Here is a 57,095-nt window from a genome sequence, read left to right on the forward strand (position 1 = left end):
CTTGAAATGACCTTTTTCGTTTGATTCAAAACAGCTATTTTCTTCAACCAAGGTTCGGTTTTCGTCCCACTTTTTCCAGACGCCAACGGAATCTCCGTTCTCGTTATAATGTTCTTCAAATGCTTTCTCACCATTAAAGTGCCAGCCTTCCCAGTCGCCTACAGGGTGGTCTTCCTTGTAGTAACGGATGGCTTCCTTCTTCTTGTTGAAATGTCCGCCGTAATAGCTGATCCATTTTCCGTGGCGTAAGCCCTTCTTGTATTCCCCTTCGAGAACCAGGTCGCCGTAGCCCGTCCAGCGCTTGAATTCACCGTCGGGCTCGTTATCCTTGTAGGGAATTTCGTATTCCTTGATTCCGTCGGAGTACCATTCGTTGCGCTTTAGAATTTCGCCATTGGGGTAAACCCAGATGGAAGTTTTCTTGGCGCCATTGGCATGGGTGGCCAGAATGGTTTCTTCGGCTCGTTCGATTGTGCAACTGCAGAGTGCCCCGCAGACGGCAAAGGTTGCAGAAAAGCGGGAAATGACCCGAAAAACAGCTGTAAATCGAAAAGCTCTCATACGAACTAAAGTAGAAAAAGGTAATTTCGTGTTGTGTTAGATATTAAGAATAAACAGCTTGCTGATACCTTCAATACGCGGGTCCGTACGCCTTGGGTCTGGCTTGTCCTGGCCATTACGGTTGGGCTTACGGCGCTGTTCTATTTTTCCCAGAAGCCGCAACTGGTTATCTACTCCCGTCATCTGAAATCTCTGACGGATTACCAGCTGCAGGAAGCTTTTACCATGCGCGGCATGGAACGTGTCCGCATCGGCTTTGGAGCGGATTCTGTTTTTGTGCAGGCCCAGACCATGAACCTGCGGGAAATGGCCGTTTCCTTTTCAAGGGAAATGGATAACATTCGCGGTCTTGGTGTAAAGGTCCCGTCCTACGAGTCCGTGTCCCGCTTTGAAAAGGAAGTGTTGAGCAAGGTGGCGGGAATGCGCCGCTATACGACCGGTCGAATGGCCTGGAATCATCAGCTGGAAGGGGTGCGGTCCCAGGTTATGGAATTGGAAGGCTCCCTTCATCAAAAGATGGTGATGTCCCTGGATTCCATGCGTGCCGGATACCTGGTGGGCTTGGGATCTCTAAGTGAAGATGAAATTGCCCGCTTGCCCCAGAACTTGAAGACGGACTTTATCAAGCTGTCTCGTGAAAACGAGGAACTTGCCCTGGCCTGGAGCCGTTTCGACAATTCCATGGCGGCTATGTATTGTGAAGACATGATCCAGTTCTTCCAGTCCCAGAATATGGATGAGCTTTCCCTGAAATCCAGGATTCCCATGGCCTTCTATTTCTTGAGTCTGGTGCTTTTGCTTTCTACATTTTTCTTTATCTTCCGTTCTAAAAATATTGACTAGTGGGTTTTATGTTCCGTTTCTATACCTCCCGTAAACCGGCCTATTTGCATTTCGCCTTCCTGCTGCTGTTCTTGGCGGGCTGGCTGCTTTCCTATATGATGCCTGCCCTCAAGGGATTTACGGAAGAAGACAAGCTTTTCTATGGTACGGTGACCCACGCCTCGATTCCAAGCATCTTTGGCGGAACGGACATTCCCTTTTTTGACAAGACCAACTTCCAGATTAACGGTGACGACAATGTGAATTTCGTGCTGTATGCTTCCAAGGACATGATGGATGATATGGCTGAATGGTACAGTTTTGCCGCCATGGATGCTGGGGATATTCCGTTGCAGATTACGGCTGTACGAGTAAAAAGCAATTTGTTTGTAGTACACTCCATTTCGTCTATGGATGGGGAACTGAGCTTTGATGAACTGGTGATGGATTACCAGGTCTATTATGCCTTTATCGGTTGCGGCATTGTGGGGGCGATGGCCCTGGCTGCGCTGGTGCTCTTGATCATGTGGCTTGTTAAAAAGCGGGCATAGCCAATGAAATTTTTTAAGTCCGTCTGGGCGCTGTTTCTTGTGGTGGGCCTTGCGGCTTCGTGCTGGGGATCCTCCGCCGAAGATACCTTGAACGTGGTCGCCTATGGCTCAGCTTCGGGCATGTCTGCTCCTAAAAAGGGATTGGTGGGCGTCTGGAATTTAAAGTCTAACGGACAAAACAAGGGCAATGATCACCGTTCTGTTGCCGTGTGGTTCCACGGCGGTATGACTAGCGGCAATTGTGAAAAGGGGTTGGTTGCAGGCGGCGATATGGCGGAGCTGCTTCCCGGTTTTATCGTAATGAGTGCGTCTGCCTGTAAGCAGGACCATTGGGTAACTCCCGTGGCTGTTGGTTGGGTGGATGCGGCCCTGGATTCCATTGCGGGGCGTCGTGGTTACCCTATCAATAACATCTACCTGGTGGGAATTTCAGACGGGGCGCTGGGTGTAATGGCTTATTCCCTGTGGGGCCGTCGACAGGTGAAATCCAGACTGCTGATCAGTTCCTATGGGGCCGCCTTTGGCGATGCCGCAGAAATTGCCCGGGAACGTCGTCTGCAAACCGGACGTTGGCGTTTTATTCAGGGCGGTTCCGACCGGCTGTATCCTGCCGATGTGACAGTTCCCTGGATTACCCGCTTTTGCAATTCCCTGGACCAGGGAGCGGAGGCAAATTCCTCTCTTCAGTGCGATATGAAGTTCGATCCGGCCGGTGAACATGACTGGAGTTACTGGAAAAGTCATCAAAAAGACTGGATTTTGGAAATTTTTAATGAAAAATGAATAAAATTTGCCCTTTACCCTTGACAAATCGCAAATAATTTTCAAAATTTGGGCACACGAACATGCGGATGTGGCGGAACTGGTAGACGCGCTAGATTCAGGTTCTAGTAATCGCAAGGTTGTGGAGGTTCAAGTCCTCTCATCCGCACTGAAAAAGACCTCTCGAAAGAGAGGTCTTTTTTTTATGCTTGGAGATGGAGATGCCTCGCGGAGGTAATGAAAAAAGGCGGTGGAAAAGGGCGTATGAACCGATTTTCCACTGCCTTTTTGTTTGTTTGTTCGCAAAATTGGGGGCCAGAGGTGGGGTAAGGCTGTGTTTTTCTGCATTTTTACCCCTGTTTGAGGTAAAATTTGTCTTGTTTTGAGAGTTTGTTTGATACAAATTAAAAGAAAGGCGGTGGAAATGGAGTGGAATTTCTCTTTTCCACTGCCTTTTTGCCCCCTGTCCTTTCGGACGAGCTATTTCTTGATGCTGAGAATGACGGCTACCATCATGATGATGCAGCCAAGGCCCTCGCGAAGGGTCAGCTGTTCTCCCAGCACGGCCCAGCCTCCCAGAACCGCAAACACTGATTCCAGGCTCATGAGCAACGAGGCGATGGTGGGCTTGATTTTATTCTGGGCCACAATCTGCAAGGTAAAGGCCACACCGCTAGAAAGTACGGCGGCATAAAGCAGCGGAATCCAGGCGGATCCGTGGGAGTAAATTTCTACGGCACGGACCATGCCCGCAGCCGAACATTCCATATCCACTAGGAACATGGGGGCGGCACTAAGGACGCAGGCCACTAGACACTGTATGGCAGAAAGGCGGACGTTATCTACGTCGGGGCCGTACTTGTCTACGAATAGGATCTGGATGGCGAAAGATAGCGCGCACAGCAACAGCACCCCATCAGAAACTTCGACTGTGAAGCCGTCCTTGATGCAGAGCATGTAGAGGCCCACCAATGTGATGCCTACGCAAATCCAGGACTTTAAGTTGATTTTTTTCCCGATGAATACACTTAAGACCGGCACGAGGATAATGTAGCAGGTGGTCAGGAATCCGGATTTTCCGGCGGAAGTCCCTAGGTACAGTCCCAGCTGTTGGAAGTTGGTTCCGAAGGTTAGGGCGATGCCACAGAGAATGCCTGCCTTCCAGAGTTTCTTGCGCTGGGCAGGAGTGGCGGGACGCCGAGGGCTTTTGCCAGTGGCATCAAGGGTCTTGGCTAGGCCGAAAAGCAGTGCGGCGGCAATGAGATTGCGGGTGCAGGTGAAAACGAAGGGGCCTGCAGAATTGCCTTCTGCCTGGGCCACAAAGGTCGTTCCCCAGATGAAGGCCGCCAGAATAAGCAGAAAACTATATCCGATGTTAGCCATAGCGATAAAAAAGATAGAAAAAAAGGTCGTTGGATCCATTTTTACGGAGGATTCAAAAAATTTTTTTATCTTTGCGATATCATTAGGAGGTTTTATGACTATCTTGAAGAATGCTCTTTATGTTGGCTGTGTGGCCGGCGTTTGCAGTGCCCTCACTTTTGGCCTTGTGGCTTGCGGCGATAGCGGTAACGGTAGTGCGAGCGAAGAACAGGAAGAAATCCTTTCTTCTTCCAGCGCCAAGATTGACAACGAAGCTGATGACGATTTGGAATCCAGCAGTTCCGTGCGCGCGAGTTCCTCTTCCGAAGAGGTTGATTTTGAAGAATTCAATCCGGCCATTTCCTACAGTGACTTTAAGGACAGCCGCGATAATAAACGTTACAAGACCGTGACTATCGGTAATCAGCTCTGGATGGCGGAAAACCTGAACTACAAGTCCTCCAATTCTTTCTGCTATGATGACAAGACAGACAACTGTGAAGATTACGGCGCCCTGTATTACTGGGGCGATGCCCAGGATGTCTGCCCCGATGGGTGGCATTTGCCTTCTAAGGATGAATGGCAGGAATTGTTTGACGCTGTGGGAAGTGACCCCGGCAAGAAGTTGAAGGCAACCTTTAGCTGGGATGATGACGGTAACGGAACCGACAAGTATGGTTTCCGCGTGTTGGCTTCCGGCTACAAGAAGGGTAACGAGTTTTTGGAGCAGGATGATTACGCCTCCTTCTGGAGTTCCGATGAATTTGACCTGAAAAACGCTATCAGCTGGCGCTTTACCAGCACCGATGGCGGTGTCAGGAAGAATACCCTGGAAAAGTCCATCTACCGTTCCGTGCGTTGTGTCAATGACAGGTCTGTCAATTCCAAGTACGATGTAGAAGTGATGACATCCTCTGATCTTTCTAAGTATGCCTGCTCCGAAAAGACCAAGGGTCAGACTGCCTACATCAAGGACGTGGAGCAGGAATTGATCTGCGCTTACGATTATGACCTGGAAGACTACATGTGGATGGACGAAGAAGATATTACTCCGCCTAGCTCTTCTTCCAGCGATGATGACGACGATGATGACGACGATCTTTCCAGCTCCAGCACTCTGCCTTCTAGCTCCAGCGTAACTCCTGCCAGCTCTAGTGGCGATTCCGGAAGCTATGATCTCATGCTGGATGAGGTTGACGACTTGGGAGTGTATGCTTGCGATGAAGATATGGAGGGTACTACCGCCTACATAGCAGATCTTGATGTAGTGGTGGTCTGCACCTATGACGAAGACCTGGAATACTACGACTGGTTTGATTACAGCGCTCCGTAAGCCGTAGGGAATTCTGACTGTTTAAAAAAAGCCCCGGGACCTTCCCGGGGCTTTTTTGTGGTGTGGTTTTACGATACCTTTAAGTTAGCTTCTTGACCGTCTGCGGTAACCCCTTGATCCAACAAATCCTTTGCAATTTTTGCAAAGGGCATTTTTTAACGGGGGCAAAAAATCAGGAGGCGAATCTATCTTATAGATGGGAAATTATATAGAATTAAGAAGGGCCTATGCTGAATATCGACGAAATTGGTGATTACAGGGATCTGCTGAAGAATTACTATGCCCAGCGCAAGCTGGAGTTGCCCCTGTATTCCTATAAGATGATGGGGCAGAAACTTGGCCTTGAAACCAGTCAGATGTTCCGCGTACTGAACAAGGAACTTCACTTGCCCAATCGCAGCATCCCCCTGGTCAAGGACCTGCTGGATCTGAAGGGCCGAAGTGGCGAACTTTTTGAAATCCTGGTGGCGGCTTCCAAGACGAAATCCCCCGCCAAGAAGGATAAGCTTTATAAGATGGCGCTGTCCCTGAAGGACGTCAAGATGCGCCAACTCAATACCAACGAGCTTCTGTTTTTAGGCAAGTGGTGGATTCCGGTGGTGCGAACCCTGATCGAGATGAACAACGGCTCGGCGGTGGTGTCCCAGCTGGTGAAGCAGATTACGCCTGTGGTTTCCAAGGAACAGGTGGAAGAAGCCATCCGCGTCTTGAAGGAACTGAAACTGATTACGCCCCTGGCGTCGGAACGGTTTGCGGTGGGGCAGGCTAACTTTACCTCGTCGGGTACCGCCAAGGTGACAGCCATTCGCAGCTACCAGAACCAGTTGCTGGCTCTGGCTCAGAATGCCCTGGCTACCATCGAACCTGACCGGCGAAATATGTCGTCGCTGCTGGTGGGCGTAGATGAAGATTGCTTTAACGACCTGAAGGAAATGACCTTGGAATTCCGCCGCCAGGTGCAGAAACGCGTAGAAGAGGTGCAGAAGCCTACCAAGGTGATGCAGTTCATGTTCTCGCTGTTCCCGGTGGCCGACATGGACGCGGTGGCGGGCAAGGCCGCTGTCAAGAATGGAGGTGTGGCGGGCAAGGCCGCTGCCACCAAAGGGGTAAAAAAATGAGGTGTGGTATGGTTAAGATGTTTAAGTGCATTGTTGCCGGGCTTGTGGGCGGCTGGCTTGTGGCCTGCTCCACGGATAGCGAGGTGGCAGGTGTCAGTACTGTCGAAACAGAAAACGCCTATGTGGTCCAGGTGGTGGACGAAGGTGGTGCCCCTGTGGCCAACGCCACTGCAGTCTTGAGGGCTGCGAACTATCTGCCTGCCTTGGAAGTCTTGAAGAAGGAAACTGCCGTCAGGATCTTTACCTCGGATTCCGTCGGCATTGTCCGCGTCGATACATTGTTTGCAGATTCCATGACCCTCGAGGTGATGGATGAAGGCCGTGGCGCATTTGCCCTGCTCCTGGCCAATCAGATCAAGATGGGGGATTCCTCTGAAATTGCCGTTAGCCCCCTGAGTGTCATGTCGGGTAGGATCGACTTGCCCGAAGGCAGCGATGGCGTCTGGATCCAGGTTTACGGTACCGATCGGAAGGTCAAGACCGATAGCGAAGGCTTCTATAAGATTGAGGGCCTTGCTCCTGCAGATTACCGCGTTCGAATCGTCGCCGGCGATTCTATTGTCGAGGACCTGGTGACTGTTCCTCTGGCGGCTCCTGAAAGTTCGTCTAGCGGTCAGATTGCCGAAAGTTCCTCCAGCGATGAGTCGGAATCCTCATCCGACGAGGAACCGGGTTCCTCCGCGCCCCTGGGATACCTAAATGTCCTGGATTTCGAAAACGGATTGAAGTCTAACGTCCTGTTTGCCGGAGATTCTAGCGAACTTTATTTGAAGCCTACGGACACCACGGTGGTCATGTCTCCTGTTGAAGATAGCGCCGCCCTGGCCGTTGTAGATGCCGGTGCAGGTCGCGAGGGCAAGGCATTCCACTGGACAACTTCTGGAATGCAGGGACATTGGTCTTTCATGGGCCTGTGGATTTGCTCCAGTTCCAATCCTTGTGACTTCAGCGGCATTGATTCCGTGGAATACTTCGTTCGTGGCACGGGCTCCTATTCCTTCAATCTTGAAGCCATTGTTGACGGAACTTCTGGCAAGGCAGTGTTCCTGGACACCCTTGGTGGTGCGGATGAATGGGAGCGTGTGGTGGTGAAACCTTCCGACTTTATGGTGGGCGACAGCACCTATGGAAACATGGGCTGGGATTACGTTAGTAAGCAGGCTACGAACATCGCAGTTTCCGCATATTTTGATACGGAAATCTGGATTGATGACATCAAATTTTATGGAGTTAATGAAAAGGACTTAAGGTAAGGACTGTTCTGAACGCGCCGGAGTGCGGAACAGCTAAAGTGAATTTGGTGGTTAGAAAGGCAGGCTCTCGCGGGAGCCTGCCTTTTGTACTCTAACGGAAACGAAAAAAGGCCCCCCAGAGGGAGCCTTTTTAAAAAGTCTACGCTGTTCAATTACTTGTTGAACGGGGGCATGACCTGCCACAGCACGGCCTTGTGGGCGTGGAGGCGGTTTTCGGCTTCTTCGTAGCTCATGTTCAGGTCAAGGTTGTCCATCACTTCGTCGGTGATTTCGTCGCCGCGGTGAGCGGGCAGACAGTGGGAAACCTTAACGTGGGACGGAGCATACTTCAGGAGGTCTGCGTCGATGCGGAACGGCAAGAAGTGGTTCTGCTTGGATTCCTTCTGGCCTTCCTGACCCATGGAAACCCACACGTCGCTATAAAGGATGTCGGCGTCCTTGACAGCTTCCTTCGGGTCGTTGAATACGCGGTACTGGCAGCCGTGGCGCTTGAAGTCGGCCTGGGCTTCTTCGATCACGTGAGCCGGCTGTTCAAAACCCTTGGGGCAAGCCAAGGTAAAGTTCATGCCCACCTTGGAGCAGAGGGCGAGGAAAGAGTTTGCAACATTGTTGCCGTCGCCGATGAAGGCTACAGTCTTGCCCTTCATGCCGCCGAGATTTTCTTCGATCATCTGGGCGAAGGCGATAGCCTGGCAGGGGTGATAGTCGTCGGTCAAGGCGTTCACAACGGGAATGGAACCGTATTCAGCCAACTGTTCCACCAGGTCCTGCTTGAAGCAGCGGACAACGAGGGCGTTCACCCAGCGGGAAAGGCAGCGGGCCACATCCTTGATGGATTCGCGCTTGCCAAGACCGATGGAGTCCGGGGAGAGCAGCACGGCGTGGCCACCCAGCTGGTTCATGCCCACCTGGAAAGTAGTGATAGTTCGCAGAGACGGCTTTTCGAAGAACATACCGATGTTCTGGCCGTGAAGACGGTCGGAGACCTGGCCTGCATGGACTTCCTTTTTCAGGCGGGAAGCGATGGCTACGGTTTCGAGAATTCTTTCTTCGCTCCAGTCGGCGAGGCGGAGGAAGTGCTTGCTGCGATCGATCATTTTCTATTCCTTATTTTGGTGAGCTCAGGAACTGCTCGGTTAAAAAAACAAAAAACGAAAAACGGAGCTTGTCACTCCGTCTTTCAATTCCTTAACAGGAAAATCACAAGAGAATGCTAACGGAAATTAGCGAATTTTCTTCTTATGACGGTCACGACGACGGCGCTTCTTACGCTTGTGAGTCGCAATCTTCCTGCGCTTTCTTTTCTTTCCGCAAGGCATATTGTATCTCCGTTAAAGGTGAAACTTAAAATTGTGCCTCCAAATAGAGAAAAAAACAAGTCGTTTGTCAAGGGATAGGGGGGAAGTTTCCCCCTGGCTGCAGCCTTTTTTTACGCCGTGGCATCGCCAAAAACAGCCTAGAACATCCAAAAACGCAAAAAAATAACATTAGGAGGCCGCCCGACGGCTCCCCCTGGTCGCCGACCCCGGCTAAAAGTCTTCCGCCACCCCCTCTCAGCCCGCTGCGGATACCGTTAAGGATTTCCCACCATTTCCATCACCTGCTCCACGGTTGCAAAATCCATGATGCTGTAGCCGCAAAGTCCGTTCCCCATATCCTTGAAGCTGGCTCCAAAGTGATAGACCTTGTCATCGACGAGAAGGAACCTGTCGTGAACTTGCCGCATGCTTCTTAGCTGCAGTCCTGGGTATTGTTTGTTATGAATTTCCACCTGGTTTTGTAATGCCGTGGTGATGCGAGCTGTATAGACGATTGCTGTAACTTTCGGCTTTCGAAATGCTGCGAAATTTAATGCGGTGACATCTGCAAATGGGTCGATGAACACTACGGATTTTTCGGCGGATTTTATAAGTTCTGCAATGAGGGCGAAGCCGTCCCAGCGGGAATTGGCTGGGAGAATTCTTCCTTCAGGAGGCTTGGGACCTTTTACGAAGAAATCCACCTGGTTTTCAAGAGCCTTGATTCGTGCGGAATGATCCTCTTGCTCGGATTTCAGGTCAGTAATGCGATTCTCGTGATTTGCCAAATGGTGGTCGATGCGCTCTTCTGCTATAAGAAGCCGCTGATTGATGCTGAAGCCTTTGAGGAGGTGATCTTTAAGGACTTTGTTGGCCCATTGGCGAAAACGGGTTCCTTGGATGGATTTGACACGGTATCCTACGGATATGATGACGTCAAGATTGTAGTTTTTTGTGCGATGGTATTGAATTTTTCCTTTGACAGCGCCATGCTTAGTGGCTGTCAAGAAATCCTTGACAACCACTTTTGCGTCAAGTTCACCTTCCTTAAAAATATTGTTTATGTGAAGGCTTATGTTCTGCTTTGAGGATCCAAATAACTCCGCCATCTGAGCCTGCGTCAGCCAGACGGTTTCGTTTTCGAGACGGACATCAAGATGTAACTCGCCATCGGTGTGGTAGGCGATGATTTCACCCTTTTCGGGCGCTTTTTCCAGTTGATTTTCCATCGGATACTCCGAGGAACGCATTTCCCATGATGCGAGGATACTCGCGGGCACCTGTCGGGCGATATATGAAAAACCGGCGTTTCCGGCTGGGATAAATATACAAATTGCAAAAGTCAGATTATGACAATCTGCGTTTTTGACTATATTTTTTTTGAAAAAAGGGAATAAATTAGGAGAACATATGAAAAATTCTTTTCCGAGTGTCATTCTGAGCGAATCATCCCGCGTCATTCTGAGCGTAGCGAAGAATCTAGCGATGTTGTCTATCGCAGCAGTCATGTTCGTGGCCTGCGGTGGCGATAATGGCTCCAGCGCCAAGGACGACGATTCCTCCAGCAGCGTTGCTGACGAGGAAAAATCCTCCTCTAGCACAAAGAATAGCTCCTCTAGCGATAAGGAATCCTCCAGCTCTGCTAAGGAATCTTCTAGCTCCAGCGTAGCAAAGTACGTCTGCGACATTTACACCTTGGCCGATGCCTTGAGCTGTAAGTGTAATGAAAGCCGCGAAGGCAAGCTTTCTTACAACTACGACAGCAACGTGGAGCTGGTCTGCATCCACGACGCCGAACTGAATAAGTGGGGCTGGATCGTCAAGAAGGACGAATCTTCTTCCTCCAGCGAAGCCAAGAGCAGCTCCAGTTCTGTTAAGAGCAGCAGCTCTTCCAGCGTCATCCTGAGCTCATCGAGCGAAGGATCCAGTAGCTCGGCTAAGAGCAGCTCCTCTGTTGCTTCTAGCTCTAGCGCAAAGTCCTCTTCTAGCACAGCAAAGAGCAGTTCTTCTGTTGTTTCTAGTTCCAGTGCTAAGTCTTCCTCCAGTTCTGTGAAGATTTCCAGCAGTAGTGAATATGTGCCGTTTGATCATAAGAATTTTCTTGAAGGTGCAAAATACGACAATGGTGAATATAAACAGTTTATCGATAAACGCACTGGTCGTAGCTACTACTACATTACCATTACCGGAAAGGACACCAGCTACAAAGTTAATTCTGTTACGGTCATGGCGGAAAATCTGAATATTGGTGAAATGATTCGCGGAAGATTAAACCAGGAAGATGATTCGAAAATTGAACGTTATTGTTATGATAACGATACCACCAATTGTGATAAGTATGGCGGTCTTTACCAGTGGGCGGAAATGATGGCTTTGCCCAGCCGCTGCAATACGGAAAGTTGCGCCGATTTGATTCAGGAAAACCATCAGGGCATTTGCCCCGAGGGCTGGCGTTTGCTGACCTATAACGATATGTACACCATAGTCCATGCAGATGGAAATGAGGATGGTATCAAGGGTGTTCGATCTGAATATAGATTTGGTGGTTATAATACTACTGGATACTCTTTGGTTGGTGCTGGGTATTTGTTTGATCATCTATTCGAAAATGTCAATACAGGAACTTACTGGCATTATCCTGAGGAAAAAGCGGAAAAGAGATCAAGCGCGTCATGGGCAAGTAATTCCAGCTCTGTATTTCAAATCGTTTCGATAAATAAGTCCAATGGCTTCTCTGTCCGTTGTGTAATGGTGGAATAGTCTCCAACTCCTAATACATCCCCCAAAAAAGATTTTAGGGAACCCTCCATAGAGGGCTCCCATTCCCAAGTTTAACATCACGATACGCAAAGTGCGTATCCAAGGCCCATATTATGTCTAAAATGAACGAAAACTCTCGTAAGTCCTCCATGAACACTTCTTCCAAGTCTTCTAAGGCAAGAAAAAATTCTAAGAAGAACTTTAAGATCGAAAATCTAGAACCACGCTTAATGATGGACGCGGCCACTAGTTTTGAGGTGGAAAAGATTGAAACCTATGTTGACCAATTTGCAAGTGTTTCTGAAACCATTGGCAATGACATAACCTCGGCCATTGATAACATTGTAGATTTTAATGCATCTTCGCTTGGTTTGACCGAAGGCGTGGAGACTTTTAGCTCTTTGCTTGAAGATTCCGTTGGTGACTTCCAAACAAAAATTGTTGATGATGTAAGACATATTCTTACGGAATCCTTAGAAAAGGCAAAGACTGACATTGAAACCATCAATGAATCTGTAGACGATAAAATCGAGAGTTTTTCGTTGTCTGATTTTGTATCCAAGTATGTGGATGATGTCCTAAAAGATGATGCTCAAAAAGAATATGGTTATTTGAAGTTTGAGACAGATGGCTCAAAGTTAATTGTTTCCGTTGATTTGCAACATAATACTGCTTTAAGCGATCTTGGCTTGGATTTTGGTATGACCGAGTGACGCCGCTAACTCCGCAGGCGTTCAATGAACGAAAGCTTTTGAAAATCTTGAACCCCGTTTGCGCTAAGCGCCTCCCGCTGCGGCTCGGATATGAAAACAGACTAGTCTGTTTTCGCATCACTCGCCTTGTCGGTAGTGATGATGGATGCCGCCTCCGGATTCGAGGTGGAAAAGCTGGATGCTTATGCAGAACAGTTTGAAAGTCTGTCTGCGACAATCGGTGATGAAGTTACAAAGGCTATTGATTCCGTTTCAGACTTTGACATTTCTTCTCTTGGCATCTCTGAAAAAATTGATTCTGTAACATCTCTGTTAAGCGATTCCGCCGAAAAGTTTAAGGGAATTGAATGCAGATGGCAATGAAAACCTACTTGAGTTTTTACAATTGTTTTACGTAAAATCATGCAACATTTCCTCGTTCAAAACGTGTTATAGTATGTAGGGCGAAAACGCCTTGCGCTATTGCGGGGGCGCTCCCGCCTGGATGAAACTATGGCGACATTTGAGGAAAAAGTCAAAAAACAAGTCGAAATCATTAAACAGCACGCGTTCCTGGACCCGACCCGGGACAAGGTCTTCAAGGAAATCTTTTCGAAGGACGTTACGCTGATCCACTTTTTAAACGCAATGCTGCATCAGCCCGAGGAACGGAAGATTGTTAGCATCGAACGCAAGAAGCCCGCATCCACGCTGACTTCCGCAATCGATGTGGAGGAGGTTCGTTTCGATGTACACGCCAAGCTCAACAACGATGAGTTCGTGGACCTCGAGATGCAGCGGGCGTCTCATGAAGATTTTGCGGACCGTGTGGAGCTTTACGCGGACCAGCTTTCCATCGAGTCCAAGATTCACTTTGACAGCCAGCGCACCGAAGCTGAGAAGGAAGACCATCCGTACCTGATGCCCGCCACCTACAGCGTGTGGATCTGCAACTTCCCGGTTAGCTTTTGCAAGAGCTATCGTGAGGAGTTGGGCCTCTTCCGTTTTTCTAGCATTGGTAATCCCAACGCCTTGCCGGTTTATGACAAAAAAAGGTATATTGTGGTAGATTTAAGTAGGGTAGACGCGAAGGTCCTGAACCTGAACACTGCCGAGACGGAATGGCTGGAGCTTTTCACCAAGATGGCCTTGGCGAAGGACGCCCCCAAGACGAAGGATCCCGTCATTGCGGATGTTTACAGCCGTCTGGCAGTAAACGCCCTCGAGAAGAACTTTATCACGGAGATTGCAACAGGTATGGTCACAGAAGCTGAAATCAGTACACGCATCGGAACCGCCCGCCGCGAAGGCCGTGAAGAAGGACACAAAGAAGGCTGTGAAGAAACCAAATTCAGTGACGCAGAAGCGCTTCTACGAGATAATGACCCTGTGGAACGAGTCTCTCGAGTCCTCAAGTTGCCTCTTGAAAAGGTACAGGAGCTAGCGGACAAAATCGCCGCCGAAAGGGTATAAAGTTGATAAGAAAAACTCCGGTGCATTGCACTGGAGTTTTTCTTGCTTATTCTTCCACCACCAATTCCATGGCCTTGCGGATCAGTTCTGCGGGGCCGCCGTATTCGCGGGCGCGGGGGGCGCCTTCGCTGAGCATCTGGCGGAACTTGCGGGCGCCGGGGAGGCCTGCGAAAAGGCCGTAGATGTGCTTCACCAGGATGGTGGCGGGGCAACCTTCGGCGAACTGCTTTTCTACATAAGGTAGGTAGGCTTCAAGGACGGCCTTGCGGGACTTGGCGGCGGGAGCGGTATCTCCGAAAACACGTTCGTCGGCGTCGTGCAGGAACCAGGGATTTTCGTAAGGTTCGCGACCCACCATGACGCCATCCAACGCAACACCCGTTCCAGCAGAAGTGGGGTCGCCATTCAGGTGGGCAAGCACCTGGTCCATACTGCGGATGCCGCCGTTGATGGCAATATTCAGCTGGGGCATTTCTGCCTTCAACTTATGAACAAACTCATAATGCAGGGGAGGAACCTCGCGGTTCTCCTTGGGACTTAAACCTTTCAGCCAGGCCTTGCGGGCGTGAATAATAAAGTACTTGCAGCCTGCATCAGCGACGGTGCCCACGAAATCCCGGAAAAATTCCCAACTGTCGAATTCATCTACGCCGATGCGGCACTTGATGGAAACGGGAATGCTTACGGCATCCTGCATGGCCTTGAAACAGTCGGCCACCAGGTTCTTGTCCTTCATGAGGCAGGCACCGAAACTTCCGCTCTGGACGCGATCCGAGGGGCAGCCGCAATTTAGGTTCACTTCCTGGAAACCTGCGGCTTCCACCATCTTGCTGCATTTGGCCAAATCGGCGGGGTTGCTTCCGCCCAGTTGCAGCACGGCGGGATATTCGAATTCCTCGTGCCCCAGGAACATCTCGGGCTTGGCGTGGAGCAGGGCGTGAGTCACCACCATTTCGCTGTACAGCAAAGTATGTTTTGAAATCAACCGCAAGAAATAACGTTCGTGGCGGTCGGTGCAATCCAGCATCGGGGCGATAGACAATCTGCGGTTGAAATCAATATTCATAAAATCAAATGTAGAAAAAATGTAGATTTGGAATGGTTAGAAGGTCTGATTATGAAAAGTCTAAATTTGATTCTGATTGTGTGTTCCGCTGTGCTTTTGGGCTGTTCCAGCTCATCAAAGGTTGGTTCGATTAGTGATAATTCAGAAAAACTTTCGGAAGCAGAGCCCATAGATGAAAGAGATCTGAAAGCCTACCAGTCTGCAGTTCAGCATGGTGATGAGAGGACTTTCCGGTACGAGTACGGTTCTCAGGTGACTTTTTTCGAAGCCAGCAGATACTGTTACAGCTATGGAGAGGATGCCCTAAAGTTCGTGACGAATGATTCGAAAAGCGTCATTTCCATACCGGTAGAAAAAATTCAGATTTGTGAAGGCGGAACGGAAATTTGGACTCCCAAAAGTAATGGAAAGGTTTTCCTTGATCATTTGTCCGGGGGCGCCCAAAAGGGGTTTTATTTTGGGGGAGAATTCTTCTTTGAGGCCGCCAAGGCGACGATGGGCTCCAATCCTGTAATTGGATCTTTGATGCTTGTTATGACGCCAGTGGGTTTTGCTGTTGGAGCCTCTGTTGGTACAGTTGTTGGTGGAACCGCAGGCCTGGTTGGCATGGGGATTAATTACGCTGACGGAATTAGAGTCTGTCGTGGCGATCTCACTGAAAAAGAAAAGACGGAATTCCTAGAATCCCATCTTTGCTTTAAACATTAATCTAAAAAATATTAAACTAGATGAACATGATCGTGTTCAGCTTGGCGCGGTACTTCCAAGTCAGTTCGTGCTTGGGTCCCAGAACGCCGAATAGCGTGAGCATAGCCTTCTTTGCTGCGCTGTCGTTCCATTCCGGGACTTCTACGTACAAATTAAGGAATGCCTGGAGGGCGCTTTCAAAATTTTCGGCTGCGGCCATGCAGCAGGCTTCGTGATAAACGATGGCTTCCTTGCCCTGAACATCCTTCTTGGCGGCTTCCGCATGGAAATCCAGAAGTTCCAGCAGGGACTTGGCTTCCTTATACTGGTCGTCGGCTTCGTTGAACTTCTTCAGAATTTCCTTTGCCTTTTCGGTATCGCCCATGCCGAGACTGGCCTTGGCCCACAGGAGCAAAAGCTTCTTGTCGTCGGGAGTCTTCTGCAAGGCTTCGTTGAGCATGGGCAGGGCGACCTCGTAGTTCTTGCTGGCGATGGCGATTTCGAGGGCTTCCATAAAGCGGGATTCGTCGCTGGTGTAGAACTTTTCGAGACGCTTCTTCAGTTCGTCTTCGGGCAGCACGCCTGCGATCACGTCGGCAATCTGGCCTTTTTCCACCACGTGGATTTCGGGAACGGAACGTACGCGGAATGCCTGGATCAACTGCATGTTGGCGCGATCGTCGCAACTGACGACGCCCAGGGTAAAGTCAAGTTCGGTGCTGAACTTTCCCACCAGCTGGGAATAGGGGGCGCAATCCGGATACTCGGCGGAGGAGAAGAGGACTGCAACGGGACGGGTTTCAGAAGCCTGTGCAACTTCCGTTTCAAAATTTTCTGCGGTAATCTGTACAACTTTTGCCATGGGGTGCAATATAGTAAAGCGGGAGCGCTTTTTTCGGGCAATGTTCTTTGTTCATTTTTTATATTGCATAACATGAGTAATTGCCCCTTTTGTAATTCCCAGGTAGCCGAAATTAAATTCCGCCACTTGGATCTTCGTATTTGCCCCAAGTGCTGTTCCACCTTTTTCCCCTGCGACCAGACCATGGCCTTTCGCGGCGAACTGACTGACAAGTCCCGCGAACTGTGGTTAGACGCGCTCCTCAAGAAAAACGTCCAGGATCCGGTAATCGAAAATCCCAAGTGCATTGATCATGGTGAACCGCTGGAACGGGGCAAGGTTCCCGACTATGGATTTGACGGCTACGTGACCAATTGTTGCAAGATGTTCCACTTGCCCCCTTCCCAGACCGTCCAACTTTTAAAGAGAACTTTGGAATTCAAGTTCCAGACTCCCCAGAAAGAAGGGAAACACCACTTCTTCTTTATCCGGGCATTATTTAATGTGGTGGATAAGCTTTTTGGTGAAAAGCTGCCCGACGAAGATCCGTTGGACCTGGTACAGTACAATCTTCATATCAAGCCGGTTGTGGATCCTGATGAGACCTAACCGAAAAATCTAATGCTGTTTGGTGCATAATGAAAAAGACTTGCTTCATTCTTGCGATAATTGCTGCCGCAACCTTGGTGGCGTATTTCAATTTGCCCATACGATTTTTTATAGATGGTGTTTTCCCCTTTGAATGCCAGGGTTCTGTCGTTGTTTATGATGATAGGTCGGATGGTGGTGCCTCTGTAGTTTCTTCCGAAGCGGATGAATCCAGCATTCGCTTTACCTGCGCCCTGGGCGAATCTGAAAAGGGCGGCTGGTGCGGCATCCTTTTTGACTTGCGCGAAAAGGATGAGGCTGGTTTTGCCAATCGCGACTGGAGTTTTGTAGACTCCGTTATCGTTGACCTGGAGGCCGAAGGCACTTCTGAAATTCTGCTGAAGTTGTGGGCCTTCGATCCCGTGGTTACTGATACCAATGTGGCCAGGACTTACCGTCTGCTCATGAAGGAACTTCCTCTGGTCCAGGGACGTCAGCGTGTTTCCATTCCCATGGATCAGTTCTACACTCCCGAATTCTGGTATAGCGACAATCGCGTGGATACTTCTCTGGTGGACCGTCATCAGGAGGCCATGGTGCGTCTTGAAATCGCTCCGGGCTGGAACCAGCCCCATGGCAAGCCGTTCTCCCTGAAGATTTACAAGATCGAGGCCAAAGGTCTGAGCAACAAGGTATTTGGCGGAGTGCTGTTCATTATGCTGGTCTTGACCATCGTGGCTGTGGGCCGCAAGCATTCGGTACATCATGACTAAGTCTGCCCTCAAGAAAGTTCTTGTTTCCGTAGGCTGCCTGGTGGTGTTCCTGGTAGCTTGGATTTTTGTTTTTGGAAAGTTCCACGAAAATCACATGGTGCTGTTCCCTACGGGACATCACGAAGTTTATGCCTTGACCGATGGCGTGGTAGGCGGATTTTCAACATCTGAACTTTCTCGTACAGATTCTGTGGTTAGCGCCCGGGTGAATATCCGTTCGGGCATGGCTTACCCTTATGCGGGTATGGGGCTGAACTTGCTTTCGGTAGATAATCGCCCTGCTGCGGATTTCTTTGACTTTACCCGTTTTGATTCCATGGCTGTCTTGGTTGAAACAGGGAGAATGGCCAAGGTTTCGTTCCGCTTTATGAACAACGACCCGGTGTACAGCCGTCAGGGGTCCTATGCCAGCTATCGTCCGCTGGTGGCCTCGGTGCCTGTTCCGGCGAAGGCTGACCAGGAAGCCCGTATCGCCTTGTCTGATTTCAAGGTGCCCGAGTGGTGGTTGGCTGGTCTGGGGCTTGAAGAAGATGATGGCTTACGTTATATGCAACGTGGCGTTTTGTTTGAAGTCTATAATGGGGAAGGAACCCTCCGCGGAATTCCTGACGAAATCATTCTGCGCTCCATCCGTCTGTGGGGCGAGAATCGCCCCTTTAAAAGTTTGATGTACCTGGCCCTCGGTCTCGCCCTTATTGGTTTTGCACTTTCCGTGTACCTCTCTGTTCGCAAGCCCGTGGCCCGTACTTCCAAAAACTAGGAAGAAGAAAAATGACGAAAATCTGGACGCTGGACCGCATAATGCGGTTTTTGATCATGGTGCTCGGGGCGGTGGCGCTCCTGTGGGTCTTGAACTACCTGAGTGGGGTGCTGTCTCCGTTCTTTGCCGCCTTCCTTATGGCATATATTCTGGACCCGCTGGTCTGTAAATTGCAGACAAAGGTAAAACATCGTATCGTGGCCGTAATCATTGTGCTGCTGGTGGCGTTGCTTCTTATAACCGGAGCCCTGTGGATCTTTATTCCGATGGTGGTGAACGAAGTGCGGCACCTGGGGGAACTGATCCCGCGCATGTTCAGTGACTCTGCCTGGAGTAGTCGTCTAACGGCTTTCGTGCCTGCTGATATGTGGAGGACTGCCCGTTCCCTGATTTCCTGGGACCAGGTGGCCGATGCCATGAAGACATTGGATTTCTGGAATGCAGTGCAGTCTGCGGCCGGAAAGATCTTGCCCGGCGCCTGGGGTGTGCTTTCGAAGACCTCCAGCATCTTCCTGGGAATTTCTGGCGTGATTGCGGTAATCATGTACCTGGTGTTTATCATGCTGGATATGCCTAAGCTGCGTCGTGCGGCGGTGAGCGTTTTGCCTTCCAGGTTCAAGCATACGGCCAGTTCCGTGGGCAAGGAAATGGACCGCTTCATGGGTAACTATTTCCGCGCCCAGTCCCTGGTGGCCTTGAGTGTTGGTGTGCTTTACGCCATCGGCTTTAGCATTGTGGGCTTGCCTATGGGTGTAGCTTTCGGTTTGTTCTCGGGAGCCTTGAACATGGTGCCCTACCTGCAGCTGACCACCATTCCCGTGGCCTTGCTGTTGGCGGTGGTTTACGCCCTTGACACGGGCATGCCTTTCTGGGAAGTGGCGATTATCGTGCTGGTGGTCTACGCCGTGGTGCAGGTGATTCAGGACTTTTTCCTGGTGCCGAAAATCGTAGGTTCCTCTATGGATTTGCCGCCGGTGGGAATCCTTCTTTCCCTTTCGATCTGGGGCAAGTTGCTTGGATTCCTGGGGCTGATCGTGGCCATTCCCTTTACCTGTCTGTGCCTGGTCTACGTGGAGAAAATCCAGCGCAAGGCCGATGAAATCGTGGATCGCGGGGACGAAACGGCGCCGAAGGCTTGATTTTATTGGGGTTTTGTGAAAATTTTTTGAAAACTTTTTGAAAAATCTCTCGCAGAGCTTCAAAAAAAAGGTATAATATACGCATAAAAATTCTCAACCTAACTCAAGGAGTTATATAATGAACAAGCAAGATCTCATCGAAGCAATTCTCGCCAACAAGGAAGCTGGCATTGAATCCAAGGCTGCTGCTGGCCGCGCTGTTGACGCTGTGCTCGACGGTATCACCGCTGGTATCAAGAAGGACGGTCTCGTTCAGCTGATCGGTTTCGGTACCTTCCAGGTTAAGGAACGTGCAGCACGTACCGGTCGCAATCCGCAGACTGGCGCTACCATCAAGATCAAGGCTTCCAAGACTGTTTCCTTCAAGGTTGGTGCTGGCCTCAAGGCTACCGCTGCTGCTAAGAAGAACTCCAAGAAGAAGTAATCCTTCTTGCTGGCTTGATTTAGAGCTTTTGAAAATGCCTGGCTTTCAGCCGGGCATTTTTTTTGTATTTTGTTGACTGTTATTGAATTAGAAGAGGTTCTTATGAAACGTAAATTCCTGGGTCTGTTCCTGTTGCTCTCTATTGTTGCCGCTTTCTCTGCCTGCGGTGGCTCCGCTAATGCCGAAGAAGAAGACGAATGCCTTCTGGATCCTAGCTCCGAGAATTGCTCTACCGGAATTGAGGATTTGAACGGCGAAACTGCTGAATAAAAAACTTTACAAATTTTGTGAAAATTTCTATCTTGCGCGCCGAAAATTGAGCCTAAAGGGTGATCTAGCTGAATGGATCTGTTGCACAGGCTCTCAAGGAGTAAAAGATGACCTTCGAAGAAAAGGCACTTGCATACCATGCTAACGGCAAGCCGGGTAAGATTGAAGTTGTTCCGACCAAGCCCCATAGCACTCAGACCGACCTTGGCCTGGCATACACCCCGGGCGTAGCAGTTCCCTGTCTCGAAATTGAAAAGAACCCGGAAACCGCTTACGACTATACCGGTAAGGGCAACCTGGTCGCTGTTATTTCTAACGGTACCGCCGTTCTTGGCCTGGGCGATATTGGCGCCATGGCCGGCAAGCCTGTGATGGAAGGTAAGGGCCTTCTATTCAAGATCTACGCAGGTGTTGACGTTTTCGACATCGAAGTGAACGAAAAGGATCCGAAGAAGTTCATCGAAATCGTTAAGGGTATCGCTCCCACATTCGGCGGCATCAACCTGGAAGACATCAAGGCTCCGGAATGCTTCGAAATCGAAGAAACCCTGAAGAAGGAACTGGACATCCCCGTGATGCACGATGACCAGCACGGTACCGCCATTATTTCCAGTGCCGCTCTCGTTAACGCTCTCGAAATCGCCGGCAAGGAAATCGACAAGATCAAGCTGGTGGTGAATGGTGCCGGTGCTGCTGCTGTGGCTTGCACCAAGCTGTACCTCTCCCTGGGCGTCAAGAAAGAAAACGTGGTCATGCTGGACTCCAAGGGCGTTATCTACAAGGGTCGCGGCAAGCTCACTCCCGAAAAGGAATTCTTTGCTACCGATCGTACCGACGTCAAGACTCTGGAAGAAGCCATCAAGGGTGCAGACATGTTCCTTGGCCTTTCCAAGCCCAACATCCTCACCAAGGAAATGATCCAGTCCATGGCAAGCAAGCCTATCGTGTTTGCCCTTGCAAACCCCACTCCGGAAGTTTCCTACGATGTAGCCGTCAGCGCCCGTGAAGACATCATCTTCGCTACTGGCCGTTCCGACTATCCCAACCAGGTGAATAACGTTATCGGCTTCCCCTACATCTTCCGCGGTGCTCTGGACGTTCGCGCCACTGCCATCAACGAACACATGAAGCATGCCGCCGTCCGCGCCATTGCCGCTCTTGCCCGCAAGCCGGTGCCCGATGTAGTGAACATTGCCTACAACTCCGAACGCTTCAGCTTCGGCCCCAAGTACATCATTCCCAAGCCGCTGGATCCGCGCCTGTTGACCGACGTTTCTATCGCCGTTGCCAAGGCCGCTATCGAAAGTGGCGTGGCCCGCAAGCCCATTACCGACTGGGATGCCTACGCCGATAGCCTCCGCGACATGATGGGTTACGACAACAAGCTGATTCGTGAATACGAAAACATGGCTCGTTCCAACCCCAAGCGCGTGGTATTCACCGAAGGCCTCAGCGTCAACATGATCAAGGCTGCAATCCAGGCCAAGGACGAAGGAATCGCATTCCCCATCCTGTTGGGCAACCCGGAACGCATCAAGGAACTGGCCGCTTCTGAAAAGCTGGATGTTACCGGTATCGAAATTGTGAACCCCCGTTCTCCGGAAGAATTTGCTCGCCGTCAGAAGTACGCCGAAATCTACGCTGCCGAAAATGGCCGTAACGGCGAAACCTTCGAAAAGGCCGCCTACGAAATGCCGGAACACAACCACTTCGGTATGATGATGGTGAAGACCGGTGACGCAGACGCTCTGATTTCCGGTTCCAACAGCTCCTTCGCTACCAACATCGGTCTGGCCAAGAAGATGATCGGTATCCGCGAAGATTACAAGCACTTCGGCGCTCTGCACATCCTCTCTACCAAGAAGGGTACTTTCTTCCTGGCAGATACTCTGGTGAACCGCGACCCGGATACCGAAACTCTGGTGGACATTGCAAAGCTCACTCACGACGCCGTGAAGTTCTTTGCTCATGAACCGGTGATGGCTATGCTCAGCTACGGTAACTTCGGTGCCGACAAGAACGCGAGCCTGGGTACCGCTGGTAGCGTCCGTGATGCCGTGAAGATCCTTCACGAACAGTATCCGGACTACGCCGTGGATGGCGAAATGCAGGTGAACGTGGCCTTGAACAAGGAACTCCGCGACAAGAAGTTCCCCTTCAATACCATCAAGGGCCAGGACGTGAATACCCTCATCTTCCCCTGCCTCTCTTCTGCAAACACCACCTACAGAATGCTCCTGGAAATGGGCGTTGGCGAATCCATCGGTCCTGTACAGATGGGCTTGAAGAAGCCGGTTCACTTCACCGACTCCGAAGCTTCTGTCCACGACATCTTCAACCTGACCGTTGCTGCCGTTATCGACGCTATCGTTCAGGAAAGGCTTGATAAGGCGAGTGCAGCAAAATAGGCGTAGCCTATTTTATTGCCGAGCCGACAGCCTAGCACTCGTAAGAGTGCAACGTCTCGACAAGGCTCGTAGCGTACTGAAGAAGTAATCTGAGGTGGTGCGGCGAATTTGTCGCTGGCAAGTTCGTTATTGATAAGTTCGTCGCCGTCGTTGTTTGAAACGCCTCGAAAATTTAAGGGCTGTACCTAGAAGGTGCAGCTCTTTTTTTGTTTTTAACGCCGATAGTTTATGCTGATTTTTTATAAAAAAATGTGATGAATGTCGCCTGAAATACTTTTTTACAAAATTTGTTTAAATAAGTGTTGATTATTTGTGGATTGGAATTTATTTTATAAACAATAAATTCACAATAACTCACCATAAGGAAGGAAAAAATGGCTACAAAAACTGTAATTGCAAAGTCCGCCGCCAAGAAGGCTGCCGCCAAGCCCGCTGCAAAGCCCGCTGCAAAGCCGGCCGCCAAGAAGGCTGCTGCCAAGCCCGCTGCCAAGCCGGTCGCCAAGAAGGCTGCCGCCAAGCCCGCCGCCAAGCCGGCCGCCAAGAAGGCTGCTGCCAAGCCCGCTGCAAAGCCGGCCGCCAAGAAGGCTGCCGCCAAGCCCGCCGCCAAGCCGGCTGCCAAGAAGGCTGCCGCCAAGCCCGCCGCCAAGCCGGCTGCCAAGAAGGCTGCCGCCAAGCCCGCTGCCAAGCCGGTCGCCAAGAAGGCTGCTGCCAAGCCCGCTGCAAAGCCGGTCGCCAAGAAGGCTGCTGCCAAGCCCGCTGCAAAGCCGGCTGCCAAGAAGGCTGCTGCCAAGCCCGCTGCAAAGCCGGTCGCCAAGAAGGCTGCCGCCAAGCCTGCTGCAAAGCCGGCTGCCAAGAAGGCTGCTGCCAAGCCCGCTGCAAAGCCGGTCGCCAAGAAGGCTGCCGCCAAGCCTGCTGCAAAGCCGGCTTCCAAGAAGAAGTAATCGTTGTATTTACCTCCTTGTTATGGACCCTGGACGTGTTCCAGGGCCCTTTTTGTATGAACGCATTTTTCTATCTTTATCCCTATGATTTCAGAGAAAGATCTTGCTGAGTTTGAGGGTGTTCCTTACGAGGAACGCATTTCCCGTGTAGAAAAGCTTTTGGAAGGAAAGTCCGAACCCCGTCCTTTTGAATTGGGTTTGCTTCTGGCCCTTAAGATGGGTCAGGAACTTCGCCAGGGAAAGGAACTTGGTTCCGAATCCGGCGACCTGGTGGCCAGTTGGGTGGGCAAGTATTCTGAATGGACTGTGGAAGAGGCTATTGCTTCCGCAAAGGAATTTTTGACGAATCCCGCCGCCCTTGCCGAAAAGATCAAGGCTGGCTTCAAGAAGAAGGCCGAAGAGGCTGAAGCCAAGGCTGCCGAAGCCGCCAATGCTGCTGACTCTGCGCCCGCCGCCTCTGCCGAAACTCCCGCCGATGGCCGTGTAGCCGAATCAGAACAGAACGGTTAGCGTCGAGATTGTCATGAAAAACAAGCTTTTAGCTACAGTGGATATAGGAAGCCATAGCTGCATCATGCTGATTGCAGCTTTTGAAGAGGCTCCCGCGCAGGTCGCCAAAATGGCTGGCGGAATGGCTGGAGAGGCCGTTGAGTCTGCCGAGTCCAGTGAATCTGCCGCTAATGAATCCGCTGAATCGTCTGAACATGGGGAATCCGCAGCCTCCGCCGAATCTGCCGAAACTGCAGACTCTGCTGCCGCCGAATCTGCCGAAACTGCAGACTCTGCTGCCGCCGAACCCGTCAGCGAACCTGCCGTCAGCGAACCGGCTGCCCCCAGTGAACCTGCCGCATCAACTGCGCCTCGCAAGATTCTTGTCCCAAAGCTCCAGAAAATTGAAGTATGTCGCCTGGGCGACGATGTCTACGATGGCGATGCCGAAGATGAAGAGGGCAAGCGCCCCATTAGCGAAAAGAAAATCGCTGAACTGGTTTCCATCATGACCAAGTTCCGTATGGACTTGCATGCCTTGGGTGCAGACCTGCAGGCTGTTGTCATGACCGAGGCTATGCGCAAGGCCAGCAACTCCGAAGAAGTGATCGCTGCCGTCGAAAAGGCGATCTGGGTTCGCCCCCGCATTATTTCTGGCGAAGAAGAAGCCAAGCTCACCTTCCGTTCTGTCCGTGAATGGCACGGCAAGGATCTGGTGACCATCGATATCGGTGGCGGTTCGACGGAACTGTCCAACGGCGAAACGGTTTTCTCTATTCCGGTGGGCGCCTTGAAGATGTTCAAGGAGATGGGCCCCATTCCCGGACCCGAGTACAAGAAGTTTGTGAAGGAAGCCTTCAAGGATGTAAGCTTCAAGGGTATGACCAAGAAGCCTGTTTACCTGATTGGTGGGACGGGCCTTGCCCTGGCCATGGTGTTCCTGAACAAGCAGGTGTTCGACTACAAGGCTATCGAAGGACTGGAACTTTCCATTAGCGATCTGGATGCGGTAACGACCCGTATCAGCAACCTGTCCAAGGAACTGCGCGCCATGTTGCCGGGCCTCGAAAACGGTCGTCATGACATTATCATTTGCGGTTTGTTCTGGCTGAAGTCCCTGCTTGAAAAACTCCGCGTTGAAAGTTTCCGCATCAGTACTGCGGGACTTAGGTTCGGTTTGCTGTACCCGCCCGAAGTAGAACCAGAACAAAAACCCAAGGCCAAGCGTACACCTCCCTGGCTGAAGAAGAATAACAGTTAACCGTTCACTATTCACTGATTTCTCGTTATGCGTATAAACAAGTTTATTTCTCTTTGTGGAATTGCCAGCCGCCGTGCTGCAGATGCTCTCATTGCCGATGGCCGTGTAGAAGTGAATGGTCAGGTCATTGACGATTTGGGTCATCAGATCGATGAAAATGTGGACCAGGTCCTGGTGGATGGCAAGGTTGCCAAGCTTCCCAAGAAGACCACCACCATTATGTTCCATAAGCCGGCCGGTTGCGTTTGCACCAAGGACGATCCTCAGGGTCGCCGCACCGTTTACGACTATTTGCCGCCGGCTTACCAGTCCTTGAAGTATGTGGGTCGACTGGACTTGCAGAGCCGCGGCCTGCTGCTTTTTACCGATGATGGTGAACTGCTCCATCGTCTGACTCATCCCAGTTTTGAAGTGCCCCGCAGCTATTTCGTGTGGACGGATCGCCCCCTCAGCGATCATGCCGCCCAGCGCCTGGTAGATGGCGTGGATATTCGCGATGAAGATTCCGACGTTGAAGAAATCGCTTTCGCAACGGATGTCTATCTGGAAAAGGGTTTTGTGGAACTGGTGCTTATTGAAGGCAAGAACCGCGAAATCCGTCGTATGATGCGCGCCGTGGGTTATGAAATCCGCGACTTGAAGCGCGTTAGCTATTGCCGCCTTCAGCTGGGCGACTTGCCTGCAGGCGAGTTCCGCGAACTGACCGCCGACGAAATGAACAAGGTCCGTCAGGCAGTTCACGTATGAGTTCCCGCACACTCTACATCGGGGATGTCCATGGCTGCGCCGATGAACTGGAACGCATTGTAGATGCCTTCGGTTTTGTCCGCGGTAAGGATACGCTGTACCAGACCGGCGATATTATCAACAAGGGACCCGATATGTTGAGGGCTCTCAAGTTTATCCAGAAAAATGGGATTCTGACGGTTCGCGGTAATCACGAGGAACATCTGATCCGCATGATGGCAACCGACGAAAGCGAATGGACCGAAAAGCAGCGCGCCCGTTTTTCCCGCCTCCCTCTTGAGGACTGGCGTTACATCCTTGACGAGGTGAAGACTTGGCCCCTGTGGCGCGATACGCCTCACGCCTTGCTGGTACATGCCGGTCTTGAACCGGGCAAGTCCCGCCTCGAAGATATGGATCCCAAGGTTATTCTTTCTGTCCGCTACTGGAATGATATTCCCTGGTTCGAACAAGTGAACTGGCACAAGACGGTTGTGTTTGGACATTGGGCCAAGATGGGTTTCGTGGATCGTCGCCCCGGTTTTGTGGGTCTGGATTCTGGATGCGTCTATGGCAAGAAGCTAACTGCCTGGTGCCCCGAAGAAGACAAGTTCTATGTGGTTCCTGCCGCCCGCGAGTATTCTCCGGTTAAGGACAAGGCGAAGACCGCCATTGATGCCCCTTGCATGGTGCCTGGCGACAAGTTGCCCGAGGCGGAACGCCCCAAGACTTTTACCGATATTAAGGAACGTATTGCCAGCGGCGATATCGCCGTTGCCGACGATTCCCCCGAGGCGAAGAAACTCCGCGAATCAAGCCCCAGCATTGCAGCCGAGTGGGCCGGATACTAGGCCGAATTTTAGAGCGGGTATTAGACTGGATTAGAAGTCGCAGTTTTCTACGCAGCGGTTGTTTGCAAACTTTGCTTCGAAGGTTTTGATGCCCTTGTTGAATTTGCGGTAGGGGCCGTGCCTTAAACCTTTTTCAAAGGTCATCTCTTCGGTGGCTGCCCCCAGTTCGTCAAACACCTTGGCGGTACCGTGGAGCTGTCCTAAAATGTAGGGGAGGCGCCTGCGAAGCTTTCCGCTTTCGTAATATTCTTCTACGTCACCATGAAGGATGCCGCTGCGGTAGACTTCCTTGCTCTTCTTGAAACCGTTTTCAAAGTAGGTGGTAGTGATGCCCTCTTCGATGCCTTTTCGGTAACCGATGGTCTGCCAGGTTTTACCGTTTTCAAAATAGCTGTGGAATACACCGTCCAGTTTGCCGTCTACATAGGGTGCTTCTACGGCCACTTTGCCGTTGGGGTGGTAGCTGATGGCCGTGCCTTGGCGGATTGTGGTGCCGTGCTGCACGGTGTAGATTCTGGAGGGGGAGCCGTCGGGATAGGCTTCGCGGATTGTGTCCAGAACGGTACTGACTTCGGGGTTAGAAGGCGAATCCTGGGCGATTGCCTCGTTAAAAGTCAGCATTAATGTTAAGAGGATCAAATATTTCATTCTGTACACAAGAAAAACCCTTATCAATTACTTAAAATGTAGCTAATACCGCTATATTTTTGTATTTTGCGAAGGCTTATGCGTATTACTTTTTTAAATCCTCCGTTCCACCCCATGTTCAGCCGCGAATCTCGCAGCCCGTGTGTAACGAAGTCTAGTACTCTCTATTGGCCCATGTTCCTGAGCTATGCCGCCGGCACCGCAGAAGCCGACGGAAACGAAATCCAGCTCATCGACAGCCCCGCCATGGAACTTGATCTGCAACAGACTCTGGAAGGCATGAAGAAGTTTGCCCCGGAGCTGGTTATTTGCAGCACCAGTACCCCCAGTATTTTAAATGATCTTAAGGTAGTTCATGCCATCAAGGAAGCTATGCCTGGTGCCAAGGTTGCCATCATGGGTACCCACGCCACCGCAGAACCTCTGGAATCCCTGGAAATGGAACCCAGCCTTGACTATGTGGTTATTGGCGAAGCAGACTACACCTGCCGCAATCTTGCCCGTGCCCTCCGTGGTGACGAAGGTGCTGCCCCTGTAGGTCAGATTGCAGGTCTTGCCTACCGCAAGGAAGACGGAACTACCGACTTCCAGCCCGAAGGCCCGAAGATTGAAAACTTGAACGAACTGCCCTGGGTTTCCAAGGTCTATCGCAAGTACCTTTACAGCTGCTACAAGAAGTATTTCTACGGCGCCAACCTGAACCCGCTGATTGTTATCTTGAGCGGTCGTGGTTGCCCCAACCGCTGTAGCTACTGCGTTATCCCCCAGACTCTGAACGGTCATGTGTTCCGTATGCGCGACCCCAAGGATGTGGTGGACGAACTGCAGTACATCAAGGAAAATTTTGAAGATCTGGGTGAAGTCTTCTTTGAAGACGATACCTTTACCGCTAACCACCAGCATGTTCGCGACATCTGCAACCTGATTCTGGAACGCGGTCTCAAGATTACCTGGAGCTGCAATGCCCGTGCAGACGTTCCCCTGGAATTGCTTAAGCTGATGAAGAAGGCAGGCGGCCGCGAAATGTGCGTCGGCTTCGAAAGCGCATCTCCCGAAGTTCTCCAGAATATCCGCAAGGGTATCAAGAATACCGACAAGGCTATCGAGTTTACCAAGAATGCCCGCAAGGCTGGTCTCCTGGTTCACGGTTGCTTTATGGTGGGTAACCCCGGCGATACTCCCCAGACCCTCCGCATGACTCTGGACTACGCCAAGAAGTTGAATCCCAATACGGCTCAGTTCTACCCGATCATGGCATACCCCGGCACCGAAGCCTACAAGGAAGCTCTGGAAAGTGGCGCCTTGCAGACCAAGGATTACAACCAGTGGTTGGACAAGGACGGCTTCCACCGTACTACCATCCAGCGTGGTGAACTGACCAGCCAGGCTCTGGTGGACTTCTGCGACAAGGCTCGCCGCGAGTTCTACCTGCGCCCCAGCTACATCCTGCGTCAGGGCATCATGGCCATCAAGAATCCCCGTGAACGCTATCGCGTGTTCCGCGGCTTCAACACCCTGGTCAAACACCTGTTCCGCAAGCACGGCGAACTGGCCCCCGTGGCAAGACAAGCCCCTACGATCAAGCAGTAGATTCCACGAAAAGTTGGAATTTGAGTGGGAAAAAGGCGGTGGAAACGGCTATTTTAGCGAGGTTTCCACTGCCTTTTCTTTATTTTGTTTGTGGTTGGCGGCGAGAATAGGGGGTGCAGAGGTGTTTTGGAACGTGATTTTGTCCTTAAATCACCCAATATGGTTGGCGAACGGTTGGTTTTCGTGACACAGTTTAATATAACGTAACAAAAAGGCGGTGGAAAAGACCTGATTTGGTCAATTTCCACCGCCTTTTTTGCGGTAAAACGTCTTACAATCTCACGATTCGCATAGATATCGCCGGATAAGCTTTTCAACGGTTTCATAACTTAAGGGATGTTCACTGGTTTCTGTGGTCATGATGAAATTATCTCCAAGGAAGAAACCATTCTGCTGATATTCCTCTAGCTTCAAGGCCATTGTCTGTGCATAGGAGCTGTCATCAATTAACCCGAAGTGTTCCCATATGATTTCTTTTCGAGTTTTTTTGTTGAGGCAGGTGAAGTCCGGAAAGATATTGATGCGTTTTGAATTGTACTTTCCTTTGATAGATTGTTGGGTGATTTTCAACTTATGCGGGAATTCATATCGATATGGCACATTGAAATGATCTAGGGCGTTTGCGATGATGACTTCTGACTTGGATCGGACCCGTTCACCTCTAGCAGTTTTTAGCTCATGATCCGTCTTGTCAAAAGGACGACCGCAGAATTCTTTAAGTTGCCATTCATTGGCGTATTCATCATCAGAAATGATTCTGGGTTGTGTTAGCTTTTGACGTCCTGGATGTTGTTCAGACCAAAAAGTTTCAGCAATTTCTGGGTGATATGTAGCGATGCATGTCTGTAATGCCGTTCGTTGGTTGATTAATTGCTCTAGTAGTTTGGTATCGTAATCGCGTTGGGCGATTCGTTCTGCAATGTTCCATTCTTTTTTTGAAATGAATTTTCCTTTTTTACCGGTTTCTGAGGATATGAGATAATACTGATATGTTCCATTGTGTGGTGAAACCTTGAGTTTTTCTGTTGGAGAATTTTTTAAACAAATCCCGAGTTGTCTTATTGCGGAGTCAAGTTCTTCAACTCTTTTCTGAAGTGAAGACAGCACACTGTCTTTGGACAAATGTATTAATACATTTTCCATGATAATCCTTTGTTATGACGCTTTTGATGAAAACCAGAATTCTAAAGTCTGGTTGTAGCGAAAATTTAGGGGGACGATATAATAAAAATCTGAGTAATCAGATAGGGAATGTATAATAATGCGAATGAAAATATAGAAAATAAGGCGCGGCTGCGCGAAAAACTTGGACTGTGTGCAAAAAAGGCGGTGGAAACGGCTATTTTAGCGAGGTTTCCACTGCCTTTTCTTTATTTTGTTTGTGGTTGGCGGCGAGAATAGGGGGTGCAGAGGTGTTTTGGAACGTGATTTTGCCCTTAAATCACCCAATATGGTTGGCGATCGGTTGGTTTTCGTGGCACAGTTTAATATAACGTAACAAAAAGGCGGTGGAAAAGACCTGATTTAGTCAATTTCCACCGCCTTTTTTAGGGGAGGCGATTTGATTCGCGAGGCGCGGATTAGCCAGCGACCTTTGCGAATGCTGCTGCCAGCTTTGCCATGGCTTCGTCCACTTCGGCAGCGCTGATGTTCAGCGGCGGAAGCATACGGAGCACGTTACCCTTTGCGGAAAGCACCATGAGCTTTTCTGCGCGGGCGGCTGCAACCACGTTGCCCACCGGCATGGATTCGTCCAGAGCGAGGCCGACGATAAGGCCTTCACCACGGATTTCCTTGATGGCACTGTACTTGGCCTTGATGTCAGCCAGAGCGGCGCGGATCTGCACAGCCCTATCCACAACATTCTGAAGTAAAGCGGGTTCTGCAACCTGGTTCACTACAGCGAGACCTGCAGCGCAAGCGATGGGGTTGCCACCGAAAGTGGTACCGTGGTCGCCGGCCTTCAGTTCATCGGCAATCTTCTGACGGAGCAGCACGCCACCCAGGGGGAGGCCGCCACCGATACCCTTGGCCAGGGAGACCAGGTCCGGATTCAAGCCGTACTTTTCAAAGCCGAGGAAGGTTCCGAGACGGCCGCAGCCCGCCTGGACTTCGTCGACGATCACCAGCACGCCGAATTCCTTCTGGAGGCTGTTGATGGTTTCCACCATTTCTGCGGACAGAGTCATGACGCCGCCTTCAGCAGCCAGGGATTCCAGCATGATGGCGCAGGTGTCCTTGTTGACTTCAGCCTTAAGTGCTGCGCAATCGTTCCAAGCCACATGCACGAAGTCGCCCGGCATGTTGCCGAAGCCCTGACGGAGCGCCGGCTGACCGGTTGCAGAAAGAGCTGCGAAAGTTCTGCCGTGGAAACTGTTCACGAAGGTGATGATCTTCTGCCTGTTGGCTTCACCCTTGCGATCGAAGTACTTACGTGCAAACTTGATTGCGCCTTCGTTAGCTTCGGTACCGGAGTTGCAGAAGAAAGCCTTGTCGAAACCAGTGATTTCCAAAAGCTTCTTGCCCAGTTCAACCTGAGGCATATTCACATAAAGGTTGGAGATGTGGTTGAAGCAATCCATTTGCTTTGCAACCGCTTCCTTGATGGCCTTGTTCTGGTGGCCCAGGGCATTTACAGCGATACCTGCAACGAAGTCCAGGTACTTGTCGCCCTTGGAGTCGATGAGGTAAGATCCTTCGCCCTTTACAATTTCAATGTCAGCCTTGCCATAAAGCGGAGCAATGACGTTCTTATCTTGTTCAATAAAAGACATATAAAATCCTTGTAGTGGTTAGTGGTTAGTGGTTGGTGGTTAGTTTTATAATCGCGGCGCAGCCGCCTTATTTTCACTGATTACTAACCACTGTTTACTAATCACTTCTAGCGCTGAATAGTTCCGTAGTTGTGTTCGCCGTTGATTTGCTTGATGAAGGATTCGGCGTCCTTCCAGCCTACGATATGAATGCTCTTGAGGCCTCGTCGGATAGACTTGAAGCTTTCGCGGACCTTGGGAATCATACCACCGCTGATAACGCCTTCTTCAATGAGCTTTTCGGCATCACTTTCAGAAAGTTCAGGAATAACATTCTTTTCGCCGTCCATAACGCCCGGAACATCGCTCACCAGCACGAACTGATCAGCCTGAAGTGCCACCGCCAGTTCGCTTGCGGCAGTGTCGGCATTCACGTTCCAGCTGACGCCTACGCCAGTTTCGTCGGGACCGTAAGAAATGGGGCTAACTACAGGAACCCAGCCGGCTGCCCAGAGGTCTTCCACGATCTTCTGGTTCACCTTCTTGACTTCGCCCACAAGACCCAGGTCTACCTTGCCCTGCTTCTTGACTACTTCGAACAGCTTGCCATCCACACCGGAAAGACCGATGGAATTCACGCCGTTGTTCAGAAGCATGCGGACCAGCTTCTTGTTCACATGACCGGAGAGGGTCATTTCGACCATCTTCATAATGCCGGGTGTAGTTACTCGGAGGCCATCGATAAAAGTGGGCTGTTCTCGCAGCAGGGAAATGTTTTCGTTAATGTCCTTGCCACCACCGTGCACAACGGCGACCTGGCAGCCCATAGCCGGAAGCTTGGAAACTGCTGCCACAAAATCGGCCAACTTGGCTTCGTCAATAGCCAGGCTGCCACCAATTTTAACAACCACTTTTTTCATTTTTTGTGATGTCCTCACTTAGTTTAAGCATATGGCTGTCGCGGGCACCTCCCGCAATATATAGCAAGCCACAGGCTTCATTCTGTTGTGGGAAATTTAGAAAAACATTGTCATCCCTCAATGTTTTTTTTGTTATATTTAAACCAAACTTAATTACAAACAACCCCAAAGAGGTATAACTATGGCAATTACTAAGGTTTGGCTGGACGAATCCAGTGATGAATGCGTTTCCTGCGGCGCTTGCGAAGCTACTTGCGATGCAGTTTTCACCGTTCCCGAAAAGATGCAGGTTAAGGCTGACGCTGATCTCGCTGCTAACGAAGACGCTATCAAGGACGCAGCTGCAGGCTGCCCCGCTGGCGTGATTAAGTTCGAAGAAGCTTAATGAGATGCAAAGGAGGGCTCGCGCCCTCCTCTGGACTCCTCCCCATCGCGGGAGGATTTCTTTTTTTAGATGCAAAGGAGGACTCGCGCCCTCCTCCCCTTCGAGGATAATGCGCACTAAGGCAACAAGTTGCCAAGTGCTGTCCGCCCTGGACCCCACCCCTTCGCGGGTGGCTTCTGATTCCTCCCCTAAATGCGGGAGGATTTCTTTTTTAGATGCAAAGGAGGGTTATGCGCCCTCCTCCCCATTCGGGGACCATGCGCACTAAGGCAACAAGTTGCCAAGTGCTGTCCGCCCTGGACCCCACCCCTTCGCGGGTGGCTTCTGATTCCTCCCCTAAATGCGGGAGGATTTCTTTTTTTAGATGCAAAAGGCGGGCTTGTGGCTCGCCTTAATTTTTTCGGGGGAGTTTTTTTATTTGGTGTATTTCTTGTACTGTTCCTTAACCCAGTTGGCGTCGTGGGCGACGGTCTCGATTAGGACTTCGTCAATTGCCCCGTTCCAGGTTTCGGTGCTGACTTCATCGCCGCCGACACGGAAGGGAACCTTGCGCTTTAGGTCGTTGGGAACAAACTTCCACTCGGTGTAGTCGTCTCCTTTTTCATCCTTGAAGTGCATGACTTCGCCGTTCACATACATGCTGACTTTCTTGTTCCTGGAAATCAAAGCCAGGTGGGACCACTTGCCAACGGGAACGATGGAGGAGTCGCCGAAGTAGATGGCATAGGGATCGCCGGGGGTGCTCTTCATGGCAGTGAACCAGCCGGTGCAATGTTCGAAGTGCCACTGGAATCTGGAGGTACTGTCGCTCCAGTAGGCGCGCTGGCTGAATAGGATCTGGTGCTTTCCGTTGGTACCGTTCCACTTGGTCCAGAGCGACAGGGTGAAGTTGCCGCCGGTGGGGTCCAGGGAATCCAGGCTAATGAACTGGCCCGGCTTCAGCAGGATGGCCTTGCCCGAGACGCCTTCGACGTATTCGACCTTGGCTGCGGGAGTGGTGTCGTTGTCATAGACGGATTCGGAGCCGTCCATGGTTAAGAGTAAGTTGATGGCGCCATCGGAAGATGCGGGGGCGCTTGCTGAACTTGCGGGTGTCCAATCTTCGGATTCCGGGGCGGCGATTATAATGCCGTCGTGCCCCTTTTCGCTATAGTATTCCATCCTGCTTACGGTGAGCCAGCTTGTGTCTGCTTCCCAGAAGTTCATCTTGGGCAATACGTAAATCTGCTTTTCGCCGTAGGTGTTGAATTCCAGGTGGGATTGCAACTGACCGTTGTCAGAGGAGGCGCTGGTGTCGGAGTAGGTCAGGGTGATATCGCCAGAGGGCATGTCGTAGAAGATAAAGTAACCGTCTGCGTCCAGCTTGGTGGTGGCGTTGCTGCCTACGATGCGGACTATGCCGGTGTTACGGTCGGCAATCTGGCCGGAGTAAATCTTGTGCTGGGCGATGGTGACAGTCTGCTGTTCAGTGGATCTTGCGCTAATCTTGGGTTGAACCAGCTTTGCAAAACCGCTGCTGTCTCCGGCAGAGGCGAACAATACTGCGGCCTTGTTGCCATCCAGGTTCAGTTCGAACTTGCCCTCTGCGTCGGTTACAGTTTCTACGGAATCCTCGATGCCATCTTGTTGCCAGCTGTCATAGTAGGCTACAACACGGGCGCGGGCCACGGGGGTTCCCGCCACGTCAAGGACAATGCCTGTAGCTACGGAGTTTCCAATGTCGGTAACGCCGCCGGCCACATCGTTAGAATCGGAGCATCCGGTAAGTACGGTGACGCTAAATACGAAGGAGGCGATGGCAGCGCCAATCAGCAAGAATTTCAAATTCGGCATGTTCATTAGACCTTGTCCTCCTTTGAAACCTTCTTGCTCATGGGGAATGCTACCAGCATCATTTCATAGACTCGCTCCACGTTGGGGTCGTTGGCGGCGCGGGTGATGATCTTCTTGCGGGCTTCTTCCAGAACTTCGACGGCGTAGTCGTAGGAACTTTCGCTCATGGCCAACGTGGTGAATGCGGCGAATCGTTCCTGCTTGGGCTTGGATTCCACGGCGCCGATGGCGTGCTGCATATATTCGCGGCGGATCTGTCGCAGGGCCATGGGTGGGATGCGGGTGGCATCCAGCATCTGGGCGGTTTCCTCGAAACGGACTTCTCCATTGTCTGCGTCAACCTGTCTGATTATCCCCATTTCCTGCAAGTTCTTGATGGCTTCCCGTGCCTCTTCCGTGGTAATCTGGGGTTCCACCAGGCGGGCCAAGGTCATATAGTCGCCGTTCCAGTTAGAAGAAACGGCCAGTTCCCTGACGATGGGGTAGTACCATTTTGAAAAATAGACTTGCTCTCGGGTGGTGATGTGGGAAAATTCCAGCTGCTTGCGGATTTGCAGGATCTGTTCCCAGGCGTTTTCGCGTTCGTCTACCTGATGGGCCTGGTTGTACTGCACCAGCGCCTCGAAGTAGGACTTTTGCAGGGGCTCGAATTCCATGGCCTTGGCGATCTTCTCGATGGATTTTTGGGTCAGGTTGAACCGGCCACGAATCACGTTCAGGCAGTAGGAGCTGCTACTGAAGCCGGCCTTTGCCGCAAAAAAACGATGGGAGAAAACGGCCCGCATCTTTTTCTGTTCCTCGAAGTAATCTTGCAGGAACTTGCGGAAGTCGTCGTAGTCAAACAAACGTTCAAGAGCAATACTCATGAACCGTAAAATAAGCAAATTTTACACGCTGAAATCTTTCTTTTCGGTTATTTTTATGGAATGTCGGGTGTAAAACGTTTAATTTTGATAAAAAATTTTACACGTTTTGACAACTTACGTCAATTTCCCGCAACGCTATCCGCCGGTGACTGCGGCAACGGCTTTACATTGCCCTTTTCTGAAACGGGAACCTGGTTCACGAACTTCAGGGTGAATGACAGGGTGTAGTGCCCCTGGGTCGTCTTGGGGTACTTCTGCCTAGAGAGGGAACTCTTGACTTCGTTATTGAATCTGGGGTAGCCGGTGGTGGAGGCGATTTCGGTCATGCCGACTACGTCGCCACACACGTCGATCGTAACGTCCAGGGAGAGGCTGCCTTCGAAGCCGGGGTTCTGCTTCTGGAATTTCTTGTAGATGTAATTCAGGCCGTTGGTGCGGTCCTTCATGAATTTTTCGATTTCTGCCATGCCGCCTTCCATATTGCCGTGGACGGATATTTCGTCGACGGTGGGCATGATGACTGTACCGGTAAAGGATTCGGAAGAGTTGCTGTTGGCCAGTTTCTGCTGTTCCGCAAAGCCTTCAGGTACGACAGAGTAGTCGCGAACAATATTTCGGGGTTTTTTATGATTTCCAGTTATGGCCAGGACCAGCAAGGTGAGTCCCGTGATGAGGATTAGGCCACAAGCGAATTTCAAAGCGAATTTATTCATTATTACAACAATATAGGAAGTGTAGATAGTGAAAACAAGTTTACATATTTAAGACAAGATTGAACGTGAGAAATTTCACTTAATGGCAAAATAAAAGCCCGGGAGCAAAACTCCCGGACTTTCAATTTCAACCTCAGCCTTGCGGCTATTTGAACTAGACTCTATTTGAACTTGGCACAGCTTCGCAGTGCTAGATGTGGCGGTTATCAAATGCAAGTGCAAGCACTTGCGCTTGATAACCTATTTCATCTTTTTCATCATAGACTTGAGGAGGGGGTTGACCTTGGCGGGCTGAGCGGGGGCGTTGCGGTTGCCCTGGCCCGGAGTGCCCTTGCCTGCAATCTTTGCCTTGAGATCTGCGATGGTGGCGTGACCCTGGAGGCTGCCGCGGTTCTGACCATTGTCGCGACCGCCAAAGCCGCCACGACCGTTGCCCTGACCACGGGGACCGCCCACGCGCTGGCCACGAGGACCGCTAACGCCTGCACCGGCAACGCCATCCACCTGTTCCGTCTTCATGGAAAGGCTGATGCGCTTCAGCTTGGCGTCAACGGCAACAACACGGACCTTGACCACGTCACCCACGGTAAGAACGGTCTTTGCGTCTTCCACGAACTTGTCGCTGATTTCGGAAACGTGTACGAGGCCGTCCTGGTGAACGCCGATGTCCACGAAGGCACCGAAGTTAGCCACGTTGGTAACCACACCTTCCATCCAGCTACCGGTAATCAGGTCGTTGATTTCCTTGATCTTGTCGTCGAACTTTGCGTAACGGAATTCCTTACGGGGGTCGCGGCTGGGCTTCTGAAGTTCGCGCATGATGTCCTGCAGGGTTTCCTTACCCACTTCGTCGGAAAGGAATTCTTCAAGGTTGATGGCCTTGACTGCATCGGCATTGCCCACCAGTTCCTTCACCGGAACGCCAGCCTTTTCGGCCATCTTTTCGATGAGGGCGTAGTTTTCGGGATGGACTGCGGAATCGTCCAGCGGGTTTTCTGCACCCGGGATGCGCATGAAGCCTGCGGCCTGTTCGAAAGCCTTGGGGCCAAAGCCCTTCACCTTCTTCAGGTCTTCGCGGCTGGCGTAGGCGCCGTTAGCTTCGCGGTGCTTGACGATGGCTTCGGAAAGAGTATTGCTGAGGCCTGCAACGTGAGAAAGCAGCGGGGCAGAAGCGCTGTTCACATCCACACCCACCATGTTCACGCAGGATTCCACCACTTCGTCCAGGCGCTTCTTCAGTTCGCGCTGGTTCACGTCGTGCTGGTACTGGCCCACGCCAATGGACTGGGGGTCAACCTTCACCAGTTCTGCCAGCGGGTCCTGCAGACGGCGGCCGATAGAGATGGCGCCGCGGGTAGTAACGTCTTCCTTGGGGAATTCCTGGATAGCGATCATGCTTGCGCTATAGACTGATGCACCAGCTTCGGAAACGATAACGCGGGGCGGAACCTTGCCCTTGAACTTTGCTGCCATTTCGGCGCAGAAGGCGTCGGTTTCGCGGCTGGCGGTACCGTTACCGATAGCGATCAAGTCAATCTTGTACTTGTCGATGAGGCCCATGAGGTAAACTGCAGAGGCGGCCTTGTCGTTCCAGGGTTCGTGGGGCTTGATAATGCCGTGGTCCATGAACTTGCCGTTTTCGTCAAGTACGGCAACCTTACAGCCAGTACGGAAACCCGGGTCGAGAGCAAGCACAGCCTTGTGGCCGGCGGGAGCAGCCAGCAGAACGTCCTGCAGGTTCTTGCTGAACACCTTGAAGGCTTCTTCTTCGGCGGCGTCCTTCAAAAGCAGACGGACTTCGCTTTCCATGCTGGGAGCCAGCAGGCGGTCCCAGGCATCCTGGCACATAGCTTCAAGATAGGGGGTCCAGGTGGTGTTGCCCTTGATGACGTTTGCCTTCAGGTAGCCAACCATTTCTTCGTTGGGAACTTCGATGGAAAGGCGGAGCACCTTTTCCTTTTCGCCGCGGCGCAGGGCCAGCATACGGTGAGACGGAATCTTGCTCACCTGTTCGCTAAAGTCGTAGTAGTCCTTGAACTTGGTTTCTTCCTTTTCGAAGTCCTTCTTCACCTTGGAAATCATGACGCCAGTCTTTTCCACCTTGCTACGGAGGTACTGACGGAATTCGGTGTTGTCTGCAACTTCTTCGGCCAGAATGTCGCAAGCGCCCTTGAGTGCAGCCTTCGGATCTGCCAGGCCCTTTTCTTCGGACAGGTAGATGAGGGCGATCTGTTCGGCGGTGTTGCCGGTTTCTTCCTGAGCCCACATGAGGCGAGCCAACGGTTCAAGACCCAGTTCCTTTGCGATGGTTGCGCGGGTGCGCTTCTTGGGCTTGTAGGGGGCGTAAATATCTTCCAGCAGGGTCTTGTCCTTACAGGCTTCGATCTGAGCCTTCAGTTCCGGTGTAAGCTTGCCCTGTTCTTCGATGCTCTTCAGGATGGTTTCCTTGCGGTCAACCAGTTCCTGCAGATAGTCGCGACGGTGGCTGATGTCGCGGAGTTCAATTTCATTAAGGGTGCCCGTCTGGTCTTTACGGTAGCGGGCGATAAAGGGGATGGTACCACCCTGGTCCATCAATTCAAGTGCCTTGGAGACACGCCATACTTCCAGGTTCAGTTCTTCGGCAATAACAGCAGAAAAATCCATAATTCTAATTCCAGTTTGATTTATAGGGTCCGGCAGCCTTTAACTAGGAGTCTCGGCCTAGGCCCTGGTTTACAACAGCTCCCATCAGGGGAGTAAGGGAGAATATAACAATAAAAAATGACACTGGAGTGTCATTTTTAGGTTAAAGGTTAAAGGTTAAAGTCTTTCCACTTTAACCTTTACACTTTACACTCTATTATACATGTTCTCGTAATATTTTTCGTATTCACCGCTAGTAATATTGTCCAGCCATTCCTGGTTGTCCAAGTACCACTTCACGGTCTTCTCGATACCTTCCTCGAACTGGAGGGAAGGTTCCCAGCCGAGCTCGCGCTGCAACTTACTACTATCAATGGCGTAGCGGGCGTCGTGGCCAAGACGGTCGGTAACGTAAGTGATCAAGTCCATGTCTTCGCCGACCGCGCGGCCGAGGAGCTTATCCACAGTCTTGATGACCACCTTGATGATGTCGATGTTTTTCCATTCGTTGAAACCGCCGATATTATAAGTTTCGGCAATCTTGCCATTGTGGAAGATAACGTCGATAGCGCGGGCGTGGTCTTCGACAAAGAGCCAGTCGCGAACGTTTTCGCCCTTGCCGTAAACCGGCAGCGGCTTCTTGTGACGAATGTTGTTGATGAACAGCGGGATCAACTTTTCCGGGAACTGGTAGGGGCCATAGTTGTTGGAGCAGTTGGTCACGATGGTAGGCATGCCGTAGGTGTCGTGGAAGGCGCGGACGAAATGGTCGGAGCCAGCCTTGGATGCACTATACGGAGAATGGGGAGTATACTTGGTGGTTTCGTAGAAGAAGTCGTCACCGTATGCCAGATGGTGTTCAGAGCTGGAGGCAGTGGTGGTAAACGGCGGTTCGATACCTTCCGGATGGTTCATCTTGAGGGCACCGTAGACTTCATCAGTAGAAATATGGTAGAAGCGCTTGCCCTCGTACTTTTCGGGCAGGGATTCCCAATAAAGCTTTGCGGCCTGGAGCAGAGCCAGGGTGCCCATGACGTTTGTGCGGGCGAAGGTGAACGGATCCTTGATGGAACGGTCCACGTGGCTTTCTGCGGCCAGGTGAATAATACCGTCGATCTTTTCGTCCTGCATCAGCTTGTAGAAGGCGTCGAAGTCGCAGATATCCATCTTCACGAACTTGTAGTTAGGCTTGCCTTCGATGTCCTTCAGGTTGGCCAGATTGCCTGCGTAAGTCAACTTGTCCAGGTTGATGATGTTGTATTCGGGGTACTTATTCACGAAAAGGCGTACTACATGGCTTCCGATAAAGCCTGCGCCGCCGGTAATGACAATATTCTTCATATCTTATAATATAAAAATGAGAATTGTCTATTGTGACAACCTTTTGTCAATTTTCCTATACATTTTGACGGCCTGTTTGGACAAAAACCATTTTTTAGGTTAATTTTATGCTACAATCAATAAAAATTTAAGGTGGAAAACATGAAGACAAGTTTACTGCGTTCAATTTTTGCGGGCTCCTTGCTTGTGCTTGGGGCTGCCGGTATGGCGTCCGCACAGAGCGGTATGGCTGGTGGTCAGGATGGTCTGCATCAGATTGGTGCCAATACCCTCGGTCAATGGAATGTGTCGTTCGGTCTCGGCGGAAATGCATCTCTGGACTGCTGGTCCATGGCTGCCGGTGGCGAAATGCACGACAAGAACGGCGACCGTTTTGTGCTTAACGATGAAGCTGTAGCTCTTTCCGGAAATGTAAATCTGGCCATGGGTTTTACCAATTGGCTGGACTTGGGTGTTGTCCTTCCTTTTAACATGGATATTGTTGGCGACCACGAAGACCGTTTGAGCGACTCCGATATGCGCTCTCCGGGTCTGGGCGATTTGGAAGCCTGGTTCAAGGTTCGCGCTGTCGGTAACGACGAATCCCTGTTCAAACTCGCTATTCTGGGTCAGCTCTATGCTCCCACCGGTAGCGAAGATGCCGGTGTACGTCCCCGTCACGCTTGGTACCTGAGCAAGCACGATACCAAGCCTTACACCGCAGGTGACTTTGCCTTTGGTGGTGGTCTCGTTTTCACCTTTGACTTTAACAGCGTTGGTGCTCCTCTCCGTTGGAATACCCAGGCTAGCTATATCCGCGTAGTGGATCATAATGAGTCTGATGTTCTTTCCTATAGCACCGGCTTTAACTTTTCTCCCATCAGCCTCCTGGACATCTTCCTGGAACTCTCCGGCGAAATGCACCTGGATGATGACGTAGCTCCCATTGATCCTACGGTTGATCCGCTCCTGATTACACCGGGTGTGCGTTTCCATGCCGGCAAGAATATGGATATTGCTTTGGGTGTGGATATTGCCGGACGTATGTTCAAGAACCTGGACTTTACTGCTGACAAGGATCTCAAGGGCAAGGAAGGCTTTGACGTTCGCAATGATGTGGGCGATGGTGAAGTCTATACCTACAAGTATTCCTCTACTCCTATTGTTTCTGGCTCTCTCTCCTTTGTCTGGCGCTTTGGCAGCAAGGTGGATAAGCCCGAAGTTAACGTAGACTCCCTGATCCAGGCCCGTGCCGATTCTCTGGCCAAGGTGAAGGTGGATTCTATCATGGCAACCATCGACACTACCACCAAGATCGATACTGTTGCTAAGGTCGACACTATTGCCAAGGTTGATACCATTGCCAAGGTCGATACCGTCGCCAAGATCGACACAATTACCACTGTTGACACCATCAAGGTGATTGACATGGTGGCGGACTCCGTGAACAGAGCAAGACTTGATTCTGTCGCCGCAGTCAATGACTCCCTGGCCAAGCTCTCTGGCGACGATGACAAGGACGGCGTTCCCAACATGGTCGACAAGTGCCCGGGTACTCTGCCTGGCCTGAAGGTCGGTGCAGATGGTTGCGAAGTGGATACCGATGGCGATGGCGTTGTTGATTCTCAGGATAAGTGCCCGGGATCTAACGAAGCTGCTCCGGTTGACGCAAACGGCTGCGAATTCGACGACGACGGTGACGGCGTTGTTAACGCTCAGGACCTGTGCCCCAGGACCATTAGCGAAGCTGCCGTTGACGGCGATGGCTGCCCCACTAACAAGAATGAAGACCTGGAATACCTCCAGTCTTTGGTGACCTTCAAGAAGGGGACCGCCAAGTTCAATAAGGGTGCAACCAAGGCTCTCGATCAGCTGGCTGGCATCATGCTCCACCGTGATAACCTGCGCATTGAAATCCAGGGCCACGCCGATGACCAGAAAACTTCTGAAAAGAACAAGGATATGTCTCAGAAGCGTGCAGACGCCGTTGTAGACTACCTGGTTAAGAAGGGCGTTCCCTCTAAGCACGTTCGTGCCGCCGCTTTCGGTGATACTCAGCTCCTGGTTCTCCCCAAGACCGACAAGAAGGGTAAGAAGAAGGCCAAGAGCAACCCGAAGAACAACCGCGTTGTGTTTGCTTCTCACGTAAAGCAGCCCAAGAAGACTGAAGCCGCTCCGGCACCTGCAATGACTCCGGCTGCTCAGCCCGCTGCCGCTCCGGCACCCGCAGCTCAGCCTGCAGCTCCTGCTCCGGCTGCTGAAGCCGCTCCTGCAGAACCTGCTGCCGCTCCTGCCGCAGAAGCTCCTGCTGCCGAAAAGCCCGCAAAGTCCAAGAAGGCTGCTAAGGCTTCCAAGAAGTCCGCAAAGAAGCCTGCTAAGAAGGGCAAGAAGAAGTAATCTGGCTGTTCACCCCGAGACTCTCGGGGGCGGCTAAATAGCAGAAAAGCCTCGCCTTAAAAGCGGGGCTTTTTGCTTTGTTACAAAATCGTTTGACGGCCTTACTTGCCGTTCACACTGTCAATGTATTTCTTGAAGCCTTCTACACCCAGCGTGTACATGTCTACGAACTTCGGGGCGAAGGGAGGATTCTTGCGATTGTGCATGCCCAGGGCGTCGTGCATTACCAGCACCTGTCCGTCGGTAAACTTGCCGCCGCCAATGCCGATGGTAACGCCCTTCACCTGCTGAGTGATAGCCGTACCCAAGGCTTCGGGAATATGCTCCAGCACCATCTCGAAACAGCCCAGCTCGTCGGTGAACTTCGCCGCCGCCATGATGGCTGCCGCCTCTTCGTCGGTCTGACCCTTCTGCTTGAAGTTCGCCGCAGTCTGGGGCAGCAAACCATGATGGGCGCAAACCGGAACATCGTGGGCGCGCAAAAATTCAATCACGCCTTCGGGCGTACCTTCCAGCTTGATGCTGGCGGCCCCAAGATCCAGGAATCGACGGGCGTTGTCATAAGCCGTTTGCGGATCCTTGTCGCTTAAATAAGGCATGTCGGCCACAACGTGGGTGTTTGGCGCGCCACGGCAAACCGCCGCCACGAAAATCAGCATCTCGGCCATACCGATCTCGCTGGTTTTCTTATAACCTAACATGGTGTTGGCCAGACTATCGCCAACAAGAATCTGGTCTACGCCTGCAGCCTCCGCCATTTGCGCGAAAGCGTAGTCGTAAGACGTAATCATTGAAACCTTTTCACCACGGGCTTTCTTTGCCATTATGTCGACTGGACTGAGCATAATTTCCGAATCTCCTGTAAATACGCTAGTGAATGAATCTCTTTTAAGAAACCGATATGATTCCGCAGGTAGGCCAGGAGCGCATTTTCTACGAATACGCGGGCGAACCCAGCAGACTTTAAAGATTGGGCAGGGGAGTTGGGGTAAGTTCCGCCCCTAAGCTTCCATAAACCCAGCAAAGTTTCGGGCTTGGCCCTGACAGAATCCACGCCCAGGCAGGCCTTGCAAATCAAGCCTCCCGTTTCAGGATGAAAGTCCGCCGCCGGCTCTTCTAGAGGGCGTTCGCAACGGCTGCAGACATCCAGATCCAGGTGGTAACCCCACAAGTCGCAAGTATCCAGCAGCCACCGGGCGAAAACCTCATCCGAAGGCACCCTTCGCGGCTGCAGTTCTTCCCGCGATTCAGTCGCGGCGCCGTTGGAGCCTTCGCCAGAATTCAAGTCCCTAAGCGCCTGTTCCAACAGTTCGAACTCGTCTTGCAGCGGCACCCCCTGGGGAGCGTACCTCAGCAGAATCTCGGTCATCACCTGGGCCACCGCCTGATTCATCAGGTCCGCCCTTAAACCCGCATGCCAGTCAAGAAGCGTCGCTTCCTTTATGAACTGCAAGTCCCCGCCACCCGCCTTCTGTGGATTCTGGTTAAAAACCACCTCGCACAGCGACAGCGGATCCATAGCGCCCTTAAAAGGAGACTCCTTGCGTTTGCCTCCCTTTACGATAAACGAAACCACGCCGCATTCCTGGGTTAAAACCTTCACGATCCAGCTGGAATCGCTATAAGGGAACCGGTGCAGCACAATGGCCCGGGACTTGACAATCATAATCGCGCAGCCCGCTCGAATGGCCGGATTCTACTTAGCCGGGAACGGAGGCCAGCCCATCACCTGACCGCCAACCACATGCAGATGGATGTGGAAAACAGTCTGGCCTGCGTCAGCCTTGCAGTTGAACACGAAACGTGCGCCGGATTCTTCGAGACCAAGCTCCTTGGCGATACGCTGAGCCTGGAACAAAAGCTTACCCACCAGTTCGCAGTCTTCGGCCTGCATATCCATGATGCTGGAAATATGCTTCTTGGGAATCACCAGGAAATGAACCGGGGCCTGGGGGGCGATATCGTAGAAGGCGAACACATCGTCATCTTCGTAAATCTTCTTGGAAGGGATTTCACCCTTGATAATCTTGCAAAAAAGGCAGTTTTCACTCATAGTGACTATATAATAGAAAATAAAGGAGGATTCCAGTAAAACATCATTCCGAACTTGTTTCGGAATCTCGTCTAATTTCGGACTATTGCCTTGGTGTGAAATATTCGATTGATCCGATGCAAGGCGCTTAAAAAGAACTTTTGGAATGCTATTTATCGTACCGCTGGGGATAAAAAAATATTTTGATGCGGATTCGCAGGATGCAACGCGCTTAAAAGGAACTTTTTGAGGGCTATTTATCGTGCCGATGCCGGTTAAAAGAACTTTTAACCCGCTTTTGTCGGATGCAGGGCGAATCAAAAGAAATTTTTAGGCGGTATTTATCGTGCCGATGCCGGTTAAAGGAACTTTTAAAGCCCTTTTGCCGGATGCAAAGTGGATAAAAAGAACTTTTAATTCGCTTTTGTCGGATACAAAGTCAATCAAAAGATATTTTGATGCGCTATCGATCGTGCCGATGGAAATTAAAAGATATTTTGATGCGAATTCGCAGGATATAGGGCGGTTTAAAAGAACTTTTTGAGGGCTATTTATCGGATCGAGTGCATTTTGAACGAAAGCGTAAAATGGGAATTGTGTGAAAAACTTCACAATATTCCAAATAAGAATAACTTTTTCTCACATTTTTTTTATGAATGCCTCACACAGATGAAAAATATTTGTATACTTAAGTCCATCAAAAAAATTGAGGAAATCCCCCGTTTTTTAAGAAATTTAGACGGTTTTGGAAGACTTCTTTTGGTACAAAGTAAAATTTCATGACAGTTCTATGACAGAAACGTGAAAAAACTTTGACAAAAGTGCAAAAAAGTTTGACAAAACTATTGACTTTCGAAAAAATTGAGGTATATTTATCAATGTAAACGAGAGTAAACACTCTGAAACGCAAACGCTTCAAGAGCTGTGAATCTCAAAAGAATGTGTCACAATAACAAGGAGTACACTATGAAGAAGCAAGGTTTTACCCTTATTGAATTGATGGTCGTGATCGTTATCATGGGCATCCTGGCCGCTGTTGCAGTACCTAAGCTGTTCGGCATGATCGCAAAGTCCAAGGCCTCCGAAGTCGGCCCCGCAGCCGGTGAATACGTGAAGTTGCAGGACGCATACGTTGCTGAAAAGGGCATCCGCGTTGGTAACTGGAAGGAAATCGGTTACTTGATGAAGAACTCTTCCAACTACTACTACTGTGACCAGGCTAAGGGCACTGCATGTACTTCTGGCAACAATCGTGATGGCCATGGTTCTACCGGTACCTTCGTTGATTACGATTTTACCGCAACCTGGACTGCAACTAACATTGCAACCCTGAATGATTGCAACGCTAATAGCAACTGGTCTTTGACCACTTCTGGCAACTCCTCTGCAGGTGGTTTGGTTACTTATACTGCTACTGTTGATAATCAGGATAACGTTGCTGGTGGTAGCTGCGAAGTTCTTACTCCGAACTTCCTCCGCCTCCACACTGCATCCTAATGTTAACGGATAAAGTTTTAAAGGCTTCCCCATTTGGGGAAGCCTTTTTTGGTATAAAGAAAACCACCCGCATTTTTTTGCGGGTGGGTCACTTTTTTTGTTAGTCCTTTACAAATTTTTGGAAAAGGAATGTCCCCAAATTGATAATGTTTAGTTGTTCAAGCCAACACTATCAAAATGGAGACATTCCAAAATGGTAGAAAGTTTAGCGCACACAAAGTATGTGTGCTTTGAAATTTTGCGCCTTTTTTATGGGATTTCGGGACTTTTTATGGAATATTTGTAAAAATTCAGTCCGTCGAAACTTCTTATGGTAGTAACATCAACTTCTACGTTGTAGTGTCTTTGCAAATAATCGGCTAATTGTCCGTTTGAAACAACGATAACATTGTCCTTCGTTACATCTTTTAGAGGATTGTTGATTCCGATAGAATGAAGGTGCTTTTCTATATCAGGGAAAAATGGAGTCCAATAACCTATTGGTATAATCTTCTTCCAGTTGCCATAGGGTTCTGATAGATAGGGCGGATTCATCTTTTGGACGAAAAACATGTATGGTATATGAGAAGTTAGCGCAATTTGATTCGATGGCAAAGATCTTATGTACGCTAAAGCTTCGTCATAATGTTTTAATGGTTTTGCTGTCGTGGACATCGCCCTACCATTTGTTTGATTTCTTACAATATCACCGGTACGATAAAATACCACCAAGGAAGATACAAGGATAATCCCTAAAATACAATACTGAATGCGATTTGAAATTTTTGGAAGATTCCCTATGTATGGAATGGACAAGACAGTCGCGTAAAGCCAGAATCCTAGCTCTACGCGAAAAACAACTCGACTAACCAATATGAGAATGCATGTTAGCACAGATATTATCACTATAGAGCCCCATGCATAGCAGGCTCCTTTTCTTGATGTAGCGATCGTCGCGCAAAATAAAAACCAAATCCAAAACATAGGCTTTCCGGCGGCACACGATAGTGCTATGAAAAACGATTGGAATATTGACTTTCTGGAAGATTCTCTTTTATTTGAATTGAGGTATTTAATGTACATATTCAAGCTATCTACAGAAAACACTTCTCTATCATTAAAAATCCAATTACGGAGGAGATGTAAATCTTCGCCGTAATATCCTATCTCATCCAAATCATCGCTGACTCCAGCTTCGTCAAAAAAAGTCCCATCTCCGATAGTAGCTCTCGCTGATTGAAAATCCTTATAGTATTTGTAATCAGCTGATTCATAATGTTTTTTATCAATCCATTGAATTGAGAATAAACCAACAAGAACAATCGTTACGCCAATTAAGACCCAATTTTTATTAAACCAGCAAGACCTTAAATTTGATATTAAAGCTAAAGCAAAGAAAGGCGTCCCCATCAAAAAAGCTTCGCTTCGCATAATAGCGCCCCAAAAAATGAAAAATATGGAGGCGATCAATAGGAAAATTCTCTTTTTTTCGCTAAAGTTACTCGTCAAACAAGAAAAAAGTACAAATAACAACATCCCAGTTGCGGCAAATATTGCTGCACATTGAGTGAACTGGACGGACAAATAGCAATCTGAAGCAAAGGCTGCCGTAAATAGTGCTGCAAGAATTGGCCCCCACAAAGATTTGACCTTCTTTATAAGCACAAATCCAATTGTCGTAAATGACAGGAATACACCAACCATCTCGCCTACATAATACCAGCCAATCTTAGGGAAAAGATGGTATAAAGGGAGCAACGCATAGCCGTAAAGTACATTTACAAACGTTAAATGTACGTTATAGCCTTCCCCATAAACACCTTCTAATAACCGAGCCATAAAGTAATCGTCGGTGGCACCAAAAATCAGGTTGCCAAAGACTAGACACAATACGAGGAAGAATATGTTTATTAAAAGAGAGGAGAGAAAAGCTCTTTTTGTGGTCATGACGGGAAAGATAATAAATATATAGTATTGATGTATCCAAATCGTCAAAAGGCTGTAAAATAATGTATACTTGTGAGCATGATGAAGATTCCCTTTAATAAGCCTCCTTTTGTAGGAACTGAATTTGATTATGTCAAGCAAGCCGTAGAAAGCGGTCGCATTTGTGGCGATGGAACTTTCAATATAAGATGCCACGAATGGCTTGAACGGACTACAGGGTCGGTGAAGGCTCTCTTAACAACCAGCTGTACCCATGCCCTGGAAATGGCTGCTCGACTTTGCGATATTAAACCAGGGGATGAAGTAATCATGCCGTCATTTACCTTTGTTTCCACGGCGGATGCTTTCGTATCTCAAGGAGCAAAGTGCGTTTTTGTGGATATTCGTCCTGACACAATGAACTTAGATGAAAATCTTATTGAAAACGCAATTACCGAGAAAACAAAAGCCATTGTGCCAGTTCATTACGCTGGAGTGGCGTGCGAAATGGACAAGATTAATGAAATCGCCCAAAAACACAACCTTCTAGTTGTGGAGGATGCCGCTCAAGGAATGATGGCGTCCTATAAAGGAAAAGCCCTTGGCGCTTTGGGAGATTTTGGTTGTTACAGTTATCATGAAACCAAAAACTACAGTATGGGCGAAGGAGGGGCGCTTCTCATCCGCGATAAGAAGTTCTGTGACCGCGCAGAAATTATTCGTGAAAAGGGAACCAACCGTTGTCAGTTCCATCGTGGTGAAGTGGACAAGTATACCTGGGTGGAATTAGGATCTAGCTATTTGCCTAGTGAACTAAATGCGGCTTATCTATATGCAGAATTAGAATGTGCAGACATTATTTATGATTACCGAATGAACTGCTGGAATCAGTACAAAAGATTATTGACGCCGTTAGTAGAAAAAGGGCTTGTCGAACTTGCTACCATTCCAAACTATTGCAGACATAACGCTCATATGTTCTATCTGAAAGTAGAAGATTTACAGACAAGAACTGCCTTGCTGAAGCACCTGACTTATAATGGTGTTCTCGCAGTGTTTCACTACGTGCCACTACACACTTCGCCGGCAGGCTTGAAATACGGTCGTTTTGACGGCGAAGATCGTTATACAACAAAAGAAAGTAACAGATTACTACGTCTTCCAATGTTTTATGGGTTAAAACAGGAAGAGATTGAATACGCTTGTCAAAAGGTGTTTGAATTCTTCGCTGTGTAATACGACAGAAACCATGGAAAGTAAATTTAAATCAGCATTGTTGATTTCGTTGGGAATAAATGTTTTCATTTTTTCCCTTTGTCTTTTTTCAGGTGAATTAAGATTTGGCGCCCTAGACGACTATTTTATGGCAAGGATTCTAGAAGGCGCTTATGGGAACAACTACAATGTTCACATGGTTTTTGTGAATGTTCTATACGGCTACATTCTCCTTCCATTATACCATTTCTTTCCAAAGATATGTTGGTACTATATAGGAGAACTCTTTGCCATTTTCATTTCATTTATTGTTGTTGATTTTGTCGTAATAAAAAAATTAGGGTTTCAGTGGGGCTCAGTTTTTGCTTTAATTATAAGCACCGCATTCGCTACAGACTACTATTTAGTTACGCAATTCACACAATGTGCCTCCGCTTTATCTGCTGCGGGTTTTTTAGCACTCGTTTATGCAATTGAATACGATTGCAAAAATAACCGTATTGGTAAATTTAAAATCCCTATGCTTTATCTTGCAGGATTCACGCTTGTTGCGTGGGGTGCAACAATGCGCTGGGAAGCCTTTTTAATGGGATTGCCTTTTCTTGGAATTGCATTATTGGTTCGCTTGGACTGGTGCTGGAAAAATAAAATCAAGGTCATAAGTATACTGTTTCTCCTACTTGTAGGAACTTTGGGAATACATAAATTTGATGATGTTCATTATAGCTCATCTGAATACCAAACATTTAGGAAATTTCAGCCTTATCGAGTGTTAATTGGAGATTTTGACAATTATGATATGAATGCGACCTACGAAGATCTTGATGAGATGGATTTGTCCAGCGACAATTTAATCCGTCTTAGAGGTTGGTTTTTCTATGATAAGGATAACTTTTCATACGATAGTTTATCGCCCTACGTAAAGTCGATAAATAATCACATAATACATGAAGATATTGATTATTTGCTGAATTTAGGATTTGCGGAATTCGCGAAATACATACGTTTTCCAATAACGTGGCCTTGGATATTGTTGAGTCTTCTGTTGATCTTCTTTAATAAAGAAAAATGTGTGTATGTTTGGCTTTCTCTGCTAGTGATTCTAACACTTATGTGTTATCTCATCTTTATAGCCCGAAATGTGTATCGCGTTGAAAACGGTTTTTTTCTGTACGCAGTCGTGCAAGGGATTTCCTTCTTGAAAGAAATGCCCAGAGTTTCCAGGAAATGGATTGTTACAATTCTTGCAATCATTGTCTCTGCAACAACGATAATTTTTGCTATAGATTCTTCTATTCGTGATATATGTTCCGGGGAAAAAATCTTGTCATCTGAAAAGAAACGCAAGAAGGATTATCAGGGGGTATTGAAATACATAGAAAATGCTCCGGATTCCTTAATTTTTATTGTTTCTATGCAGCCGTTCATGGGTCTTGCCGAACAAGACAAGATGCCTTACCTAACTCGAGATTTCGGTTGTTGGAAAAGAATTGTTTCAACTGGATATTGGACCCCCTATTTTCCTGATGTAGAGCAAACCCTTCGAGAAAAGGGCATTGTAAATCCTGTGAAGGATGCTGTAAATGAAAATGTATTCGTAATTGGAGACCGTTTTGACGACTATTTACAAGAATACTACTACGACAGTGTTTCTGTAAATGTCGTAAAAAGTTTTGATGGAATTTCCATAGATAAATATTCCGTAGTAGAAAGAGAAAATCAAAATGACTAGAATTCTTTATCCTTTAATTGCTACTGCACTCATAACAATTACGCCTTACTTATTGACATTTGAAAAGGGGCAAGATCTAACTAGAGGTGTCCTGAATTTCAGTATTTTTGCTTTACTGCTTTTATTTGTACATGTTCGTGATACTAAAGTTCGATGGCGTCGAATCATGCAAGTTTCTATTACAATAGCTATAGTCGCCGTAGGCCTTGTAGATGTGCAGAATATTATGCGTTACAAGAAAGTTGCCTTTGATTGGATGTTTCTAGTCCCCTTTACAACTACAGCTTTAGCTTTGGCTATGTTGAAAAATGTAAAGCCTATTGCGATGAATATGATCAGTCTCACTTTATTTTTGTCATTAGGGGTACATATCGCATGCTCAGATGTTTTTCCCTCTCAACCAATTTTTGAAACGCCTTTGTTAAATTCTTTGTCTCTCCTTCAAAAGACGACTCCTGATAGACGTATTTTACCGGATGAAATCAAAAATCAAATTAATGTCATTGATTCATCCTTTGTAACAAAAGCTTTTATCGACACTACAAAAAATAATGTGGTTATTCTTGTTGAGTCTTGGGGAGTTCCTATGGATTCAATCATGTTTAAATCTGAGTTGAACATGTTCAAAATGGATACAATAGAACTGGGAATACATTCTAGGATGTATTCTAAGACAAGAACTGCAGAAAGAGAGGATTTGCTCTACTCCCTGAATAAAAGGGCGGATGGGTCCCGAGACTCGGTATTTTTACCCACTTTTTTGACAGACTTGGGATATTCTTCATTTTTTTTCTTTGGAGGCGATTCGACCATTCAGCATCGAGACCGCTATATAAGTCACTTAGGATTTACAGATGTTCATTTCACCAGGGAATTTATGTCTGACAGCGTTCTTGCGTCGCATATTGATTCAGTTCTTTGTGATTCTACCCAAAAATATTTTATCGTTTGGACAACCCGTGATACACAGTTCCCTATGGGAGATTCGGCTGAAGTTGTTGAAAGACTGTACTTTGAAAAATTATTCAATACGTTGAAAATCATATCTAACTTGGCGGAAAAACATTCGGAAACCCGCTTTATAGTGCAGGGGGACCATGAACCCATTTTGTCGCCACAGGAGTTTAGGCAAAAATTCTACCGCAGATGGGTTCCTTTTGTGGTGCTGAATTAATTTGCTGAAATTTAGATATATGAAAAAATTGTTAAAGTTTTTTATGTTGAAAAAAAAACTAATACTTTTTGACCTTGATGGCACTTTGCTTAATACTGGCAGAGGTATTGTAAAATGTGTAGCGTCGACGTTAGAACGCATGGGCTTCAAAGTTCCTGATGAGAAAACGTGTCGGAGTTTTGTTGGTCCTCCTTTAAAAAGGCGATTTCTGGAACTGTATGATGCTGATGAATTTACTGCAGATGCGGTAATGAAAAATTTTCGAGAAGAGTATGGAAAAGGAGATGTCTTTTTGGCTGATCGATACGACGGCATGGATGAATGTCTTTCTTTTCTTCGAGAAAGATATACTCTTGCGGTCGCAACCTATAAACGAGAAGACCATGCAGTGCAACTTCTTGAAAAGTTTGAAATGTCGTCGTTTTTTCATGCAATATGTGGCTCCGATGCTGCGGCAACTATGACGAAAAATCAGATTGTTGAAAAAGCAATGGCGTTATGCGGTTCGTCTCCTGCTAATAGCATTTTGATTGGCGATAGTAGCAATGACGCTGAAAGCGCATTGCATCTAGGCATTCCTTTTATAGGTGTGACTTATGGCTATGGATTTAAGAGCGTTGCTGATGTCGCGCACTTTCCACATTTGACATGTGTGGAAAATCCGGTGCAATTAAAGGATTTCTTTGCGAAAAAGTCTTTAAAAAATATATTATTGTCATGATATACGGCTTAACAACATAAGTGGTGGCAGATATGGAAAGAACTGTTGCAAAAACAGCTATCATAACCGGTTCAAACCGTGGCATCGGTAAGGAGTTTGTGAAATCTTTTGCAAAATCCGGTTATGATATTTATGCTTGTGCTCGTAAACAAGATGAATCTTTTGAACGATTCCTCGAAGAAACTGCCTCAAGCTGTAATGTAAATATTAAACCCGTGTATTTTGACTTGAATAGCGAAGATGAAATCAAAACTGGAGTAAAGAAAATAGCTGCTGATAAAAAGAAAATCGATGTGTTGATTAACAACGCCGGCGTTGCTTTTGGCGGTCTCTTTACTATGACATCTTTGGATAAACTTAAAGAAGTTTATCAAGTTAATGTTTTTGCTCAGGTTCAAATGATGCAGCTTGTATCTCGTATTATGATGAAACAGAAATCTGGTTGTATCATTAATATGTGTTCCGTTGGCGGCATAGAAACTTCTCCTGGCTATTTGGCTTATGGTTCTAGCAAGGCTGCCTTAATTTGGATTACAAAGTCTTTATCCAAAGAATTAGGTCCATACAATATTCGCGTAAATGGTATTGCGCCAGGGCTAGTGGATACCGAAATGGGAAACTATAAGTCCGAAGAAGAAATGCAAAAAGTCTTGAATCGTATGAGCATTCAACGCATGGGAACTCCAGAAGAAATCGCCAAGGCGGCTCTTTATATTGCGTCAGATGATGCTGCTTATATGACTGGCCATATTATGGTTCTTGATGGAGGGCGGGTTTAATGGGCTTTCACAACAAAACAATAGATTGTTCGTCTGCAAAGGTTCAAGATCTCATTGAAATGTCAAAGAGAATGAGGCTTGATGCCATGGATATGGCTCTTGCTTCAGGGAATAACGGATCCCATCTTGGCGGAAGCCTGTCTTCAATTGAAATTATTGCGACTCTTTACGGAGAAGTGCTTAATGTTTCTCCATCAAATCCTCTGAATCCGGATAGAGATATATTTATCCCTAGTAAGAATCATTGCGTGTTAGCTCACATTCCGGCTCTCGCTGAAGCAGGCTTTATTCCCCATGAAGAAATTCTTGAATTCCAAAAGGATGGAGGTCGTTTAACCGGATATCCTGAGCGAAAGGAAATTGGATTGGAGTATTCCGGAGGAAGCCTTGGAATGGCTATTTCTGTGGGTGTCGGTCTTGCTATTGCGGCAAAAGAAAAAGGAAAACACAAAGACATTTACATTTTGATGGGTGATGGTGAGTTGAACGAAGGCTCCATCTGGGAAGCCTTTATGTCTGCTGCTCACTATAAGTTGGATAACCTCACTGCTATCATTGACAGAAATCATCTTTCTTATGATGGTAATACTGAAGATGTGATGCCTATTGAGAGCTTGGCTGATAAAATGCGAAGTTTTAACTGGTTTGTATCTGAATGTGATGGACATAACGTAGAATCCTTACTTAAGGCATTCTCAGAAAACCAGAATGGTAAACCACATGTTATCATTGCAGATACCATAAAAGGTAAGGGAGTTTCTTTCATTGAAAACAAACCCGAATGGCATCATCATAGATTGTCTCAACAAGAATACGAATTGGCCGTTGCTGAAATCTCTGGAGGTGTGAAATGAAAGAAATAACATCGAAAGATATTAGAATGTGGTCCAGACTTGGGCAAAGAGGTGCCTTCTTTGGAGTCGCTATGCCTGACATTGCAGAAAGAAAGGACAACGTTAAGCTCCTTACTGCAGATTTGGCAATCCTTTCCGGAATGGACCGTTACAAGCAGGCGTTCCCTGAAAAATTCTTGAACGTCGGCATTGCCGAACAAAATATGATTGGCATTGCTGCAGGCCTTGCCATGGATGGTTACAATGTCTTTGCAACCACCTATTCTTCCTTTATTGCTGTTCGAAGCTTGGAACACGTAAGGCAACATCTATCTTTTCTGAAATTGAATGTAAAGATTATTGGTTCTGCTGCCGGTGTCGTGGCCGCGAAGTCCGGCGTGTCCCATTGGGCTACGGAAGACCTTGCTTTTACAAGAGTTTTGCCGAATCTTACGATATTTTCTCCCGCCGATAGCCTTGAAACCGTTAAGATTGCAGAATATGCAGCAGAAACAGATGGTCCCATGTATATCAGACTTTCTGGTGGTTTGAACGCACCTATGGTTTACAAGGAAGATTACGACTTCATTCCAGGCAAGCTGGTAAAACTGCGCGAAGGCAAAGATGCAACAGTCATCGCCACAGGTTTAATGGTTAATGAAGTTTTGTCTGCTGCCGAAAAACTGAGTCAACAGGGTATTGAAGTTGCTGTTTACAACATGCACACAATCAAGCCTATCGACAAGGAAGGCCTGGATGAAATCTTCGAAGATTCCAAGGTAATCTTTACTGTTGAAGAGCATAATGTTCTTGGAGGCATGGGTAGTGCCGTTGCTGAATATAAGGCAACAAGAGTTAACGCACCACGACAGATATTTATCGGTTTTCAGGATTCATTTTGCAATGCTGGTTCTCAAAGATACGTGTGGGAACAGGCCGGTCTTACCGATGAAAAAATTGCAGAAAAAATCGCAAGCGAGCTAAAATGATTGAAACATTTTATGAGCATGAACCTTATGACTTAGAGAAAAGTGAAAAAGACGCTCTTCTCACTAAGGAACTTTTGGAACTTTCTAAATACCATAGAGAGCGTTGTCCGGAATATGCTCGTTTTTTGAATGCAATCGGTTACGATGAATCTACTGTTAAGACAACTGCAGATGTTCCTTTTTTTCCAGTACGTCTTTTCAAAGATGTAGACCTTTTGAGTATTCCTCGCGAAGACGTCTTCAAGACAATGACTTCTTCAGGAACTACGGGGCAACGAGTTTCCAAGATTTTCGTGGATAAAGAAACTGCCTTGATTCAGCAAAAGGTCATGGTCAAGATTCTTAGCGATTACTGGGGTAAAAAACGCCTCCCCATGCTCGTAATCGATTCCAAGGAAACTGTACGAAATCGTCAGATTTTTACAGCCCGTGGTGCCGCCATTATGGGGCTCCAGGTAGTTGCCAAGGAAATGGTTTACGCGTTAAATGAAGACATGACTCTAAACGTGGATGCTGTAAAAGAGTTCCTGAACAAATATAGCGGCCAACGTTTTATCATGTTCGGATTTACATTCATTGTATGGCAACACTTGTATAAAATTTTTGAAAACGAAGGCCCATTCAACATTAAGAAATATGACTTCTCTGATGCGTTCCTAATGACTGGCGGCGGTTGGAAAAAACTCATTTCTGACAGTATATCACAGGATGAATTCAAGTCTAGAATGAAAAATGTTTTTGGAATTGGTCACTTCCTCGATCATTACGGAATGGTGGAACAAACTGGTTGCATCTATGCTGAATGCGAATGTGGTCATTTGCATGCCAGCAATTACTCTGATGTAATCATCAGAGATCCAGAAGATTTTTCTGTTAAAGGCGTTGGAGAAAAAGGAATTATACAAGCCGTTTCTGTACTTCCGCACTCCTATCCTGGACATTCCCTACTTACAGAAGAT

55 protein-coding genes and 1 tRNA gene (2 of these 56 running past the window's edge) are annotated in these 57,095 nt (G+C 48.8%); 36 read left to right on the forward strand and 20 right to left on the reverse strand.

Features of this window, described 5'->3' with window-relative positions; translation table 11 throughout:
• Positions 1–561, reverse strand: the 5' portion of a protein-coding gene (locus BUB94_RS00715; protein ID WP_139260083.1) for a toxin-antitoxin system YwqK family antitoxin. The gene continues 843 nt to the left of window position 1, outside the view; 561 of the gene's 1,404 nt are visible here — the first part of the coding sequence; it begins with the start codon at positions 559–561; its stop codon lies beyond the left edge, outside the window.
• A gap of 33 nt (positions 562–594) precedes the next feature.
• Here BUB94_RS00715 and BUB94_RS00720 point away from each other — a divergent pair, with 33 nt between their 5' ends.
• The 4 genes from BUB94_RS00720 to BUB94_RS00735 all read left to right on the forward strand — a co-directional run bounded on the left by BUB94_RS00720 (position 595) and on the right by BUB94_RS00735 (position 2,865).
• Positions 595–1,404, forward strand: a complete 810-nt coding sequence (locus BUB94_RS00720) for a hypothetical protein (protein WP_083537946.1) — start codon at positions 595–597, stop codon at positions 1,402–1,404.
• A gap of 8 nt (positions 1,405–1,412) precedes the next feature.
• Complete coding sequence (locus tag BUB94_RS00725; RefSeq protein WP_073155425.1) at positions 1,413–1,934, forward strand: hypothetical protein; 522 nt, start codon at positions 1,413–1,415, stop codon at positions 1,932–1,934.
• A gap of 3 nt (positions 1,935–1,937) precedes the next feature.
• Complete coding sequence (locus BUB94_RS00730; RefSeq protein ID WP_073233433.1) at positions 1,938–2,717, forward strand: hypothetical protein; 780 nt, start codon at positions 1,938–1,940, stop codon at positions 2,715–2,717.
• Positions 2,718–2,781: 64 nt separating this feature from the next.
• Positions 2,782–2,865, forward strand: a tRNA-Leu gene (locus tag BUB94_RS00735).
• Between the two features lie 311 nt (positions 2,866–3,176).
• On the opposite strand, the gene BUB94_RS00740 is transcribed toward BUB94_RS00735, so the two are convergent.
• Positions 3,177–4,079, reverse strand: coding sequence for a DMT family transporter (locus BUB94_RS00740; RefSeq protein ID WP_073233718.1), 903 nt, complete (start codon positions 4,077–4,079; stop codon positions 3,177–3,179).
• A gap of 94 nt (positions 4,080–4,173) precedes the next feature.
• Between BUB94_RS00740 and BUB94_RS00745 the strand changes: the two genes are divergently transcribed.
• From BUB94_RS00745 to BUB94_RS00755, 3 genes are all read left to right on the forward strand, one after another.
• The gene (locus tag BUB94_RS00745) at positions 4,174–5,391 is read left to right on the forward strand and encodes a fibrobacter succinogenes major paralogous domain-containing protein (RefSeq protein WP_073155431.1); all 1,218 of its coding nucleotides are present in this window, start codon (positions 4,174–4,176) and stop codon (positions 5,389–5,391) included.
• Between the two features lie 227 nt (positions 5,392–5,618).
• Positions 5,619–6,509 (forward strand): DUF4423 domain-containing protein, encoded by an 891-nt coding sequence (locus BUB94_RS00750; RefSeq protein ID WP_073155433.1) that lies wholly within the window; start codon positions 5,619–5,621, stop codon positions 6,507–6,509.
• Positions 6,510–6,517: 8 nt separating this feature from the next.
• A complete protein-coding gene (locus BUB94_RS00755; RefSeq protein WP_073155436.1) occupies positions 6,518–7,762 on the forward strand; it encodes a carboxypeptidase-like regulatory domain-containing protein in 1,245 nt (414 codons plus the stop codon).
• A 152-nt stretch (positions 7,763–7,914) separates the two neighbouring features.
• Here BUB94_RS00755 and argF read toward each other — a convergent pair whose 3' ends face one another.
• Positions 7,915–8,859, reverse strand: a complete 945-nt coding sequence (argF, locus tag BUB94_RS00760; RefSeq protein ID WP_073155439.1) for an ornithine carbamoyltransferase — start codon at positions 8,857–8,859, stop codon at positions 7,915–7,917.
• Positions 8,860–9,335: 476 nt separating this feature from the next.
• Positions 9,336–10,289, reverse strand: a complete 954-nt coding sequence (gene rhuM, locus BUB94_RS00765; RefSeq protein ID WP_139260084.1) for a RhuM family protein — start codon at positions 10,287–10,289, stop codon at positions 9,336–9,338.
• Positions 10,290–10,470: 181 nt separating this feature from the next.
• Between rhuM and BUB94_RS00770 the strand changes: the two genes are divergently transcribed.
• The 4 genes from BUB94_RS00770 (at position 10,471) to BUB94_RS00785 (ending at position 13,985) form a co-directional block, all read left to right on the forward strand.
• The gene (locus BUB94_RS00770; protein WP_083537955.1) at positions 10,471–11,820 is read left to right on the forward strand and encodes an FISUMP domain-containing protein; all 1,350 of its coding nucleotides are present in this window, start codon (positions 10,471–10,473) and stop codon (positions 11,818–11,820) included.
• 113 nt (positions 11,821–11,933) lie between these two features.
• The gene (locus tag BUB94_RS00775) at positions 11,934–12,533 is read left to right on the forward strand and encodes an LEPR-XLL domain-containing protein (RefSeq protein ID WP_139260085.1); all 600 of its coding nucleotides are present in this window, start codon (positions 11,934–11,936) and stop codon (positions 12,531–12,533) included.
• Between the two features lie 138 nt (positions 12,534–12,671).
• Positions 12,672–12,896 (forward strand): hypothetical protein, encoded by a 225-nt coding sequence (locus BUB94_RS00780; RefSeq protein WP_139260086.1) that lies wholly within the window; start codon positions 12,672–12,674, stop codon positions 12,894–12,896.
• Between the two features lie 129 nt (positions 12,897–13,025).
• Positions 13,026–13,985, forward strand: a complete 960-nt coding sequence (locus tag BUB94_RS00785) for a PD-(D/E)XK nuclease family transposase (protein WP_073233441.1) — start codon at positions 13,026–13,028, stop codon at positions 13,983–13,985.
• 46 nt (positions 13,986–14,031) lie between these two features.
• Here BUB94_RS00785 and dusA read toward each other — a convergent pair whose 3' ends face one another.
• The gene (gene dusA / locus BUB94_RS00790; RefSeq protein WP_073233443.1) at positions 14,032–15,051 is read right to left on the reverse strand and encodes a tRNA dihydrouridine(20/20a) synthase DusA; all 1,020 of its coding nucleotides are present in this window, start codon (positions 15,049–15,051) and stop codon (positions 14,032–14,034) included.
• Between the two features lie 51 nt (positions 15,052–15,102).
• Between dusA and BUB94_RS00795 the strand changes: the two genes are divergently transcribed.
• Positions 15,103–15,759, forward strand: coding sequence for a hypothetical protein (locus BUB94_RS00795; protein WP_139260087.1), 657 nt, complete (start codon positions 15,103–15,105; stop codon positions 15,757–15,759).
• Between the two features lie 16 nt (positions 15,760–15,775).
• Here BUB94_RS00795 and BUB94_RS00800 read toward each other — a convergent pair whose 3' ends face one another.
• Positions 15,776–16,600, reverse strand: a complete 825-nt coding sequence (locus BUB94_RS00800; RefSeq protein WP_073233447.1) for a tetratricopeptide repeat protein — start codon at positions 16,598–16,600, stop codon at positions 15,776–15,778.
• 126 nt (positions 16,601–16,726) lie between these two features.
• On the opposite strand from BUB94_RS00800, the gene BUB94_RS00805 reads away from it, so the two are divergent.
• The 12 genes from BUB94_RS00805 to BUB94_RS00860 all read left to right on the forward strand — a co-directional run bounded on the left by BUB94_RS00805 (position 16,727) and on the right by BUB94_RS00860 (position 27,209).
• Complete coding sequence (locus BUB94_RS00805; protein WP_073155456.1) at positions 16,727–17,188, forward strand: hypothetical protein; 462 nt, start codon at positions 16,727–16,729, stop codon at positions 17,186–17,188.
• Positions 17,189–17,217: 29 nt separating this feature from the next.
• The gene (locus tag BUB94_RS00810; protein ID WP_073233449.1) at positions 17,218–17,940 is read left to right on the forward strand and encodes a hypothetical protein; all 723 of its coding nucleotides are present in this window, start codon (positions 17,218–17,220) and stop codon (positions 17,938–17,940) included.
• Positions 17,933–18,700 carry a hypothetical protein gene (locus BUB94_RS00815; RefSeq protein ID WP_073233451.1) on the forward strand — a complete coding sequence of 256 codons (768 nt, stop codon included), beginning with the start codon at positions 17,933–17,935 and terminating at the stop codon, positions 18,698–18,700. Before BUB94_RS00810 ends, BUB94_RS00815 begins: the two co-directional genes overlap by 8 nt.
• Before the next feature lie 11 nt (positions 18,701–18,711).
• The gene (locus tag BUB94_RS00820; protein WP_073155465.1) at positions 18,712–19,839 is read left to right on the forward strand and encodes an AI-2E family transporter; all 1,128 of its coding nucleotides are present in this window, start codon (positions 18,712–18,714) and stop codon (positions 19,837–19,839) included.
• 118 nt (positions 19,840–19,957) lie between these two features.
• Positions 19,958–20,263 carry an HU family DNA-binding protein gene (locus tag BUB94_RS00825; RefSeq protein WP_073155467.1) on the forward strand — a complete coding sequence of 102 codons (306 nt, stop codon included), beginning with the start codon at positions 19,958–19,960 and terminating at the stop codon, positions 20,261–20,263.
• A gap of 102 nt (positions 20,264–20,365) precedes the next feature.
• On the forward strand, positions 20,366–20,533 hold the full coding sequence (locus BUB94_RS16635) for a hypothetical protein (RefSeq protein ID WP_158236558.1): 168 nt from the start codon (positions 20,366–20,368) through the stop codon (positions 20,531–20,533).
• 107 nt (positions 20,534–20,640) lie between these two features.
• On the forward strand, positions 20,641–22,941 hold the full coding sequence (locus BUB94_RS00835) for an NADP-dependent malic enzyme (RefSeq protein WP_073233455.1): 2,301 nt from the start codon (positions 20,641–20,643) through the stop codon (positions 22,939–22,941).
• A 374-nt stretch (positions 22,942–23,315) separates the two neighbouring features.
• Positions 23,316–23,882 carry a hypothetical protein gene (locus BUB94_RS00840; RefSeq protein ID WP_175549666.1) on the forward strand — a complete coding sequence of 189 codons (567 nt, stop codon included), beginning with the start codon at positions 23,316–23,318 and terminating at the stop codon, positions 23,880–23,882.
• 84 nt (positions 23,883–23,966) lie between these two features.
• The gene (locus tag BUB94_RS00845) at positions 23,967–24,392 is read left to right on the forward strand and encodes a hypothetical protein (RefSeq protein ID WP_073233457.1); all 426 of its coding nucleotides are present in this window, start codon (positions 23,967–23,969) and stop codon (positions 24,390–24,392) included.
• 13 nt (positions 24,393–24,405) lie between these two features.
• Positions 24,406–25,632 (forward strand): Ppx/GppA phosphatase family protein, encoded by a 1,227-nt coding sequence (locus BUB94_RS00850; RefSeq protein WP_254793622.1) that lies wholly within the window; start codon positions 24,406–24,408, stop codon positions 25,630–25,632.
• A 27-nt stretch (positions 25,633–25,659) separates the two neighbouring features.
• Positions 25,660–26,379, forward strand: coding sequence for a pseudouridine synthase (locus BUB94_RS00855; RefSeq protein WP_073233459.1), 720 nt, complete (start codon positions 25,660–25,662; stop codon positions 26,377–26,379).
• Positions 26,376–27,209, forward strand: coding sequence for a metallophosphoesterase (locus tag BUB94_RS00860; protein WP_073233461.1), 834 nt, complete (start codon positions 26,376–26,378; stop codon positions 27,207–27,209). The genes BUB94_RS00855 and BUB94_RS00860 overlap by 4 nt, the downstream gene beginning before the upstream one ends.
• Positions 27,210–27,239: 30 nt before the next feature.
• On the opposite strand, the gene BUB94_RS00865 is transcribed toward BUB94_RS00860, so the two are convergent.
• A complete protein-coding gene (locus tag BUB94_RS00865; RefSeq protein ID WP_073155480.1) occupies positions 27,240–27,830 on the reverse strand; it encodes a toxin-antitoxin system YwqK family antitoxin in 591 nt (196 codons plus the stop codon).
• A gap of 105 nt (positions 27,831–27,935) precedes the next feature.
• Between BUB94_RS00865 and BUB94_RS00870 the strand changes: the two genes are divergently transcribed.
• Complete coding sequence (locus BUB94_RS00870) at positions 27,936–29,447, forward strand: B12-binding domain-containing radical SAM protein (RefSeq protein WP_073155481.1); 1,512 nt, start codon at positions 27,936–27,938, stop codon at positions 29,445–29,447.
• 279 nt (positions 29,448–29,726) lie between these two features.
• Here the strand turns inward: BUB94_RS00870 and BUB94_RS00875 are convergent, their stop codons facing one another.
• The 3 genes from BUB94_RS00875 to argB form a co-directional block, all read right to left on the reverse strand.
• Complete coding sequence (locus BUB94_RS00875) at positions 29,727–30,590, reverse strand: hypothetical protein (RefSeq protein ID WP_073155484.1); 864 nt, start codon at positions 30,588–30,590, stop codon at positions 29,727–29,729.
• A gap of 437 nt (positions 30,591–31,027) precedes the next feature.
• Complete coding sequence (locus BUB94_RS00880) at positions 31,028–32,221, reverse strand: aspartate aminotransferase family protein (RefSeq protein WP_073233463.1); 1,194 nt, start codon at positions 32,219–32,221, stop codon at positions 31,028–31,030.
• 107 nt (positions 32,222–32,328) lie between these two features.
• Entirely contained in the window at positions 32,329–33,120 is a 792-nt protein-coding gene (argB, locus tag BUB94_RS00885; protein ID WP_073155489.1) for an acetylglutamate kinase, read from the reverse strand.
• A 181-nt stretch (positions 33,121–33,301) separates the two neighbouring features.
• Here argB and BUB94_RS00890 point away from each other — a divergent pair, with 181 nt between their 5' ends.
• Positions 33,302–33,505: a ferredoxin gene (locus BUB94_RS00890; protein WP_073155492.1), complete on the forward strand. Its 204-nt coding sequence runs from the start codon at positions 33,302–33,304 to the stop codon at positions 33,503–33,505.
• Positions 33,506–33,919: 414 nt separating this feature from the next.
• On the opposite strand, the gene BUB94_RS00895 is transcribed toward BUB94_RS00890, so the two are convergent.
• The 5 genes from BUB94_RS00895 to BUB94_RS00915 form a co-directional block, all read right to left on the reverse strand.
• A complete protein-coding gene (locus tag BUB94_RS00895; protein WP_073233465.1) occupies positions 33,920–35,344 on the reverse strand; it encodes a LamG-like jellyroll fold domain-containing protein in 1,425 nt (474 codons plus the stop codon).
• The gene (locus tag BUB94_RS00900) at positions 35,344–36,204 is read right to left on the reverse strand and encodes a TIGR02147 family protein (RefSeq protein ID WP_073155497.1); all 861 of its coding nucleotides are present in this window, start codon (positions 36,202–36,204) and stop codon (positions 35,344–35,346) included. The genes BUB94_RS00895 and BUB94_RS00900 overlap by 1 nt, the downstream gene beginning before the upstream one ends.
• 119 nt (positions 36,205–36,323) lie before the next feature.
• Positions 36,324–36,917: an AgmX/PglI C-terminal domain-containing protein gene (locus tag BUB94_RS00905; protein ID WP_073233467.1), complete on the reverse strand. Its 594-nt coding sequence runs from the start codon at positions 36,915–36,917 to the stop codon at positions 36,324–36,326.
• Positions 36,918–37,157: 240 nt separating this feature from the next.
• Entirely contained in the window at positions 37,158–39,563 is a 2,406-nt protein-coding gene (locus BUB94_RS00910; RefSeq protein ID WP_073233469.1) for a Tex family protein, read from the reverse strand.
• A gap of 186 nt (positions 39,564–39,749) precedes the next feature.
• A complete protein-coding gene (locus BUB94_RS00915; RefSeq protein WP_073233471.1) occupies positions 39,750–40,883 on the reverse strand; it encodes a dTDP-glucose 4,6-dehydratase in 1,134 nt (377 codons plus the stop codon).
• A gap of 141 nt (positions 40,884–41,024) precedes the next feature.
• On the opposite strand from BUB94_RS00915, the gene BUB94_RS00920 reads away from it, so the two are divergent.
• The gene (locus BUB94_RS00920) at positions 41,025–43,259 is read left to right on the forward strand and encodes an OmpA family protein (RefSeq protein WP_139260088.1); all 2,235 of its coding nucleotides are present in this window, start codon (positions 41,025–41,027) and stop codon (positions 43,257–43,259) included.
• 101 nt (positions 43,260–43,360) lie between these two features.
• Here BUB94_RS00920 and panB read toward each other — a convergent pair whose 3' ends face one another.
• From panB to BUB94_RS16310, 4 genes are all read right to left on the reverse strand, one after another.
• Positions 43,361–44,083: a 3-methyl-2-oxobutanoate hydroxymethyltransferase gene (gene panB, locus BUB94_RS00925; protein ID WP_254793623.1), complete on the reverse strand. Its 723-nt coding sequence runs from the start codon at positions 44,081–44,083 to the stop codon at positions 43,361–43,363.
• Entirely contained in the window at positions 44,083–44,925 is an 843-nt protein-coding gene (gene recO, locus BUB94_RS00930) for a DNA repair protein RecO (RefSeq protein WP_254793624.1), read from the reverse strand. Before recO ends, panB begins: the two co-directional genes overlap by 1 nt.
• A 30-nt stretch (positions 44,926–44,955) precedes the next feature.
• The gene (locus BUB94_RS00935; protein ID WP_073155514.1) at positions 44,956–45,312 is read right to left on the reverse strand and encodes a histidine triad nucleotide-binding protein; all 357 of its coding nucleotides are present in this window, start codon (positions 45,310–45,312) and stop codon (positions 44,956–44,958) included.
• 309 nt (positions 45,313–45,621) lie between these two features.
• Positions 45,622–45,903, reverse strand: coding sequence for a hypothetical protein (locus tag BUB94_RS16310; RefSeq protein ID WP_139260089.1), 282 nt, complete (start codon positions 45,901–45,903; stop codon positions 45,622–45,624).
• Between the two features lie 354 nt (positions 45,904–46,257).
• On the opposite strand from BUB94_RS16310, the gene BUB94_RS00950 reads away from it, so the two are divergent.
• Positions 46,258–46,788, forward strand: coding sequence for a type IV pilin protein (locus tag BUB94_RS00950; RefSeq protein ID WP_073233480.1), 531 nt, complete (start codon positions 46,258–46,260; stop codon positions 46,786–46,788).
• A gap of 249 nt (positions 46,789–47,037) precedes the next feature.
• Here the strand turns inward: BUB94_RS00950 and BUB94_RS00955 are convergent, their stop codons facing one another.
• Positions 47,038–48,714 carry a hypothetical protein gene (locus BUB94_RS00955; RefSeq protein WP_073233482.1) on the reverse strand — a complete coding sequence of 559 codons (1,677 nt, stop codon included), beginning with the start codon at positions 48,712–48,714 and terminating at the stop codon, positions 47,038–47,040.
• An 81-nt stretch (positions 48,715–48,795) separates the two neighbouring features.
• Here BUB94_RS00955 and rffA point away from each other — a divergent pair, with 81 nt between their 5' ends.
• From rffA to BUB94_RS00995, 8 genes are all read left to right on the forward strand, one after another.
• Positions 48,796–49,929, forward strand: a complete 1,134-nt coding sequence (gene rffA / locus BUB94_RS00960) for a dTDP-4-amino-4,6-dideoxygalactose transaminase (RefSeq protein WP_073233724.1) — start codon at positions 48,796–48,798, stop codon at positions 49,927–49,929.
• 13 nt (positions 49,930–49,942) lie between these two features.
• Positions 49,943–51,640: a hypothetical protein gene (locus BUB94_RS00965; protein ID WP_073233484.1), complete on the forward strand. Its 1,698-nt coding sequence runs from the start codon at positions 49,943–49,945 to the stop codon at positions 51,638–51,640.
• Positions 51,633–52,814 (forward strand): alkaline phosphatase family protein, encoded by a 1,182-nt coding sequence (locus tag BUB94_RS00970; protein WP_073233490.1) that lies wholly within the window; start codon positions 51,633–51,635, stop codon positions 52,812–52,814. The genes BUB94_RS00965 and BUB94_RS00970 overlap by 8 nt, the downstream gene beginning before the upstream one ends.
• 19 nt (positions 52,815–52,833) lie before the next feature.
• A complete protein-coding gene (locus tag BUB94_RS00975) occupies positions 52,834–53,535 on the forward strand; it encodes an HAD hydrolase-like protein (RefSeq protein ID WP_139260090.1) in 702 nt (233 codons plus the stop codon).
• A gap of 32 nt (positions 53,536–53,567) precedes the next feature.
• Positions 53,568–54,314, forward strand: coding sequence for an SDR family NAD(P)-dependent oxidoreductase (locus BUB94_RS00980; RefSeq protein WP_073233494.1), 747 nt, complete (start codon positions 53,568–53,570; stop codon positions 54,312–54,314).
• Positions 54,315–54,385: 71 nt separating this feature from the next.
• A complete protein-coding gene (locus tag BUB94_RS00985; RefSeq protein WP_256375038.1) occupies positions 54,386–55,168 on the forward strand; it encodes a transketolase in 783 nt (260 codons plus the stop codon).
• Between the two features lie 71 nt (positions 55,169–55,239).
• On the forward strand, positions 55,240–56,136 hold the full coding sequence (locus tag BUB94_RS00990; RefSeq protein ID WP_217653106.1) for a transketolase family protein: 897 nt from the start codon (positions 55,240–55,242) through the stop codon (positions 56,134–56,136).
• On the forward strand, positions 56,133–57,095 hold the 5' portion of the coding sequence (locus tag BUB94_RS00995) for a LuxE/PaaK family acyltransferase (RefSeq protein WP_073233501.1). Its footprint extends 132 nt past the window's final position; only the first 963 of its 1,095 coding nucleotides appear in the window; its start codon is at positions 56,133–56,135; its stop codon lies beyond the right edge, outside the window. The genes BUB94_RS00990 and BUB94_RS00995 overlap by 4 nt, the downstream gene beginning before the upstream one ends.

It is taken from the genome of Fibrobacter sp. UWH9, assembly GCF_900129715.1.
GTDB lineage: Bacteria > Fibrobacterota > Fibrobacteria > Fibrobacterales > Fibrobacteraceae > Fibrobacter.

Bases quoted from the DNA above. Each gene is read 5' to 3' on its own strand.
- BUB94_RS00785 (WP_073233441.1), top strand. From the start codon at position 13,026: ATGGCGACATTTGAGGAAAAAGTCAAAAAACAAGTCGAAATCATTAAA.
- BUB94_RS00800 (WP_073233447.1), bottom strand. From the start codon at position 16,600: ATGGCAAAAGTTGTACAGATTACCGCAGAAAATTTTGAAACGGAAGTT.
- BUB94_RS00865 (WP_073155480.1), bottom strand. From the start codon at position 27,830: ATGCTGACTTTTAACGAGGCAATCGCCCAGGATTCGCCTTCTAACCCC.
- BUB94_RS00835 (WP_073233455.1), top strand. From the start codon at position 20,641: ATGACCTTCGAAGAAAAGGCACTTGCATACCATGCTAACGGCAAGCCG.
- BUB94_RS00875 (WP_073155484.1), bottom strand. From the start codon at position 30,590: ATGGAAAATGTATTAATACATTTGTCCAAAGACAGTGTGCTGTCTTCA.
- BUB94_RS00950 (WP_073233480.1), top strand. From the start codon at position 46,258: ATGAAGAAGCAAGGTTTTACCCTTATTGAATTGATGGTCGTGATCGTT.
- BUB94_RS00905 (WP_073233467.1), bottom strand. From the start codon at position 36,917: ATGAATAAATTCGCTTTGAAATTCGCTTGTGGCCTAATCCTCATCACG.
- BUB94_RS00910 (WP_073233469.1), bottom strand. From the start codon at position 39,563: ATGGATTTTTCTGCTGTTATTGCCGAAGAACTGAACCTGGAAGTATGG.
- BUB94_RS00810 (WP_073233449.1), top strand. From the start codon at position 17,218: ATGAAAAAGACTTGCTTCATTCTTGCGATAATTGCTGCCGCAACCTTG.
- BUB94_RS00970 (WP_073233490.1), top strand. From the start codon at position 51,633: ATGACTAGAATTCTTTATCCTTTAATTGCTACTGCACTCATAACAATT.
- BUB94_RS00820 (WP_073155465.1), top strand. From the start codon at position 18,712: ATGACGAAAATCTGGACGCTGGACCGCATAATGCGGTTTTTGATCATG.
- BUB94_RS00780 (WP_139260086.1), top strand. From the start codon at position 12,672: ATGATGGATGCCGCCTCCGGATTCGAGGTGGAAAAGCTGGATGCTTAT.
- BUB94_RS00985 (WP_256375038.1), top strand. From the start codon at position 54,386: ATGAGGCTTGATGCCATGGATATGGCTCTTGCTTCAGGGAATAACGGA.
- BUB94_RS00815 (WP_073233451.1), top strand. From the start codon at position 17,933: ATGACTAAGTCTGCCCTCAAGAAAGTTCTTGTTTCCGTAGGCTGCCTG.
- BUB94_RS00975 (WP_139260090.1), top strand. From the start codon at position 52,834: ATGAAAAAATTGTTAAAGTTTTTTATGTTGAAAAAAAAACTAATACTT.
- BUB94_RS00920 (WP_139260088.1), top strand. From the start codon at position 41,025: ATGAAGACAAGTTTACTGCGTTCAATTTTTGCGGGCTCCTTGCTTGTG.
- argB (WP_073155489.1), bottom strand. From the start codon at position 33,120: ATGAAAAAAGTGGTTGTTAAAATTGGTGGCAGCCTGGCTATTGACGAA.
- BUB94_RS00935 (WP_073155514.1), bottom strand. From the start codon at position 45,312: ATGAGTGAAAACTGCCTTTTTTGCAAGATTATCAAGGGTGAAATCCCT.
- BUB94_RS00990 (WP_217653106.1), top strand. From the start codon at position 55,240: ATGCCTGACATTGCAGAAAGAAAGGACAACGTTAAGCTCCTTACTGCA.
- BUB94_RS00890 (WP_073155492.1), top strand. From the start codon at position 33,302: ATGGCAATTACTAAGGTTTGGCTGGACGAATCCAGTGATGAATGCGTT.
- argF (WP_073155439.1), bottom strand. From the start codon at position 8,859: ATGATCGATCGCAGCAAGCACTTCCTCCGCCTCGCCGACTGGAGCGAA.
- BUB94_RS00900 (WP_073155497.1), bottom strand. From the start codon at position 36,204: ATGAGTATTGCTCTTGAACGTTTGTTTGACTACGACGACTTCCGCAAG.
- BUB94_RS00850 (WP_254793622.1), top strand. From the start codon at position 24,406: ATGAAAAACAAGCTTTTAGCTACAGTGGATATAGGAAGCCATAGCTGC.
- BUB94_RS00745 (WP_073155431.1), top strand. From the start codon at position 4,174: ATGACTATCTTGAAGAATGCTCTTTATGTTGGCTGTGTGGCCGGCGTT.
- BUB94_RS00795 (WP_139260087.1), top strand. From the start codon at position 15,103: ATGAAAAGTCTAAATTTGATTCTGATTGTGTGTTCCGCTGTGCTTTTG.
- BUB94_RS00915 (WP_073233471.1), bottom strand. From the start codon at position 40,883: ATGAAGAATATTGTCATTACCGGCGGCGCAGGCTTTATCGGAAGCCAT.
- BUB94_RS00840 (WP_175549666.1), top strand. From the start codon at position 23,316: ATGGCTACAAAAACTGTAATTGCAAAGTCCGCCGCCAAGAAGGCTGCC.
- panB (WP_254793623.1), bottom strand. From the start codon at position 44,083: ATGGCAAAGAAAGCCCGTGGTGAAAAGGTTTCAATGATTACGTCTTAC.
- BUB94_RS00880 (WP_073233463.1), bottom strand. From the start codon at position 32,221: ATGTCTTTTATTGAACAAGATAAGAACGTCATTGCTCCGCTTTATGGC.
- BUB94_RS00730 (WP_073233433.1), top strand. From the start codon at position 1,938: ATGAAATTTTTTAAGTCCGTCTGGGCGCTGTTTCTTGTGGTGGGCCTT.
- BUB94_RS00955 (WP_073233482.1), bottom strand. From the start codon at position 48,714: ATGACCACAAAAAGAGCTTTTCTCTCCTCTCTTTTAATAAACATATTC.
- BUB94_RS00770 (WP_083537955.1), top strand. From the start codon at position 10,471: ATGAAAAATTCTTTTCCGAGTGTCATTCTGAGCGAATCATCCCGCGTC.
- BUB94_RS16635 (WP_158236558.1), top strand. From the start codon at position 20,366: ATGAAACGTAAATTCCTGGGTCTGTTCCTGTTGCTCTCTATTGTTGCC.
- BUB94_RS00740 (WP_073233718.1), bottom strand. From the start codon at position 4,079: ATGGCTAACATCGGATATAGTTTTCTGCTTATTCTGGCGGCCTTCATC.
- BUB94_RS00895 (WP_073233465.1), bottom strand. From the start codon at position 35,344: ATGAACATGCCGAATTTGAAATTCTTGCTGATTGGCGCTGCCATCGCC.
- BUB94_RS00860 (WP_073233461.1), top strand. From the start codon at position 26,376: ATGAGTTCCCGCACACTCTACATCGGGGATGTCCATGGCTGCGCCGAT.
- BUB94_RS00845 (WP_073233457.1), top strand. From the start codon at position 23,967: ATGATTTCAGAGAAAGATCTTGCTGAGTTTGAGGGTGTTCCTTACGAG.
- BUB94_RS00965 (WP_073233484.1), top strand. From the start codon at position 49,943: ATGGAAAGTAAATTTAAATCAGCATTGTTGATTTCGTTGGGAATAAAT.
- BUB94_RS00775 (WP_139260085.1), top strand. From the start codon at position 11,934: ATGTCTAAAATGAACGAAAACTCTCGTAAGTCCTCCATGAACACTTCT.
- rhuM (WP_139260084.1), bottom strand. From the start codon at position 10,289: ATGGAAAATCAACTGGAAAAAGCGCCCGAAAAGGGTGAAATCATCGCC.
- BUB94_RS00755 (WP_073155436.1), top strand. From the start codon at position 6,518: ATGGTTAAGATGTTTAAGTGCATTGTTGCCGGGCTTGTGGGCGGCTGG.
- BUB94_RS00725 (WP_073155425.1), top strand. From the start codon at position 1,413: ATGTTCCGTTTCTATACCTCCCGTAAACCGGCCTATTTGCATTTCGCC.
- BUB94_RS00750 (WP_073155433.1), top strand. From the start codon at position 5,619: ATGCTGAATATCGACGAAATTGGTGATTACAGGGATCTGCTGAAGAAT.
- BUB94_RS00825 (WP_073155467.1), top strand. From the start codon at position 19,958: ATGAACAAGCAAGATCTCATCGAAGCAATTCTCGCCAACAAGGAAGCT.
- rffA (WP_073233724.1), top strand. From the start codon at position 48,796: ATGAAGATTCCCTTTAATAAGCCTCCTTTTGTAGGAACTGAATTTGAT.
- BUB94_RS00855 (WP_073233459.1), top strand. From the start codon at position 25,660: ATGCGTATAAACAAGTTTATTTCTCTTTGTGGAATTGCCAGCCGCCGT.
- BUB94_RS00980 (WP_073233494.1), top strand. From the start codon at position 53,568: ATGGAAAGAACTGTTGCAAAAACAGCTATCATAACCGGTTCAAACCGT.
- BUB94_RS00870 (WP_073155481.1), top strand. From the start codon at position 27,936: ATGCGTATTACTTTTTTAAATCCTCCGTTCCACCCCATGTTCAGCCGC.
- dusA (WP_073233443.1), bottom strand. From the start codon at position 15,051: ATGAATATTGATTTCAACCGCAGATTGTCTATCGCCCCGATGCTGGAT.
- recO (WP_254793624.1), bottom strand. From the start codon at position 44,925: ATGATTGTCAAGTCCCGGGCCATTGTGCTGCACCGGTTCCCTTATAGC.